Origin of the sequence: Acinetobacter sp. SK-43, from assembly GCF_015351505.1 — a bacterium.
Lineage (GTDB): Bacteria > Pseudomonadota > Gammaproteobacteria > Pseudomonadales > Moraxellaceae > Acinetobacter > Acinetobacter junii.
In genome coordinates this window covers 1-57,671 of sequence record NZ_JADKPY010000007.1, presented here as the reverse complement: position 1 = coordinate 57,671, position 57,671 = coordinate 1, and the positions used below count along the sequence as shown (strand labels likewise).

47 protein-coding genes and 3 pseudogenes (1 of these 50 running past the window's edge) are annotated in these 57,671 nt (G+C 40.1%); 40 read left to right on the top strand and 10 right to left on the bottom strand.

Annotated elements, in window-relative coordinates; genetic code table 11:
- From IRT38_RS02715 to galE, 13 genes are all read left to right on the top strand, one after another.
- Positions 1-171, top strand: partial view of an O-antigen polymerase gene (locus tag IRT38_RS02715; RefSeq protein WP_194596897.1) — the end only. It extends 1,140 nt beyond the left edge of the window; the window shows 171 of its 1,311 coding nt (coding positions 1,141-1,311); its start codon lies beyond the left edge, outside the window; it ends in the stop codon at positions 169-171.
- Entirely contained in the window at positions 172-1,140 is a 969-nt protein-coding gene (locus IRT38_RS02710; protein WP_194596896.1) for a glycosyltransferase, read from the top strand.
- Positions 1,140-3,278 carry a bi-domain-containing oxidoreductase gene (locus IRT38_RS02705; RefSeq protein WP_129261141.1) on the top strand — a complete coding sequence of 713 codons (2,139 nt, stop codon included), beginning with the start codon at positions 1,140-1,142 and terminating at the stop codon, positions 3,276-3,278. The genes IRT38_RS02710 and IRT38_RS02705 overlap by 1 nt, the downstream gene beginning before the upstream one ends.
- The gene (locus IRT38_RS02700) at positions 3,275-5,089 is read left to right on the top strand and encodes a heparinase II/III family protein (protein WP_194596895.1); all 1,815 of its coding nucleotides are present in this window, start codon (positions 3,275-3,277) and stop codon (positions 5,087-5,089) included. The genes IRT38_RS02705 and IRT38_RS02700 overlap by 4 nt, the downstream gene beginning before the upstream one ends.
- Entirely contained in the window at positions 5,086-6,297 is a 1,212-nt protein-coding gene (locus IRT38_RS02695) for a glycosyltransferase family 4 protein (protein WP_194596894.1), read from the top strand. The genes IRT38_RS02700 and IRT38_RS02695 overlap by 4 nt, the downstream gene beginning before the upstream one ends.
- 1 nt (position 6,298) lies before the next feature.
- The gene (locus IRT38_RS02690; protein ID WP_194596893.1) at positions 6,299-6,910 is read left to right on the top strand and encodes a sugar transferase; all 612 of its coding nucleotides are present in this window, start codon (positions 6,299-6,301) and stop codon (positions 6,908-6,910) included.
- Positions 6,907-7,557 (top strand): acetyltransferase, encoded by a 651-nt coding sequence (locus IRT38_RS02685; protein ID WP_194596892.1) that lies wholly within the window; start codon positions 6,907-6,909, stop codon positions 7,555-7,557. The genes IRT38_RS02690 and IRT38_RS02685 overlap by 4 nt, the downstream gene beginning before the upstream one ends.
- A 101-nt stretch (positions 7,558-7,658) precedes the next feature.
- On the top strand, positions 7,659-8,831 hold the full coding sequence (locus IRT38_RS02680; protein WP_194596891.1) for a DegT/DnrJ/EryC1/StrS family aminotransferase: 1,173 nt from the start codon (positions 7,659-7,661) through the stop codon (positions 8,829-8,831).
- A 141-nt stretch (positions 8,832-8,972) separates the two neighbouring features.
- Positions 8,973-10,847, top strand: a complete 1,875-nt coding sequence (locus tag IRT38_RS02675) for a polysaccharide biosynthesis protein (RefSeq protein WP_194596890.1) — start codon at positions 8,973-8,975, stop codon at positions 10,845-10,847.
- Between the two features lie 13 nt (positions 10,848-10,860).
- Entirely contained in the window at positions 10,861-11,736 is an 876-nt protein-coding gene (galU, locus tag IRT38_RS02670; RefSeq protein ID WP_194596889.1) for a UTP--glucose-1-phosphate uridylyltransferase GalU, read from the top strand.
- Between the two features lie 16 nt (positions 11,737-11,752).
- Entirely contained in the window at positions 11,753-13,012 is a 1,260-nt protein-coding gene (locus IRT38_RS02665; RefSeq protein ID WP_194596888.1) for a nucleotide sugar dehydrogenase, read from the top strand.
- 2 nt (positions 13,013-13,014) lie between these two features.
- On the top strand, positions 13,015-14,688 hold the full coding sequence (pgi, locus tag IRT38_RS02660) for a glucose-6-phosphate isomerase (RefSeq protein ID WP_409514085.1): 1,674 nt from the start codon (positions 13,015-13,017) through the stop codon (positions 14,686-14,688).
- Positions 14,681-15,697, top strand: a complete 1,017-nt coding sequence (gene galE / locus IRT38_RS02655; protein ID WP_194596887.1) for a UDP-glucose 4-epimerase GalE — start codon at positions 14,681-14,683, stop codon at positions 15,695-15,697. Before pgi ends, galE begins: the two co-directional genes overlap by 8 nt.
- Positions 15,698-15,750: 53 nt before the next feature.
- Here the strand turns inward: galE and IRT38_RS02650 are convergent, their stop codons facing one another.
- A complete protein-coding gene (locus IRT38_RS02650; RefSeq protein ID WP_194596918.1) occupies positions 15,751-17,121 on the bottom strand; it encodes a phosphomannomutase CpsG in 1,371 nt (456 codons plus the stop codon).
- A gap of 255 nt (positions 17,122-17,376) precedes the next feature.
- Positions 17,377-18,582, bottom strand: a complete 1,206-nt coding sequence (locus IRT38_RS02645) for an aromatic amino acid transaminase (protein ID WP_194596886.1) — start codon at positions 18,580-18,582, stop codon at positions 17,377-17,379.
- A gap of 443 nt (positions 18,583-19,025) precedes the next feature.
- On the opposite strand from IRT38_RS02645, the gene IRT38_RS02640 reads away from it, so the two are divergent.
- The 7 genes from IRT38_RS02640 (at position 19,026) to IRT38_RS02610 (ending at position 27,566) form a co-directional block, all read left to right on the top strand.
- The gene (locus tag IRT38_RS02640) at positions 19,026-19,736 is read left to right on the top strand and encodes a GntR family transcriptional regulator (protein ID WP_004956801.1); all 711 of its coding nucleotides are present in this window, start codon (positions 19,026-19,028) and stop codon (positions 19,734-19,736) included.
- Complete coding sequence (prpB, locus tag IRT38_RS02635; RefSeq protein ID WP_005163496.1) at positions 19,729-20,610, top strand: methylisocitrate lyase; 882 nt, start codon at positions 19,729-19,731, stop codon at positions 20,608-20,610. Before IRT38_RS02640 ends, prpB begins: the two co-directional genes overlap by 8 nt.
- A 136-nt stretch (positions 20,611-20,746) precedes the next feature.
- The gene (prpC, locus tag IRT38_RS02630; protein ID WP_194596885.1) at positions 20,747-21,904 is read left to right on the top strand and encodes a 2-methylcitrate synthase; all 1,158 of its coding nucleotides are present in this window, start codon (positions 20,747-20,749) and stop codon (positions 21,902-21,904) included.
- Positions 21,904-24,510: a Fe/S-dependent 2-methylisocitrate dehydratase AcnD gene (acnD, locus tag IRT38_RS02625; RefSeq protein ID WP_004956797.1), complete on the top strand. Its 2,607-nt coding sequence runs from the start codon at positions 21,904-21,906 to the stop codon at positions 24,508-24,510. The genes prpC and acnD overlap by 1 nt, the downstream gene beginning before the upstream one ends.
- A gap of 78 nt (positions 24,511-24,588) precedes the next feature.
- Positions 24,589-26,340: a hypothetical protein gene (locus tag IRT38_RS02620; RefSeq protein ID WP_194596884.1), complete on the top strand. Its 1,752-nt coding sequence runs from the start codon at positions 24,589-24,591 to the stop codon at positions 26,338-26,340.
- Between the two features lie 378 nt (positions 26,341-26,718).
- Positions 26,719-26,862, top strand: a complete 144-nt coding sequence (locus tag IRT38_RS02615) for a zinc ribbon-containing protein (RefSeq protein ID WP_004665293.1) — start codon at positions 26,719-26,721, stop codon at positions 26,860-26,862.
- Positions 26,863-26,987: 125 nt separating this feature from the next.
- Entirely contained in the window at positions 26,988-27,566 is a 579-nt protein-coding gene (locus IRT38_RS02610; RefSeq protein ID WP_004956784.1) for a DUF4126 domain-containing protein, read from the top strand.
- 65 nt (positions 27,567-27,631) lie between these two features.
- Here IRT38_RS02610 and IRT38_RS02605 read toward each other — a convergent pair whose 3' ends face one another.
- The gene (locus IRT38_RS02605) at positions 27,632-27,991 is read right to left on the bottom strand and encodes a DUF962 domain-containing protein (protein ID WP_194596917.1); all 360 of its coding nucleotides are present in this window, start codon (positions 27,989-27,991) and stop codon (positions 27,632-27,634) included.
- A gap of 68 nt (positions 27,992-28,059) precedes the next feature.
- Between IRT38_RS02605 and IRT38_RS02600 the strand changes: the two genes are divergently transcribed.
- The 8 genes and pseudogenes from IRT38_RS02600 (at position 28,060) to IRT38_RS02565 (ending at position 34,550) form a co-directional block, all read left to right on the top strand.
- Positions 28,060-28,875: a helix-turn-helix transcriptional regulator gene (locus IRT38_RS02600; protein WP_194596883.1), complete on the top strand. Its 816-nt coding sequence runs from the start codon at positions 28,060-28,062 to the stop codon at positions 28,873-28,875.
- 82 nt (positions 28,876-28,957) lie between these two features.
- Positions 28,958-29,922: pseudogene (locus IRT38_RS02595) on the top strand (carbon-nitrogen hydrolase family protein).
- A gap of 155 nt (positions 29,923-30,077) precedes the next feature.
- The gene (locus IRT38_RS02590; protein WP_194596916.1) at positions 30,078-30,965 is read left to right on the top strand and encodes a DMT family transporter; all 888 of its coding nucleotides are present in this window, start codon (positions 30,078-30,080) and stop codon (positions 30,963-30,965) included.
- A gap of 572 nt (positions 30,966-31,537) precedes the next feature.
- Positions 31,538-31,990, top strand: coding sequence for a hypothetical protein (locus IRT38_RS02585; RefSeq protein WP_039047602.1), 453 nt, complete (start codon positions 31,538-31,540; stop codon positions 31,988-31,990).
- A 182-nt stretch (positions 31,991-32,172) separates the two neighbouring features.
- Positions 32,173-32,838, top strand: a complete 666-nt coding sequence (locus IRT38_RS02580; RefSeq protein WP_004956772.1) for a pseudouridine synthase — start codon at positions 32,173-32,175, stop codon at positions 32,836-32,838.
- Between the two features lie 95 nt (positions 32,839-32,933).
- Positions 32,934-33,557, top strand: coding sequence for a class I SAM-dependent methyltransferase (locus tag IRT38_RS02575; RefSeq protein ID WP_194596882.1), 624 nt, complete (start codon positions 32,934-32,936; stop codon positions 33,555-33,557).
- Positions 33,558-33,580: 23 nt separating this feature from the next.
- Positions 33,581-34,060, top strand: a pseudogene (locus tag IRT38_RS02570) (GNAT family N-acetyltransferase).
- A 121-nt stretch (positions 34,061-34,181) separates the two neighbouring features.
- Positions 34,182-34,550, top strand: coding sequence for a ribonuclease E inhibitor RraB (locus tag IRT38_RS02565; RefSeq protein ID WP_004907196.1), 369 nt, complete (start codon positions 34,182-34,184; stop codon positions 34,548-34,550).
- A 67-nt stretch (positions 34,551-34,617) separates the two neighbouring features.
- Here the strand turns inward: IRT38_RS02565 and IRT38_RS02560 are convergent, their stop codons facing one another.
- On the bottom strand, positions 34,618-35,085 hold the full coding sequence (locus IRT38_RS02560; protein ID WP_004665270.1) for an Lrp/AsnC ligand binding domain-containing protein: 468 nt from the start codon (positions 35,083-35,085) through the stop codon (positions 34,618-34,620).
- A 136-nt stretch (positions 35,086-35,221) separates the two neighbouring features.
- Between IRT38_RS02560 and IRT38_RS02555 the strand changes: the two genes are divergently transcribed.
- The 4 genes from IRT38_RS02555 to IRT38_RS02540 all read left to right on the top strand — a co-directional run bounded on the left by IRT38_RS02555 (position 35,222) and on the right by IRT38_RS02540 (position 39,601).
- A complete protein-coding gene (locus IRT38_RS02555; protein WP_005403875.1) occupies positions 35,222-36,478 on the top strand; it encodes a D-amino acid dehydrogenase in 1,257 nt (418 codons plus the stop codon).
- A gap of 24 nt (positions 36,479-36,502) precedes the next feature.
- Positions 36,503-37,606 (top strand): alanine racemase, encoded by a 1,104-nt coding sequence (gene alr / locus IRT38_RS02550; RefSeq protein ID WP_129261101.1) that lies wholly within the window; start codon positions 36,503-36,505, stop codon positions 37,604-37,606.
- 10 nt (positions 37,607-37,616) lie between these two features.
- The gene (locus IRT38_RS02545; protein WP_004956761.1) at positions 37,617-37,976 is read left to right on the top strand and encodes a RidA family protein; all 360 of its coding nucleotides are present in this window, start codon (positions 37,617-37,619) and stop codon (positions 37,974-37,976) included.
- Positions 37,977-38,167: 191 nt separating this feature from the next.
- Complete coding sequence (locus tag IRT38_RS02540) at positions 38,168-39,601, top strand: amino acid permease (protein ID WP_194596881.1); 1,434 nt, start codon at positions 38,168-38,170, stop codon at positions 39,599-39,601.
- 75 nt (positions 39,602-39,676) lie between these two features.
- On the opposite strand, the gene IRT38_RS02535 is transcribed toward IRT38_RS02540, so the two are convergent.
- Complete coding sequence (locus tag IRT38_RS02535; protein WP_194596880.1) at positions 39,677-40,558, bottom strand: LysR family transcriptional regulator; 882 nt, start codon at positions 40,556-40,558, stop codon at positions 39,677-39,679.
- Between the two features lie 165 nt (positions 40,559-40,723).
- Here IRT38_RS02535 and IRT38_RS02530 point away from each other — a divergent pair, with 165 nt between their 5' ends.
- The 7 genes from IRT38_RS02530 (at position 40,724) to IRT38_RS02500 (ending at position 49,321) form a co-directional block, all read left to right on the top strand.
- Positions 40,724-42,241, top strand: coding sequence for a CoA-acylating methylmalonate-semialdehyde dehydrogenase (locus IRT38_RS02530; protein WP_194596879.1), 1,518 nt, complete (start codon positions 40,724-40,726; stop codon positions 42,239-42,241).
- Positions 42,242-42,254: 13 nt separating this feature from the next.
- Positions 42,255-43,139, top strand: coding sequence for a 3-hydroxyisobutyrate dehydrogenase (mmsB, locus tag IRT38_RS02525; protein ID WP_194596878.1), 885 nt, complete (start codon positions 42,255-42,257; stop codon positions 43,137-43,139).
- A gap of 88 nt (positions 43,140-43,227) precedes the next feature.
- Positions 43,228-44,877 carry an AMP-binding protein gene (locus IRT38_RS02520; protein WP_194596876.1) on the top strand — a complete coding sequence of 550 codons (1,650 nt, stop codon included), beginning with the start codon at positions 43,228-43,230 and terminating at the stop codon, positions 44,875-44,877.
- Between the two features lie 11 nt (positions 44,878-44,888).
- Positions 44,889-46,016 carry an acyl-CoA dehydrogenase family protein gene (locus tag IRT38_RS02515; protein WP_004956740.1) on the top strand — a complete coding sequence of 376 codons (1,128 nt, stop codon included), beginning with the start codon at positions 44,889-44,891 and terminating at the stop codon, positions 46,014-46,016.
- A gap of 21 nt (positions 46,017-46,037) precedes the next feature.
- A complete protein-coding gene (locus IRT38_RS02510) occupies positions 46,038-46,811 on the top strand; it encodes an enoyl-CoA hydratase (RefSeq protein ID WP_004956737.1) in 774 nt (257 codons plus the stop codon).
- A gap of 12 nt (positions 46,812-46,823) precedes the next feature.
- Complete coding sequence (locus IRT38_RS02505; protein ID WP_194596874.1) at positions 46,824-47,849, top strand: enoyl-CoA hydratase/isomerase family protein; 1,026 nt, start codon at positions 46,824-46,826, stop codon at positions 47,847-47,849.
- Positions 47,850-47,968: 119 nt separating this feature from the next.
- Positions 47,969-49,321 carry an MFS transporter gene (locus IRT38_RS02500; RefSeq protein WP_194596872.1) on the top strand — a complete coding sequence of 451 codons (1,353 nt, stop codon included), beginning with the start codon at positions 47,969-47,971 and terminating at the stop codon, positions 49,319-49,321.
- A gap of 348 nt (positions 49,322-49,669) precedes the next feature.
- On the opposite strand, the gene IRT38_RS02495 is transcribed toward IRT38_RS02500, so the two are convergent.
- Together IRT38_RS02495 and IRT38_RS02490 are read right to left on the bottom strand one after the other, a co-directional pair.
- Positions 49,670-50,929, bottom strand: a complete 1,260-nt coding sequence (locus IRT38_RS02495; protein ID WP_000914409.1) for a type II toxin-antitoxin system HipA family toxin — start codon at positions 50,927-50,929, stop codon at positions 49,670-49,672.
- Between the two features lie 4 nt (positions 50,930-50,933).
- Positions 50,934-51,236, bottom strand: coding sequence for a helix-turn-helix transcriptional regulator (locus IRT38_RS02490; protein WP_000364388.1), 303 nt, complete (start codon positions 51,234-51,236; stop codon positions 50,934-50,936).
- 196 nt (positions 51,237-51,432) lie between these two features.
- Here IRT38_RS02490 and IRT38_RS17680 point away from each other — a divergent pair.
- A pseudogene (locus tag IRT38_RS17680) lies at positions 51,433-51,537 on the top strand (hypothetical protein); the annotation flags it as partial.
- Between the two features lie 304 nt (positions 51,538-51,841).
- On the opposite strand, the gene IRT38_RS02485 reads toward IRT38_RS17680, so the two are convergent.
- The 3 genes from IRT38_RS02485 to IRT38_RS02475 are packed head-to-tail and all read right to left on the bottom strand — an operon-like array spanning position 51,842 to position 57,476.
- A complete protein-coding gene (locus IRT38_RS02485) occupies positions 51,842-54,805 on the bottom strand; it encodes a site-specific integrase (RefSeq protein ID WP_000033773.1) in 2,964 nt (987 codons plus the stop codon).
- Positions 54,802-56,982 (bottom strand): hypothetical protein, encoded by a 2,181-nt coding sequence (locus IRT38_RS02480; protein WP_194596870.1) that lies wholly within the window; start codon positions 56,980-56,982, stop codon positions 54,802-54,804. Before IRT38_RS02480 ends, IRT38_RS02485 begins: the two co-directional genes overlap by 4 nt.
- Positions 56,979-57,476 carry a hypothetical protein gene (locus tag IRT38_RS02475; RefSeq protein WP_000543471.1) on the bottom strand — a complete coding sequence of 166 codons (498 nt, stop codon included), beginning with the start codon at positions 57,474-57,476 and terminating at the stop codon, positions 56,979-56,981. Before IRT38_RS02475 ends, IRT38_RS02480 begins: the two co-directional genes overlap by 4 nt.
- Positions 57,477-57,671 lie beyond the last annotated feature (195 nt).

The window sequence follows — 57,671 nt, the reverse complement described above, 5'->3', positions numbered from 1 at the left end:
AAGTCTCATTTTGGGGTTTTGTTAGGAGCAATATACATATTCTGTTTTTCCTTTACTCTCAGAAACGATATGATTAGTAATTTTAGAACTTTTTTTATTCTTAGTGTTGTTATTTCAATGTGTATTTTAATTTTTTGTAGAGTTGGAAAGTCTAGAGCAGGTGGGAATTAAGTGGATAAAATATTTTTTATTGGTAAACTTCCATCGCCCATAGGTGGTGTTACGGTTTTTAACCAACGCAAACTAGAGCAGCTAAGTAATAATACTAAAAATGCTAAAATTGTTTTACTTGAACCATGTAAGAAAAATATTTTAAAGATAGTTACGGCTTTAAGATCTAAAGAAATTAAACATTTAAGTGCTTCTAATTTTATATTGATTTTATTGGCATGTTTTTTTGCACGATATGGAACTGTAGTATTTTATGATCATAATTCTAGTAGGCACTTTCTTTCTTTAGTAGGATGGAAAAAGAAAGTTTATTTAAAGTTTTTCCTTAAGTGTAAAAATATTATGTTAGTAAATGAACATCTTAAGGAAAATTATAAAGTATTTAATAGATTTCAAGATATTAATCATAAGTTTGAAACAGTTTCTGCATTTTTGCCTCCTGCAAAAGCCGAATTGAAAGATATTTTACATACATATGATCCAATGCTGTTGGAGTTATATAAGACAACATTAAAAAATCAGCAAAGGAAAATTATATTAACTAGTGCATTTCAGCCAAATTTAGATGCTAAGGGAGCTGATATTTATACATTAGGTTCTTTAATAGATATTTTTGCGAAACTAGCACCAAAATATAAACATGATTATTTCCTTATTGCTATTGCAAGTTATCCAGAAACTAGTTTTAGCCAAGAAATAAGAGCAAAGGTGCGTTCACTTACTGGGAAATATGACAATCTTATCTTCTTAGAGGACGATAAGAAAATCTGGCCACTTCTACAGGTGACGAAATTATTTATTCGCGCAACAACAACTGACGGTGATTCTGTTAGTTTAAGGGAAGCATTATATTTTGGTGCTCCCGTTTTAGCATCAGATGTTGTACCTAGACCAGATGGTGTTATGTTGTTTAATTTAGAAAAAGATGATCTTAGTCAAAAAGTTGATGAATATTTAGGAAGTTATTAATGAAACAAATTCTTCAAGATATGGCAAATGGTGGTACGACTGTGACCGAAGCTCCAGTACCACAATGTTCAAAAGGTCATTTACTGATTTCCACAACAACATCGCTTATTTCTGCTGGTACAGAACGTATGTTAGTTGGATTTGGTAAAGCATCTCTAATTGATAAAGCGCGTCAACAACCAGAAAAAGTAAAAATGGTACTAGAAAAGGTACAAACAGATGGCTTATTAACAACTTACGATGCTGTAAAGTCTAAGCTTGCTCAACCACTTGCATTAGGATATTGCAATGTGGGTATCGTACATGAAGTAGGTGCAAATGTAGATGATTTCCAAGTTGGAGATCGTGTTGTATCAAATGGTCCCCATGCTGATATGGTGAAAGTACCTAAAAACCTTTGTGCAAAAATTCCAGATAATGTCAGTGATGAATCTGCTTCTTTTGCTGTCGTTGCAAGTATTGGCTTGCAAGGTATCCGTCTTGCTCAACCAACTTTGGGCGAAAGCTTTGTCGTGACAGGTGCGGGCCTGATTGGTCTACTTACCATTCAGATGCTAAGAGCAAATGGCTGTCGCGTTCTCGCTATTGATTTCGACCAAAGTAAATTAGATTTGGCAAAACAATTCGGTGCAGAGATCTGTAATCCTGGCAAAGGAGAAGATCCAGTGGCTGTCGGTCTAGCATTTAGCCGTGGTGCGGGTGTAGATGGTGTCATTATTACCGCTTCAACCAAGGTAAGTGATCCTGTTATTCAAGCAGCACGAATGAGTCGAAAACGCGGTCGCATTATTTTAGTTGGTGTAACTGGCTTAGAGTTAAATCGTGCCGATTTTTATGAAAAAGAACTCAGTTTCCAAGTTTCTTGTTCATATGGTCCAGGTCGTTATGATACCGAATATGAAGACAAGGGTAATGACTATCCACTTGGTTTTGTTCGTTGGACAGAGCAACGCAACTTTGTTGCCGTTTTGGATATGATGGCTGCAGGTACTTTAAATGTAGAGCCGTTGATCACGCAACGATTTGAATTTGAAGATGCACCTAAAGCGTATGATGCATTAACGGAAGACAAATCTGGTTTGGGTTTATTGCTTAAATATAACTCTCCAGTCGAGACCCGTTTAGAAAAGCGAGTGGTATTACGTCCAATTTCTATTGAAGCCAAAAATGCTGTCGTTGGTTTTATTGGGGCAGGCAACTATGCTTCACGTGTGTTGATACCAGCTTTCAAAAAAGCATCTTCTCAATTACATACGATCGTAACTTCTGGTGGCATTAATGGGGTTATTCATGGAGAAAAAACAGGATTTGCCGAAGCTTCGACAGATCTGGATGGTTTATTAAATAATAAAGATATTAATACCGTCGCGATTGCGACCCGTCATAATAGCCATGCATACTTTGTAGAAAGAGTTTTATCGGCAGGTAAGAATGTTTTTGTTGAAAAGCCATTGGCTCTGACTGTCGAAGAAATTGAAAAAATTGAAACGATTTACAATCAAAATATCCAGAATAATCAATATGCACGAGTCATGGTGGGCTTCAACCGTCGTTTCTCACCACAAGTGCAAAAAATGAAAACTTTGCTGGATACAGTAAAAGAGCCGAAGAGTTTTATCATGACCATGAATGCAGGTGCGATACCGGCGGATCATTGGACACAAGATAATGCTGTTGGTGGTGGGCGTATCATTGGAGAAGCATGTCACTTTATCGACTTGATGCGCTTCCTAGCAGGTTCAAAAATTGTGTCTATTCAGGCTCGACGTATGGGCGAAACTGATGCAGTACAAATTTTAGAAGATAAAGCTTCAATTACGCTTGGTTTTGAAGATGGGTCATTTGGCACCATTTTCTACTTGGCAAATGGCGCTTCAAGCTTCCCTAAAGAGCGTGTAGAAGTCTTTACAGCAGGTCGAGTATTACAATTAGATAATTTCAGAAAGCTAAAAGCATTTGGCTGGCCTGGATTTAACAAGATGAATCTCTGGCGTCAAGATAAAGGTCAAGATGCTTGTGCTGCAGTCTTTGTAGATAGTATTCGAGATGGAAAAGAAGCACCAATTCCTGCCGATGAAATTTTTGAAGTTGCTAGAGTGACCATTCAGGTTGCCGAAATTTTAAGAGCACAAACATGAGTTTAGTCATGAAAGGTCAAACAGCGCTTGCATTAGGGCTGTTTAATTTGTTCAGAGTGTTTAAATATCGTGTGGGCGTAAAAACAGGTTTGAACCCTGTACAAAAGCTGTCTGCACAATTGCCAACGGGTTGCTTCTTTAATCAGAGTGCACCCACTGGCACAATGAATGTGCCCGTAAACTCAACGTTAACAGCCTTTGGATACCTCAAGTATCCAGTGGCTGGACAGTTGCCCAATTGGTTCTATAGCCCTTTAACCCAACATACCTTTCAAAATACAGAGAAGGCGTGGTATCAAATTCCAGATTTTGATGGAAATGTTGGTGATATTAAAGGCATCTGGGAGGCTTCTCGTTTTGACTGGTTAATCGACCTTGTGCTACACGAGCGTCAAATGAGAGATGGGCAAGCATTGCTTCAACTTGATTTATGGTTGAATGATTGGTGTGAGAAGAACCCTGCTTATTTTGGGCCGAATTGGAAATGTGGGCAGGAAGCATCCATCCGTGTCATGCATATCATTACTGCACTCATTGGTTTAGAGCAAGAGCAGCATCCACATGACAATGTCTGTGCACTTATCGAGGCACATTTAAAGCGTATTGAACCTACAATTGATTATGCCATTGCTCAGGATAATAATCATGGGACCTCTGAGGCAGCTGCATTGTATATTGGTGGGGCTGTTCTAAATCTTTGGAAACCTAAGCCTCAATATCAGCAATGGCAGGCATTGGGTGAGAAATGGTTGCTGAACCGTGCAAGCAAGCTCATTATGCAAGATGGTGGTTTTAGTCAATATTCGATTAATTACCATCGAGTGATGCTGGATTCTTATTGCTTAGCTGAAATCGTCCGCCAAAAATTTGAATTGAAGCCTTTTTCAGGACAACTATACCGTCAATTGCAGAAAGCGACAGACTGGTTATATGTATTAACCCAAGCTGATGGGGATGTCCCTAATTTAGGTGCCAATGATGGTGCGCGATTGACTCCTGTAAGCCAAACAGATTATCGTGATTTTAGACCAACAGTTCAGTTGGCAAGTACTTTATTCCATCAACATAGTTATTATCCAGAACCAGATTTGTATGATGAAAGTCTAACGTTCTTTCAAATACAAAAATTGAAGCAAGAAAACTTTGAACTACCTTCGCGAAATCAATTTTTTAATGAAAGTGGTTTGATTAGTTCTCAAAATAATAATTTCTTTATTGCGTTCAAATTGCCGAAATTCAAATTTCGTCCAAGTCAATGTGATGCTTTGCATCTAGATGTTTGGTTTAAAGGACAAAACCTTTTACGTGATGGCGGAACTTATAGTTATAATTCCACCGTAGAGGATTTAAATTACTTTTCTGGTGTTGCCAGTCACAATACCGTTGAGTTTGATCAACATCAACAAATGCCGCGTTTAAGTCGCTTTTTATTTGGTGCATGGCTGACACCAAAAGAATTAACGTATAGTGCTAATGAATTTGGTTGTGGTTATGAAGATCATTGGGGTTGTACACACCACCGTAAAATTTCATTAACAGATAACGCAATTAAAATAGCAGATAATATTTCTGGTTTTCAGCAACAGGCGATCTTACGTTGGCGTTTACAGCCAGATCATTGGACTCTTGAGAACAATGTTCTAAGTAATGGTCAAATAGAGATTATTTTAGAGGCTGAGCATCCGATAACTCTTCGTTGGTGCGAAGGAGAGGAGTCTAGGTACTACTATCAAAAGAGCAAAGTGCCTGTTCTAGAAGTGATCGCTACACAAGCGACTACAATTTTTACTGTAATTAAAGATTTAACATGAAAATTTTATATTTCCATCAGCATTTTTCAACACCTAAAGGGTCTGCAGGAATCCGTTCGTATGCTATGGCTCAATCGCTCATTCGTAATGGTCATCAGGTGACGATGGTTTGTGGCTCTTTTGGTGCAGGTCAAACGGGATTAACTCAGCCGTTTAATAAAGGCATGCGACGTGGTATGGTCGATGGGATCGATATTATTGAATTCGAATTGCCTTATTCAAATGCGCTCTCTTTCCTCAAGCGTATTTTAATTTTTTTTAGTTTTGCTTTTAAATCGATCAAAGTTGCTTTAACTGAACAATACGATGTTGTATTTGCGACAACAACGCCATTAACTGCTGGTATTCCAGGTATTTTTGCCAAGTGGTTTCGACGAAAACCATTTGTTTTCGAAGTTAGGGATCTTTGGCCAGAGCTGCCTAAAGCGATGGGGGTGATCAAAAACCCAATAGTTTTATGGATGATGTCTGTGCTTGAATGGACTTCTTATCATTCAGCTGATCGTTTAGTAGGATTGTCTCCAGGTATTGTGGACGGCATTATTAAACGAGGGATTGCTCCTGAAAAAGTAGCCTCTATTCCAAATGGTTGTGATTTAGATATTTTTGCATCTGAGCATCAAGCATGGAGACCTGAGGGCGTTAAACCAACAGATCTTATGGCCATTTTTACTGGGACACATGGCTTGGCAAATGGCCTAAATGCAGTGTTAGACGCAGCAGTTGAATTGAAAAAACGTCAAAGAACGGACATTAAATTGGTTCTGGTTGGTGATGGCATGCAGAAAAAAGCATTGCTTGAACGAGCGATCGAGCTTCAATTGGATAATGTGATTTTTCATGATCCTGTGAATAAAACTAAACTAGCAGGGTTAATGGCCAGTGCAGATATTGGGTTGCAAATTTTAGCCAATGTTCCAGCCTTTTATTATGGAACGTCGCCGAATAAATTTTTTGATTATATTTCAGCAGGCCTACCCGTTTTAAATAATTATCCAGGCTGGTTAGCGGAGTTAATTACTAAAGAACAATGTGGTTTTGCTGTGCCCCCAGAGAATCCTCAAGCGTTTGCTGATGCCTTGGAACAAGCAGCGAATCAGCGCGAACGACTGATTGAAATGGGCAGAAATGGTCAGCAGGTTGCCAGAGAACAGTTTAATCGTTCTATTCTTTCGCAGAAGTTTTCTGATTGGGTCACAGGAGCGTAATATGCTTAAACGTTTACTGGATATCGTTATTGCTTCAATTGCTTTGGTATTGCTTTCACCTTTATATTTTTATGTAGCATATAAGGTAAAAAAGAACTTAGGCTCGCCAGTCTTATTCCGTCAGGTTCGTCCAGGTTTGCATGGTAAACCTTTTGAGATGATTAAATTTCGTACTATGAAAGATGCACTGGATGAACAAGGCAATCCATTACCAGATAGTGAGCGTTTAACACCTTTTGGCAAAATGTTACGTTCGACCAGTCTGGATGAAATGCCTGAGCTTTGGAATGTAATTAAAGGAGATATGAGTGTTGTAGGTCCACGTCCGTTACTGATGGAATATCTACCTTTATACAATAAAGAACAAGCCAAACGTCATGATGTACGTCCAGGTATGACAGGGTATGCACAGGTCAATGGACGTAATGCAATTAGTTGGGAACAAAAGTTTAAACTTGATACTTGGTATGTAGAAAACAGATCACTTTGGTTAGATTTTAAAATTATGTTGCAAACAGTGAAGAAGGTCATTGCTAAAGATGATATCAGTGAAGCTGGCGAGGCAACAATGAGTAAATTTACAGGAACAAATATTAAGGAGTTAGATAAGTGACAGAATTTATTGGTGTATACGGTGCGAGTGGTTTTGGTAAAGAAGTCATGCCATTAGTTCGCCAAAAGTTTCCAAATTTAAAAAAAGAACAATTTGTTTTTATTGATGATGGTCAAGCAGGTGGAAGTCTGAATGGTTATTCTGTTTTAGCCTATACAGATTTTATTAATAACACTGCTAAACATAAGGCTGTAACGATTGCGATAGCAAATAGTACTGTTCGTGAAAAACTAGCTGTGCGTCTAAATGAGGATGGTGTTCAACATTTAGCGATACAAGCAGAAAATACAGTGATTTTAGACGAAGTAGAGATCGGCGAGGGAAGCCTACTTTGCCCATTCACTTGTTTGACATCAAATATTAAAATTGGCAAATTTTTCCACGCTAACATCTATAGTTACGTTGCTCATGACTGTGTAATTGGTGATTACGTCACTTTTGCTCCAGGTGTGAAATGCAATGGTAATATTCATATAGAGGACCATGCCTATATAGGGACTGGTGCGGTTATTAAACAGGGCACACCTGATAAGCCCCTAGTTATCGGAAAAGGTGCAGTTGTTGGGATGGGCGCTGTGGTAACCAAAAGTGTTCCAGCAGGTGTAACAGTAGTCGGCAATCCTGCACGTATATTGGAAAAGAAGTAATACAAACTATATGAAGAAAGTTATTTTTCTCATATAAGTAAAATGATAGCGGAAAAAAAGCATGCCATTTTTGATAATGGTCTATGAGAAGGTAAATTAAGATGTTAAACACTGCATTTGAACCATGGCCAAGTTTTACTCAACAAGAAGCAGATGCCGTATCTAAGGTATTACTTTCAAACAAGGTGAACTATTGGACGGGGCAGGAGTGTCGTGAATTTGAAAAAGAGTTTGCTACATTTGCTGGTACTCAATATGCGGTAGCTTTAGCGAATGGAACGGTTGCATTAGATGTAGCACTTAAGGCATTAGGTATCGGTGCTGGACATGATGTGATTGTGACATCTAGAACTTTTCTTGCTTCAGCTAGTTCAATTGTCACAGCTGGTGCAAATCCTATATTTGCAGATGTTGAGTTAGATTCTCAAAATATTTCGCGACGAACCATTGAAGCTGTTTTGACACCCAATACTAAAGCCATTATCTGCGTGCATTTAGCAGGCTGGATGTGTGACATGGATCCGATTATGCAACTTGCTGAGGAAAAGGGTTTGTATGTTATTGAAGATTGTGCTCAGGCTCATGGTGCTCAATACAAAGGTAAACCTGCAGGATCTATCGGGCACATTTCAGCGTGGTCTTTCTGTCAAGATAAGATTATGACCACAGGTGGTGAAGGTGGTATGGTCACCACTAATGATGAAATACTTTGGAAAAAAATGTGGTCTTATAAAGATCATGGTAAAAGCTATGACAGTGTTTATAGCAAGCAACATCCTCCTGGTTTTAGATGGTTACATGATTCGTTTGGCACAAATTGGCGTATGATGGAAATGCAGGCAGTGATAGGTCGTATTCAACTCACGCATATGGCGGAGTGGACGCGAAAAAGAACTGAAAATGCAGAGCAGATTCTGAAAGCATTTGCTAATTCTCCTTATTTTACAGTTCACTTGCCTTCGACTGACTATGTACATGCACATTATAAATGCTATGTACAAGTCAATTTAGCTGCTTTACCTGAAGGTTGGTCACGTGACCGAATTATGCAAGAGATTAATACACAAAATGTGCCTTGTTTTAGTGGTTCATGCTCAGAGGTGTATTTGGAGCATGCCTTTGACGGAACATCATGGCGTCCTGAACAGCGTTTAGAGAACGCGCAACAACTTGGTGAAACAAGTTTGATGTTCTTGGTACACCCAACACTTAGCAAAGACAGTATAGATAAAACGGTTCAAGCTATTCAAACCGTAAAGAATGCGATTCAATAAGCAAAAACACTTGCAAGAGGGTGATATTGGCTCAAACTCTTGTTTTTTATGATTATGTAATCAGTATGTAAAATTCATTTCTAGTTCATTAAGAAATGAGTATAAGCATCAAACTGTAAAATGGATGATTAGAAGATCATTGTGAAAAAGATTATTCATCAATTCGCCTCAGCACCAAGGCTGTTTAAGCAAACATTTCTTATTTTTCTGGATACTTTAGCTTTTCCAGTGATTTTATGGCTTTGTTATGTCATTCGATTATTTGATTTAGGTGCACAAGTCATACCAGGCATTGAACATGGTGTCCTGTTGGTGAGTTTGATTGCCATCGTCAGTTTAGTCATTACAGGTGTGTATCATTTTATCGTTAGATCATTTAATGAAGTTTTTATTGTTAAATTAGCTCTAGCTGTGGCGATGACGATGATTTCTTTATACGGTCTGAGCAGTTTTACTCATGCATATATTCCAATGTCTATCCCATTTATGTTTGGATTTATGATGTTTACATGGGTTTGGATTAGTCGTGCTTCGATTAGATTCTTAATAAAAGCTTCTTTTTATTCAGAGATTGGTCGTAAGAGAATCGCCATATATGGAGCAGGGGATGCGGGACAACAGATCGCAGCTGCATTAAATCGTTCGGATGATCATTTACCTGTTTTTTTTATTGATGATCATACTTCATTGCAAGGTCAAATTGTTGAAGGACTACGAGTTTACTCTGTAGAAAAAGCATTACAGAGATTTAGCAAAGAACGCGTTGATGAGATTTTATTAGCCATTCCATCTGTTGGCCGAGTTCGTAAAACTGAAATTATTCAGCAGTTTGAATCTGCTCATTTAAAAATTACTGAACTCCCTGGACTTACCCAATTAGTTGATGGTGAAATACGAGTCTCTGATATCCAAGAAGTTGATATTATTGATTTACTTGGTCGAGATCCAGTTCCACCGATTGCACACTTACTATCTAAAAATATACAGAATAAAATTGTGATGGTGACTGGCGCAGGTGGGTCGATTGGTTCAGAACTATGTCGCCAAATTATAAAGAATCAACCTAAAATGTTAGTGCTCTATGAGCTAACAGAATTTGCTCTATACGATATTGATAAAGAGTTAAGACAAGCTGCTAGTTGTCAAATCGTTCCGATATTGGGAACTGTTCAGGACCAACAAAAACTGGAACGAATTATAGAGCAATATCAAGTGCAAACAGTTTATCATGCTGCTGCCTATAAACATGTTCCTTTGGTGGAGTGTAATCCAATTGCAGGTCTAAAAAATAATGCAATTGGCACTGCAAACAGCCTTAATGCTGCTGTCAAAAAAGGCGTTGAAACCTTTGTACTTATTTCTACAGATAAAGCAGTTCGACCAACTAATGTAATGGGCGCTTCCAAGCGTATGGCTGAGCTTTATTGTCAAGCTGTTGCTGAAACTAAGCCTCATACACAAATTAGTATTGTTCGATTTGGTAATGTGCTCGGTTCATCAGGATCAGTAGTCCCTCTGTTTAAGCAACAAATTGCAAAGGGTGGGCCTATTACGGTAACTCATCCAGAAGTCACTCGTTATTTTATGACCATTCCAGAAGCTTCTCAGTTGGTTATTCAGGCTGGTGCTCTAGGATCAGGTGGTGATGTTTTTCTCTTAGATATGGGTGAACCAGTACGTATCCAAGATTTAGCACGACAAATGATTAAACTGAGTGGTTTGAGAGTTCGGGAAACTGGTGAAACTGATGGCGATATCGAAATTGCTTACAGTGGTTTAAGACCTGGTGAGAAGCTATACGAGGAGTTGTTGATTGATCAGGATAATACCGAGTACACAGAGCACACCCGTATTTTACGTTCTTTTGAAAAACATTTTCCATTACATGAAATTCAATCGGTATTCGATAAAATCAACCAGATGACTGCTGTTAAGCAAGATATAGATTGGGCATTAACCCAGTTAGAACATTATGTTGATGGCTATAAACGTAGTGGCGAAGTTCGAGTAAATTAATTAGAGAAAATCTATGATCAAAAAAGCAATTTTGCCTGTTGCAGGGTTAGGTACACGTTTCTTGCCAGCCAGTAAATCGATTCCTAAAGAAATGGTGACTGTTGTAGATCGCCCCGCGATTGAGTATGTTGTTCGAGAGGCCGTTGATGCAGGTATTGAACAGATTATCTTAGTCACGCATTCATCTAAGGCATCTATTGAAAATTATTTTGATCGAAATTTCGAGCTTGAAACGACGCTGGAACAAAAAAAGAAATTTGATTTATTGGAAGAAATTACCGATATATTACCTAAACATATCAGTGTAGTAAGTGTACGCCAACCGCAACCATTAGGTCTGGGGCATGCTGTACTTTGTGCGAAAGATATTGTTGGTGATGAAGCGTTTGCAGTTTTGTTGCCTGATGTCTTGGTTAAAGACCATGCAGTTGAAAATGATTTATCGTTGATGATTCAGCGTTTTCAACAGTCTCAAGCAGCACAAATTATGGTTGAAGCAGTGCCTGATCATTTAGTGGATCAGTATGGCATTGTAGATGTTGCACAATCACCGAATGAAGGTGAAAGCATCATCATGAAAGGTATTGTAGAAAAACCCGCAGTAGGTACAGCACCTTCAAATTTATCCGTTGTTGGGCGTTATATTTTGCCAGCTAAAATCATGCAGTTATTGCAAGATACGCCTAGGGGGGCGGGCAATGAAATACAACTCACTGATGCAATTGCAAGCTTGCAACAACTTGAAGCTGTAGAGGCTTATCGAATGAAAGGCCAAACCTTTGATTGTGGCAGTAAGATTGGTTATCTTAAAGCAGTATTGCACTATGGTATTGAGCATCCAAAGCTAGGTGCTGATTTTAAGGGCTTAATTCGTGAGTTAGCCCTGTAATTTAGGGTTAACGGTTATGAAAATTGCAATATTCGGCAATACTTTATATGCGGGAGTAATGTCCGTACTTTTATCTGAATCTGGACATCAAGTTTTTTGGTGTTCAGATACTCAAAGCAATGAAAATAATTTGCAATATTCATTTCATGATGAGAATGTTAATCAACTATTAGAAAAACAATTAAAGAGCGGCTTTTTGAACTACGCAGCTCTTTCTGAGTTGCCATTAGATATAGATGGGTATTTATTTAGTTTTAACCAAACCCAAGAAACTTTCGTTTATCAGTTGCTCAGTAGGCTAAAGCAGCGAAATATTATCCATCCAAAACTCATGATTAATGCATCTACTTTTGGTCTGCATGGTACTGAAAAGATGCAGAAAATACTTGCAGAGGATGATTGGGTATATTTACCTGACACAATCCAAGAAGGTAATGCTTTGCAGAGCTTAACCCAAGCTAAGCAATTGATCGTGGGCTGTTTGGATCATCGTGCTCAATGCAAAGTAAAAGAGTTATTAAGACCTTTTTTTCCTTTGGAACAGCAATTTTTGTTTATGCCCATCCTAGATGCTGAGTTCACTAAACTTAGCATCTCAGGCATGCTGGCGACCCGTATTAGTTACATAAATGATTTGGCTGTAGTCGCTGAAAAACTTGGAATAGATATCGCCTCTGTACGTCAAGGCATGGCTGCAGACAATCGTATAGGCTCTGCTTATTTATCACCTGGAGCGGGTTTTGGTGGTGAAAATTTTTCCCATGATGTTTTGACATTGGCCAGTACTGTAGCAAATACAGGAGTCAAAAGTCAGTTACTTGCACAAGTTTGGGATATTAATGAGCAGCAAAAAGAGATTTTGTTCCGTAAATTATGGAATTATTATCATGGTGATTTGCAAGGTAAAACAGTTGCAATATGGGGGGCTTCTTTTAAGGAAAATACCTCTAGTATCCAACAATCACCGATCCATCACATGCTAAAAGCACTTTGGGCACAAGGTGTTACAGTTCATTTGCATGATCCACAGGCTTTAGATGAAATTGAAATGATTTATGGGCAACGCTCAGATTTGATTCTCTGTCAAAATCAATATGAAGCTGTTCAGAATGCTCATGCCCTTTGCCTTTTAACGGCGTGGAAACAATATTGGAGCCCCGATTTTAAGCAATTGCAGCAGCTGATGGAGCATCCTTTGATTTTGGATGGCCGTAATATCTATGACCCTCATTATGTGAAAGCACAAGGTTTTGCTTATATAGGCGTGGGGCGTTAATGATGACTCAAGCAAACCAATCTATGTCTTTAATGCAGAAGTCTTCTGCAATCGAAAACTTATCTTCTTTAAAAAATCAATTGATTGATACTCATCTCAATACCTTATTTGCTGAAGATTCAAAGCGTTTTAATCATTTTTCAGTTGAATATGATCAAATTGTTTTAGATTTTAGTAAGCACCGTATCAATCAAAGCATAATAAATGGTTTAGTTGAATTAGCAGATGAGCGAAATTTAGGGCAATCGATTCAGAAATTATTTTCAACAGAGTTGATTAACTATACCGAGCAAAGAGCAGCAATGCATTGGGCATTGCGGCTGCCAAAGGATTCTAGTTTTCAACCCGAAATTACTGAACAAGTACATGTGCAACTTGATCGCATGTATGCCTTAGTAGAAAAGATTCATAGCGGTCAATATCGTGGTGCTACTGGTGAGGTAATTCAAGATGTCGTGAATATTGGTGTTGGCGGTTCAGATTTGGGTCCACTAATGGTGACTCACGCGCTGTCTGATTTTAAAGTGCCAACTGCAAAACCTTTAGCTGTCCACTTTGTCTCTACAATGGATGGTAGCCAGTTATCTGAGCTTTTGCATCAATTGCGACCTGAAACAACGCTATTTATTATTTCATCGAAGTCTTTTGGCACAATTGATACGCTTTCTAATGCACAAACAGTACGTCAATGGCTTGAAAAGGCGTTAGGTTACAATGACAAAATTCTCAAGAATCATTTTATTGGGGTTTCAACTAAACCTGAAAAAATGACGGAATGGGGAATAGCGGCTGATAAACAATTGTTACTTTGGGATTGGGTTGGTGGTCGTTATTCTCTATGGTCTTGTATTGGGTTACCGATCGCATTAACGATCGGAATTCAGGGTTTTAAACAGCTTCTAGCAGGAGCTCATGCGATAGATCAGCATTTCCGAAACACATCATTTGAGCTCAATATTCCTGTTCTGATGGGTTTGTTAGGCGCGTGGAATAATAATTTTCTCGATATCCAAACACATGCTGTTTTGCCATATGATGGTCGCCTTAAATATTTTGCTGCTTATTTACAACAGCTTGAAATGGAGTCTAATGGTAAATCTATTCAACGGGATGGAGAAAAGGTTAGCTTAGCTACTTGCCCAATTGTATGGGGTGAGGTTGGACCCAATGCGCAGCACGCGTTTTATCAATTACTTCACCAAGGAACGCATAAAGTCAGTTGTGATTTTATCGCGCCTGTTAAACGTTATAATTCAAATCAATTTACTTATGCTGAAAATGCGGATGCCTTGATAGAACAGCATCATTTGGCATTATCGAATTGTTTAGCCCAATCACGCCTGTTAGCTTTTGGGAACCAAGCACTTTCTCAAGATGAGTTAAATGAATTACCAAGATATAAACAATATGAAGGTAATCAACCAAGTTCAACGATTTTGTTAAAAGAGCTTAATCCATATAGTTTAGGGATGTTGATAGCAATGTATGAGCATAAGGTGTTCGTACAATCCGTCTTATGGAATATCAATCCTTTTGATCAATGGGGGGTTGAGAAGGGGAAGGAAATTGCTAATCAACTATTACCAATTTTAAATCATGAGATCGATGATATTTCAACATTTGATGCTTCAACGCAGGGTTTACTTCGAATAATACTAGGAAAGATGAATGGCTAAAATATTAGTAACAGGTGGAGCAGGCTATATTGGTTCACACACTTGTGTAGAGTTACTGAATGCGGGTCACGATGTTATTGTTTTTGATAATTTGTCGAATAGCTCCGAAGAATCTCTAAGACGTGTGCAAAAGTTGGCGAATAGATCTTTAGTTTTTGTTCAAGGTGACATTCGTGATGCAAATGCTTTAGATCAGCTTTTTAAAAGTCTTGAGATTGAGGCGGTGATTCATTTTGCAGGTTTGAAAGCCGTTGGGGAAAGTCAGGAAAAACCATTAATTTATTTTGACAATAATATTGCAGGTAGTATTCAGCTTGTAAAAGCTATGGAAAAAGCAGGTATATTTACTCTCGTATTTAGTTCATCAGCAACAGTTTATGATGAGATCAATATATCCCCTTTGAATGAGAATATGCCTACAGGTATACCTAGCAATAATTACGGCTATACGAAGCTTATCGTTGAGCAATTATTACAAAAAATATCCTTAGCTAATCCGAAGTGGTCAATCGCATTACTTCGTTATTTTAATCCCGTTGGTGCACATAAAAGTGGTCAAATTGGCGAAGACCCACAAGGTATTCCAAATAATTTAATGCCGTACGTCACTCAGGTTGCTGTAGGGCGTCGTGAAAAGTTATCAATTTATGGTAATGATTATGATACGGTAGATGGTACTGGTGTTCGAGATTATATCCATGTGGTGGACTTGGCGAATGCCCATCTATGCGCTCTAAATAATCGCCTGTCTAAACATGGCTGTCGTGTTTGGAATATTGGAACAGGAAATGGTTGTTCTGTTTTAGAAGTTAAAGATACTTTTGAGAAAGTAAATGGTGTGTCAGTTGCTTATGAGTTTGCACCACGGCGTTCGGGTGATGTTGCAATATCATTTGCTGATAATACACGGGCAATTACGGAGCTTGGCTGGCAACCGCAATATACTTTGGAAGATATGCTCGCTGATAGTTGGCACTGGCAAAAGAAAAATCCAAATGGATATCAATAATTATCGTTTTGTAGAAACAGGGAGCAATAGCTCCCTATTTCTTAACTCTTCGCTTATCCTTGGATCAAATCTGTCAATTCATCCACATAATTTTGCATAGGTTGCGGATTTTTATCAGCACGACTTTCAATATTTAAGCGTAGTAATGGTTCTGTATTCGATGCGCGGACATTCAAACGCCATGCACCAAAATCAAGGCTAACACCATCTGTACGGTCTACTAATGGATTTTGGTCTGCATAATGATCAAAAATCTTTTGAACCGTTGCTTGTGTGTCTGCTACTTTAAAATTGATTTCGCCGCTACAAGGGAATTTGGCAATCATATTTTCAACGAGTGTCGAGAGTGATTGTTCTGTTTCTGAGAGTAGAGCAATGCTGAGTAACCAAGGAATCATACCGCTATCACAATAAGCAAAGTCACGGAAATAATGATGTGCACTCATTTCTCCACCGTAAACAGCATTGTGTTCACGCATCACATCTTTAATAAAAGCATGTCCAGATTTTGATTGAACTGCGATCCCTTGGTATTGCTCTACGATATCAAAGGTATTCCAAACTAGGCGTGGATCATGCACAATTTTTTCGCCTGATTGCTTGATCAAGAATGCTTGTGCCAATAAGCCAACGATGTAATAGCCTTCTATAAATTGACCTTTTTCATCAAATAGGAAGCAGCGGTCAAAGTCACCATCCCATGCAATGCCCATATCCGCTTTGTGTTCAAGTACAGCAGTACGGGTACTGTCGCGATTCTCGATTAAAATCGGGTTAGGGATGCCATTTGGGAAAGTGCCATCTGCCTCATGGTGAATTTTGATAAATTCAACGGGAATATTGAGTTGTTGGAATTTTTGTTCAATGGCATCAATCACATGACCCGCAGCCCCATTGCCTGCATTTACCACCAGTTTGAGTGGCTTAATTTTTTGTGGGTCGATATATGTTAATAAGTGATCGACAAACTCTGGCAAAATATTATAGTTTTCAGTTGTACCTTTTTGCTCAACTTCTGTAAAAGTACCTGATTCAGCGAGTTCTTGGATGCCTTTTAAGCCTGTATCAGCACTGATTGGACGTGCATTTTCACGAACCAATTTCATGCCATTATAATCCATTGGGTTGTGGCTTGCGGTGACCTCTATCCCACCTTGAACATCAAGATGAAAAGCGCCGAAATAGACTTCTTCAGTGCCCGTCATGCCTAAATCTAGAACATTGACACCCGCATCATTGAGACCTCGAATGGTTGCTTGTTTTAAACCTTCGCTACTCAAACGGATATCACAACCAATCACCACTTTTTTAGGTTGATAGATTTGTCCGTATGCACGACCAATTTTATAGGCGATTTCCTCATTGAGTTCAGTGCCTAGTTTTCCGCGAATATCGTAGGCTTTAAAGCAGGTCAGTTGAGTCATATTTAAAGGTGCTGTTTGTTGTTTATTCATGTGTTGCAGTATACAAATACTGAGCTGAATTGAACATTGAATGATACAGATTTAATCATTTAGCACATTTATGCTTTGCTCTAGTTGTCGGATAAATTTTAGTTTTAATGACGCTGGTTTTGTAAAAATAAAAAAGGTTGTTTCACGTGAAACAACCTTTTTTGATACATAAAGTCCCCCTTTTAAAAGGGAGATGAGGAGCGATTATAGCTCCGCAAGGGGATTTTAAGCTGATTTTGCTAAAACTTCTGCCATGGCTTTTGCAACTTTATAAATATTATTCATATTTAAACCTGCAACGCAGATACGACCACTACGAACAAGGTAAATTGCATATTCTTCACGTAAGGTGTCGACTTGCTCGCCTGTCAAACCTGTGTAGCTAAACATACCTTTTTGGTTTACAAGGTAGCTAAAGTCACGGTCAGGAAGTGCTTTAGTCAACTCATCTTTTAAGATGCTACGCATTTTGATAATACGTTCGCGCATCTCTTTCACTTCATTTTGCCATTGTTGATTGAGATCAGCGTCATTTAATACTTGATCAACCAACCATGCACCAGTTGTTGGTGGGCTAGAGTAGATACGACGTACAGTTGCTTTTAACTGACCGAATGTGCATTTTGCTGCTTCAGCATCGTCACATACGAAAGTTAAACCACCAACACGCTCACCATAAAGTGAGAAGATTTTAGAGAACGAGTTGCTTACGATAAAGTTCAAACCAGCTTGGTCTAAAGCACGAATCGCATAAGCATCTTGTTCCATACTATCGCCAAAGCCTTGGTAAGCGATGTCGAGGAATGGAATCAAGTTACGCTCTTTTAATATCGCAATCACTTGATCCCACTGTGCTGGATTTAGATCCGCACCTGTCGGGTTGTGACAGCAAGGGTGTAACAACACGATGCTTTGCTCTGGCAAAGTTTTTAATGTCGATAACATGCCATCAAAATCAACGCCACGTGTTTCAGCATCGAAATATGGATAGTAGTTGCTCTTGATGCCAGCACCGTTGAAAATCGCAACATGGTTATCCCACGTTGGTTGGCTCACCCAAACTTCTGAATTTGGGAAATAAGTTTTTAAGAAATCTGCACCAACTTTTAATGCACCTGAACCACCAAGCGTTTGGATGGTAGCAACACGACCTTGTTGAATTGCAGGGCTATTTGCACCAAACAATAACGCTTGAATCGCATCACGGTAAGGTTTAAAACCTTCCATTGGAAGATAAAGTTTGGTTTGAGTGTTTTTAGGTGCAATACGTTTTTGAGCTTCGATAATAGTTTCGAGCTGTGGAACGATACTGTCTTCGTTGTAGTACAAACCAATACTTAAATTAACCTTTTCAGCGCGTGGATCAGCGTTGAACTGTTCCATTAAAGAGAGAATTGGGTCGCCTGCATAAGGTGGGATATGTTGAAACATTAACAATGTCCTTTTATTCAACAAGGTGCATGGATGTGTCTTGTGGAGCGCTGCTCCAGATGCCCAATAATGTACCAATAAAGCGATGATGAAGCACGCTGTTATTTACATTTCTAGTGCAGTATTTACTTACAAAAATTCGTATAAAATCGACCGATTATAAGGATTGTCTACAATCAAGCTGTCATACCATGGTCGTAGCATACGTAATATAAATACTGGGAAAAATGCCTTGAATCAATCGAAATAAAGTACTTAGGTTTTAGTAAGAGTATGTTTTATATATAATTATTTTATATTTTTAGTACCTTTTTTAGAACATTCTATTGTGAGGCAATTGAATAGTATTGACTGGATCATTCTATTTTATTGTCGACAATCCTATTGCATTTTTTCTTCTATCTCGTTATAAAATCATCAAAACTGTAGAGATTGTCGACAATATGCAAGATACCCTTGTTCCTCAAGCCATCAGCACAAGTCAGAGTATTACCCTGACGGAACATGTATTTAAGCAAATTCAATCGGCGATTGTATTAGGACAAATTCCTGCGGGCAGTAAAATTTCTGAGCCTGAGTTAGCGCGTATTTACGGGATTAGTCGTGGTCCATTGCGCGAGGCGATTCATCGTCTCGAAGGGCAGCGATTGGTTGAGCGTACGGCACATGTTGGTGCGCGAGTTGTTTCTCTTTCTCTACAACAATTTAAAGAACTTTACCAAATTCGTGCTTCACTTGAAGGCTTAGCTTGTAAGCTGGCTGCACAGCACATTGATAAAAAACAAATTTTGGCATTGCGTGATGTGTTGCGAATGCATGCTGAAGATGAAAATTTTAAAGCAGGTAAGGGTTATTACCTACAAGAAGGTCAAGACGATTTCCATTACTGCATTATCAAAAGCAGTGGTAATAAAACCTTAGAAAAAATGTTATGTGATGAGCTGTATCACCTCATCCGTATGTACCGAATTCAATTTTCAAACACCCCAAATCGACCGAGCAAAGCTTGGGACGAACATATCCGCATTTTAGATGCGATCGCAGAAGGTGACGGTGAACTAGCCGAAATGCTGATGCACCGTCACATCAATGCATCTTACAAAATTGTTGAGCAAACATTGCTGCAAACCCAAGGAGAACATCAACATGGCTAAATCTGCTGGTCAGCTATTCCGCGACGCTGTCGCAAATGAAAAACCATTACAAGTGGTTGGTGCGATTAACGCCAATCATGCATTGTTAGCAAAACGTGCAGGCTATAAAGCAATTTATTTGTCAGGTGGTGGTGTTGCCGCAGGTTCGTTAGGTTTACCTGATTTAGGGATTAGTAACCTTGATGATGTATTGACGGATGTACGCCGTATTACTGATGTCTGTGATCTCCCATTATTGGTTGATGTGGATACAGGTTTTGGTGCTTCAGCATTCAACATTGCACGTACCACTAAATCAATGATTAAGTTCGGCGCAGCAGCAATGCACATCGAAGACCAAGTGGGTGCAAAACGTTGTGGTCACCGTCCGAACAAAGCAATCGTGACCCAACAAGAAATGGTTGATCGTATTAAAGCTGCGGTTGATGCTCGTACCGATGAAAGTTTTGTGATTATGGCACGTACCGATGCTTTAGCGGTAGAAGGCCTACAAGCAGCGATTGATCGTGCAGGTGCTTACATTGAAGCTGGTGCGGATATGTTATTCCCTGAAGCGATCACTGAATTGGCGATGTACAAGCAATTTGCTGATCTGACTAAAGTTCCAGTATTGGCGAACATTACTGAATTTGGTTCTACACCATTGTTTACGACTGAAGAATTGGCTTCTGCGGATGTGAGCATTGCGTTGTACCCACTTTCAGCATTCCGTGCGATGAATAAAGCAGCAGAAAATGTGTATGTGACTTTGCGTCAAGAAGGCACACAGAAGAACGTTGTTGACACCATGCAAACCCGTCAAGAATTGTATGAACGCATTAACTACCATGCGTTTGAACAATATCTTGATGCGTCATTTGAAAAAGCAAAATAAGGAATCCCCCTAAATCCCCGTTTTTCAAAGGGGGACTTCCCTCCCTTTGGAAAGGGAGGTGAGGAGAGGTTGTAGCTCCGCAAGTGGGATTTTAGAACTCATAATTCACATAGAAAGAACAGAAAAGGACAATCTTATGAGCAGTAATGAAACTCCAACAGGCTTCAAGCCAAAAAAATCAGTTGCGTTAAGTGGTCAAGTTGCAGGTAACACTGCACTTTGTACCGTAGGTCGTAGTGGTAATGACTTGCACTACCGTGGTTATGACATTCTTGACCTTGCAGTGGGTAGCGAATTTGAAGAAGTTGCACATTTGCTTGTACATGGCAAACTGCCAAACAAAGCTGAGTTGAAAGCCTATAAAGCAAAACTGAAAGCACTTCGTGGCTTACCAGCCGCATTGAAAACTGCACTTGAGCAGTTACCGCCATCTGCACACCCAATGGATGTGATGCGTACAGGTGTATCAGTTTTAGGTTGTTTAACGCCTGAACATGAAGACCACAATGAAGCAGGTGCAAAAGACATCGCTGACAAATTGATGGCAAGCTTGGGTTCAATGTTGTTGTATTGGTACCACTTCAGCAACAACGGTCGTCGTATCGAAGTTGAAACGAATGATGACTCAATCGCTGCGCATTTCCTCCATTTACTTCATGGCGAAGCGCCATCTGAAGAATGGATTCAAGCCATGCATACCTCTTTGATTTTGTATGCTGAGCATGAATTCAACGCATCTACATTTACGTCACGTGTTGTTGCAGGCACAGGTTCAGACATGTATTCAGCAATCACGGGTGGTATTGGTGCGCTACGTGGTCCAAAACATGGTGGTGCGAACGAAGTTGCATTCGTGATTCAACAACGTTATGACAACGCTGAGGAAGCAGAAGCAGACATCCGTAGCCGTGTAGAGAAAAAAGAAGTGATCATTGGCTTTGGTCACCCTGTTTATACCATCTCTGATCCACGTAACGAAGTGATCAAGAAAGTGGCGCGTGATCTTGCTGATGCTCAAGAGAACACCAAAATGTACCTCATTGCCGAACGTTTAGAAGCAGTGATGAAAGAAGTGAAGAACATGTTCCCGAACCTCGATTGGTTCAGCGCGGTGAGCTATCACTTGATGGGTGTTCCAACAGCAATGTTCACTCCATTATTCGTGATTGCACGTACAGCAGGTTGGTCAGCACATGTGATTGAACAACGTCAAGACGGCAAGATCATTCGTCCAAGCGCGAACTATACTGGCCCTGAAAACTTAGAATTTAAACCATTGGCGGAGCGTGGTTAATGACAAATCAATACCGTAAACCGCTGGCAGGTACCCAGCTCGAATACTATGACGTGCGTCAAGCCGTTGAAGATATTCAGCCAGGCGCATATGAAACTTTGCCATACACATCTAAAGTGTTGGCAGAGCAGCTTGTACGTAAAGCTGATGCAGAAAACTTAACTGATTATTTAAAGCAATTGATTGAACGCCGTCAGGACATGGATTTTCCTTGGTATCCTGCACGTGTGGTATGTCATGACATCTTAGGTCAAACCGCACTCGTCGACCTTGCTGGTTTACGTGATGCGATTGCTGACAAAGGTGGTGATCCTTCTAAAGTGAACCCAGTAGTTCCAACGCAGTTGATCGTGGATCACTCTTTGGCAGTTGAATATGGCGGCTTTGATCCTGACGCGTTTGAGAAAAACCGCGCAGTAGAAGATCGTCGTAACGAAGACCGTTTCCACTTTATCGAGTGGACCAAAACTGCATTTAAAAATGTCGACGTAATCCCTGCGGGTAACGGCATCATGCACCAGATCAACTTGGAGAAAATGTCTCCAGTGATCCAAAATCGTGATGGTTTAGCGTTCCCAGACACATGCGTAGGTACAGACTCACATACACCACATACGGATGCACTTGGTGTGATCTCAGTGGGTGTAGGTGGTTTAGAAGCTGAAAACGTGATGTTGGGTCGTGCATCTTGGATGCGTCTTCCAGACATTATCGGTGTTGAGCTTGTCGGTCAGCGTCAAGCAGGCATCACGGCGACGGATATCGTATTGGCACTTACTGAATTCTTACGTAAAGAACGAGTCGTTGGTGCATATCTTGAGTTCTTCGGTGAAGGTGCAGACACCATGTCGATTGGTGATCGTGCAACCATCTCGAACATGACACCTGAATACGGTGCAACTGCTGCGATGTTCTACATCGACCAAAACACGATTGATTATTTACGCCTGACAGGTCGTGAAGATGCACAAGTGGCATTGGTTGAGCAATACGCAAAAGAAATCGGTCTTTGGGCATCGGATATGACCAAAGCACAGTACCCACGTGTACTTCGTTTTGATCTTTCAACAGTCACTCGTAACATTGCAGGTCCATCAAACCCACATGCACGTGTATCTACTGCTGACTTGAAAGAAAAAGGTATCGCAGGTGTTGTTGAAAACCGTACTGATGGTTTAATGCCTGATGGCGCGATCATCATTGCTGCGATTACCTCTTGTACCAATACCTCAAACCCACGTAACACCGTGGCAGCAGGTCTATTGGCACGTAAAGCCAATGAACTTGGTTTAGTGCGTAAACCTTGGGTGAAATCTTCATTTGCACCAGGTTCTAAAGCGGCTGCACTTTATCTTGAAGAAGCTGGCGTACTCAAAGACCTAGAGAAACTTGGTTTTGGTATCGTGGCGTATGCATGTACTACGTGTAATGGTATGTCAGGTGCGCTTGATCCAGTGATTCAACAAGAAATCATTGACCGTGATTTGTATGCGACAGCGGTACTTTCGGGTAACCGTAACTTCGATGGTCGTATCCATCCTTATGCAAAACAAGCGTTCTTGGCATCGCCTCCACTTGTTGTCGCGTATGCGATTGCAGGGACAATTCGTTTTGACATCGAAAAAGATTCATTGGGTACAGACAAAGATGGTAATCCAATTTACCTCAAAGATATCTGGCCATCTGATGCTGAAATCGATGCACTGGTAAAAGAAGCTGTGAAGCCTGAACAATTCCGCAAAGTCTACATTCCTATGTTTGACCTCGGTGAAGTTGAGCAAGCGGAAAGCCCACTTTACGACTGGCGTCCTATGAGTACTTACATCCGTCGTCCGCCGTATTGGGAAGGGGCTTTGGCTGCACCACGTACTTTGACCAACATGCGTCCGCTTGCAATTTTGGGTGATAACATCACGACTGACCATTTATCGCCTTCAAATGCGATCATGATGGATTCGGCTGCGGGTGAATACCTACACAAAATGGGCGTACCTGAAGAAGACTTCAACTCATATGCGACACACCGTGGTGACCATTTGACTGCACAACGTGCAACATTTGCCAACCCGAAATTGTTTAATGAAATGGTGGTTCGTTCTGACGGCACGATTAAACAAGGTTCAAAAGCGCGTGTAGAGCCTGAAGGCGAAGTGATGCGTATGTGGGAAGCGATTGAAACTTACATGAACCGTAAGCAACCGTTGATCATTGTTGCAGGTGCGGATTATGGTCAAGGTTCAAGCCGTGACTGGGCAGCCAAAGGTGTTCGTCTTGCAGGTGTTGAAGCGATCGTGGCTGAAGGCTTTGAGCGTATTCACCGTACTAACTTAGTGGGTATGGGCGTGTTACCGCTTGAGTTTAAACCAGGTGTGAACCGTAAAACGTTGAAGTTAGATGGTACTGAGCTTTATAGCGTGATTGGTAATATCTCACCGCGTTCGACTTTGACTTTAGTGATTGAGCGTTCAACTGCTGATGGTAAAGAAGAAATTCTTGAAGTGCCTGTAACTTGCCGTTTAGATACAGAAGAAGAAGTTTCTGTATATGAAGCGGGCGGTGTATTACAACGTTTTGCACAAGACTTTTTAGAAGGTCAAGTGGCTTAATACTTTAGCTAAAAGTAATTGATATTGTTTAAAAAAGACCCTATCTTGATGATGGGGTTTTTTTTTAGAGTCATATTTATGACGCATAGAATACAGCTAACGAGAAATTGTCACTTTTACCAGCCTAAAGTAAAATTAACAAAAAAATTTATTAATGATTTATTTGTGGAGGCTTCTAAGAATAAAAGGAGTAATTCACGATTTATAGTTAAAGAAGTAAAGAAAGTAAATAATGATGATGTAGATTTTAATTATTCTGTAATAGTATTTTGTACTGAAAAGCCAGTCTATTTTTTTAATGACTCTAGTTTAAAAGATACTATACATGCATACCTTTTGTTAATTGAGGTTGATGGATATATAGCTATTTTTAAAAAGTCATGTGCTCCAATCGAAGAACTAGTTAATGAAAAAATGTCATTAATTAGTTTTGATACTCTAGTAAATACATTTGACAATAGTACTGAGTTTCAAAAGCTAGCCACGCGCTCTATGACAGTTTCTAGTAAAGCTATTAGGTCACGTAGTTATGAAGCTGAAAATCTAAATGGAGCTATGTCAATACATACTGCGGGACGATCTATACCTTATTATGTAAAGGTACAGAGCAAAGGTGCGATACAGTCAATTAACTTATCAAGTGGAAGGATAAATGAATTTAGCCAAAGAGAAAGTATAAAGGATTTAGCTTTATGGGCCAAAGCACAAATACATAATTTTAAGACGGGAAATACAGTAAATTTCTTAAATAATTTTGCTAAAGCCGTAGGATTTGAAGATCTTAAAGATAAAAAGCCAATATCTTTTATGATTGAATTCTCTGACTTGGAAAGTATTTTTTTAGATGACTCAATAGTGATACATAAAATATTAAAAAAAGGTGGTAAACAACCATTAAATAGTAAAGCTAAAAATTATATTGCAGAAAAAATTTCGGAAGTATATGAGATTGATAAAAATTTAAATCTTAATGCTAAAAAAGGAGAATTGTTAAAAATTAATAATAAGTCTATAACTCTAGACTCTGATTTTTTAAAAAAACTTATTGTTGTAGATTCAAATAATGTTGAACAAACATTTCAGCAAATAATAATGAAGAAAAAAGCATTTAGTATTTGCTTTGATGATTACTCATATATGTATTCTAGAGGTAGGGGTTATAAAGATACATCTGGAATTAATCAAATTGATAGCTTACTGGAAATATTCAAGGTAAAAACTGAGTTGAGTAATGCTAACTCAGAAAAAGGTAATTTGATTAGTTCATCAACAGATTTCGAAGATACGTCAGTGTTCAAGATAGTAGAGAATATACATTCTACAGCTGATTTTATTCTATGTGATGACCTAGGAGGAGAATGGGCAGATCACATAATCTTTGATGAACAAGATAAATCGGTAATTTTTATACATTCTAAATATAAACAAGTGGCAAATTCTGCTAGTGATTTACATGAGGTGGTTGGACAAGCCATTAAGAATCTAGGTTATATGTGGTTTACTAATACTCTACTTGAGACTAAACAAGATAAATTTTCTAGGACTTACAATGGTCCAAATGTAAGAAGTTCAGTACCTCGTTGCCGAAAAGGTAATATCAATGAGTTAATGCAGTTTATTATTCAATTGCAGAAAGATCCTCATTTAATTAGAAAATGTGTGATTTGCTGTACTTTTTTATCAAAAAGTCAACTTGAGGTTGAGTTTGAAAAGATAAAAAACGGAAATAAAGTAGGGGCGCAAATTCCTCAAATTTTTTGGATAATCTCTTCTTTTGTTCACGCTGCTAAAGAAATAAATATTATTCCTGAAATTTATTGTGTTGCTTGATTTTTTAAGCTCCATTCTAAAATGGAGCTTTTATTATTTTTCAATAATTCTAATAATGTCTTTTTGCTGTTTTTTTTAATATGGAAATTGATGGATATGAATGTCTAGAGCGACTAGCAAGTGAATCTATATGCAGTCAGATACCATGGTATCCAATCTAAATTTAAGTCACTAATTATATTTGAGCTTCTTTATATCTTAGACTACTTATGTATGGATATGTTCTGTTCTCAAACAGCTTTCAAGATTTCTAGAGAGAAACATCCAAATTTCATCTTTAACCTTTCCGCCACCACCATTCGTCAGGAAGGTCAATAAATAATCAAAACTATCACGCTATAGTATATGAACCATTTCTAAAATCTATGGAGAACAAAGATGGTTACTGCTGGCGAAAGACCTGGAACTGGCTTCTATTTTTGTGTCCAATGCGGACATCGCACCTATTTAGAAATTGGTACTGATCGTTTACCTCCGTGTACCAAATGCCTTGGCAATCAATTCAACAGTAAGAATGCCTAAGCCGCAAACACCAAACAGTTACCCACTGTTTTGATGAAAGCCCTGTCACTCGATAGGGCTTTTTTGTTACTGTAAAATATGAAATAACAAGATAGCGATATCTGACAAAAATAAGGAAAACCCAGATGGAAACAATTTTAGGACTTTGTATCGGCGTAGGATTAAGCGCAGCCTGTGGTTTTCGTGTCTTTGTTCCTTTATTGGTGATGAGCATTGCAACCCTGATGGGCTGGTATGAACCTGCAAAAGGTTTTGAATGGTTAGCGATCCCTGCTGTATGCGCTGCACTTGGATTTGCAACCATCTGTGAAATCGCAGCTTACTATGTGCCATGGGTCGATAATCTCTTGGATACCATTGCCACACCTGCTGCTGTAGTGGCAGGCACACTCAGTACGATGGCAGTCAGTAGTGGAGAAATGTCACAGTTTGCGACGTGGGCAGCCGCGCTGATCGTGGGTGGCGGAACAGCAGGTGTGGTGCAAATGAGCACGGTAGCTGCACGTGGCGTTTCAACTGCAACCACTGGTGGACTGGGGAATTTTGTAGTGGCAACGGGTGAGTTGATTGGCTCAATTGTCTTGTCGATCTTGGCATTTGTGATGCCTGTCGTGATTACGGTATTTGTGATTATTCTCGTGATTGTGGTCGCACGTTGGGTGAGCCAAAAAAAGCAAGAAAAGATCAGTCATTCAACATCGTGAGTTTTTAAATTCAGTACAATCAGGAAACTTAGACCTAATTTTATAATCTAAGTTTCCTATGTGTATTACCATTTCACACGTTTTAATAAGATATCTTTATACATAATAAAATCGCAGGCGAGACTAAAGAAAGGCTGCTTAAAGGTTGCAGGTTTATTATGCTCATAAAAGAAATGACCCACCCACGCAAAGCCATATCCCACTACAGGCAAAGCCCAAAGTAATTTGGCATTTCCAGTTGCAACAGATGCAGCAGCAATACCAATCACACAGCTTGTCCCCACGAAATGCAGGCGACGACAAGTCGCATTTTCATGTTGCGAAAGATAAAAAGGATAAAATTCAGCAAGGGTTTTATAACGAAATTCACTGGCTTCCATCTGCACAGTATTGTTTTTCATCAGTTCTTGAGTATTGTGAGACATACGACTATTCCTTTCGTTTAAAGTCGTCTTCATTTTGAACACTCCACCCGAAATGGTCTTGAACGAATATGCTATCTCAACACATGGAATTAGACTCGATCACACCACATAAAAGCTTGGTCTATGCGTGGGATGGCGTGATTGTGTATGTGACTCAAGATCATTTGAATAAAGCACACGCGCATTTTCCAGCACTATTACAAATCGGTTTGGGCACTGCTTTCACATTGGTCGTTGAAGATCAGCCTGCGAACTATCATGAAGTTGTAGTGATGGCACCCAATATTAGTCACAGTACCGATTCACAGAATCAACCTTATATTGCAATTCTGATCGATCCTGATCATGTGCTTTATGCTTATCTGCATCCTTTATTGAATGGACAGACATTTAATTCATTATCTGCTGATCGACTTCAATCTTTTCAAAAACAGTTTCAGCAATTGATGACTGCTCAACTCTGCTTAGAACAAGTAAAGAAATTGCTGATGGATGTGTTATTGGTACTCAATCCTCAGCCATTATTGGCTTTACCATGGGATCAACGGATTCAACTCGCATGTGAATACATCAAACGCTGTGTACCCCATCAAATTCCAACCATCGCAGATGTTGCGTTACAGGTTGGACTATCAGAGTCACGCTTGATGCATCTGTTTAGTCAGCAACTTGGACTATCTATGCGGCAATATATCTTGTGGTTGCGTATCCGCTATGCCATCAAGCTGTGGATGCAGGGCAAAACTTTGATTGAGATAGCAGTTGAATCAGGCTTTGCAGATCAAGCTCATTTCACTCGAACATTACGCCGTATGGTGGATTTTGCGCCGTCGATGTTGAAAGCCAATACGATTTTTATCAGTGATGACGTTACCGAAAAATAAACTAAGCATTGAAGAAGTAAGGTCAAAGTATTTCTAAGATTCGATGCTAAGATTTTCATGAACACTCAGAAGAATGATAGATATGAAAATCGTCGCCATTCAGTCTGCATTGCAGTTAGGGCAGGTTGAAGCAAATTTAAAAAACTCGAAAAATTGATTTTAGCGGCATATAAAGAGCATTCGCCTGATGTGATCGTACTTCCTGAGTCGATGACTTCTCCAAATGTCTATTCACCACAAGCTTTGCTGACGCCACAACCATTACAGGGTGAGCCCTTACAGCTTCTAATTCGCTTAGCCAAGCAATTGAATGTGGTGATCACAGGGGGCTTCGTGGCAATTCGTGACGGGCATACCTATGGTACTTATGTCATGGTGGAGCGGAATGGCGATTATCATCTGCATGACAAAGATATTCCAACTGCATGGGAGCAAAATTTTTATCGCGGTGGTTCGGATAATGGAGTTGTGGATTCAAGTAGCTTGAACTGTAAGGTTGCATTGCTCTCAGGTTGGGAGTGGGCAAGGTTCCGTACCGCCAAGCGTGTTCGAGAACAACATGCACAGTTGATTTTAGGTGGAATGTGTTGGTATTCGATGCCGATCAATTGGTATGGATTGTTGGGTACTTGGATGCGTCGTGAACATGAAATTTATAAACAACAAAGTGAAGCACTACCTGCGCAAATGGCACGCTTAACAGGTATTCCCGTAGTGCATGCCGCTCATGTCGGCGAAATCCTGAGTGATATGCCGTTGTTACCTTATGTCAAATGGTTAACTGAAATGGTGGGCGAAACGCAAATTTGTGATGCGGCAGGAAATGTATTGGCACGTATGAGTTTAGCCGATGGTGAGGGCTATATCGCCGCAGAAATTGAATTGGCTGAACCTAAACCTGTCGAACCTTTAGCATCTGGTTATTGGATTCCTGACATGACGCTGACTTCAAAATTAGCATGGCATGTCGGCAATCTTCATGGCGGACTGATGTATCGTGTGAGACATCGCCTGAAAAAGTTTCCTTGGCAAAAACAGTTGAAGTAAACCAAAGCTAGCTTCTCATTCAACAAACAACGATGGCATGGTGATCTTAACCATCGCTTCTGAGTTGCAATGACAGTATTTTTCTCAATCAAAGCTCGAAAAATCATCTTCAAGCGAGTAAATTACACCCACATTTTGAGTGTGCATGGTTGATGATGGCGTTTACTTGGATTTTATTTACCTTGATGGCTGCTTTTATGCAGGCGTGGCGCAATGCATTTCAAAAACAACTCAGCACCACAGTCGATGTTTATGGCACGACATTGGCACGCTTTCTATTTGCACCGATCTTTGCTTTTAGTTATATCGTCATTCTTTATGCTCAGCAGCCTGTCAGTGTTGAAGTCAGTTTTTCTAATAAATTTTGGTACTATGTGGTGATCGCAGGGATTAGCCAAATCTATGCAACGGCTTTAATGGTCAAATTATTTCAACAAAAGAATTATGCCATCGGGGTCGGACTCGCCAAAAGTGAAGCTATTTTAGCGGCATTGGTCGGTGTGCTGTTTTTACAAGAGCATTTAACAGCATGGGGCTGGGTGGGTGTTTCGATTGGTGCAGTCGCGGTATTTTTACTAAGTAAAGGCAGACAACATACTGAACTGTCAATGAAAACATTGATGATCGGTTTAGGTAGTGGTTTGTGTTTTGCCATCACCTCATTGTTGGTGCGTGAAGCAAGTTTAGAGTTGAGCATGTTGCCATTTCTACATCGTGCCGCATGGGTGCTGTGTAACTTGATTAGCTTCCAGTGCATTATATTGTTGCTATATCTTGGTATTTTCAGTCGTCAGACTTTATACAAAATGTGGCAACGTCTTGGACTGACTTTCAAAGTGAGTGTCTGTAGTTTTCTTGCTTCATTGGGGTGGTTTAGTGCGATGAGTATGCAAACCGTGGCAATCGTAAAAACACTGGGTCAGGTCGAGATTTTATTTAGTTTATTAATCTCTGCATTTTTCTTTAAGGAAAAATTGGCGAGAACCGATCATTTGGGTTTGTGGTTGGTGATCGTGGCTGCGATTATGGTGATTTGGGCTTAAATTTTATAGGCTCATGAAAAAATACACATGTAAATTTGAATATATCGGAATTTAAATCAGTTATTTTTTGTTGAAATGGGAAATAATTCTGATTTTAGAATCTGGTATGCAAAACTATTTCATTTGTGGCGAAAAATACCATTTTTTAGGAAAACAATCCCATCCCGATCTGCCTAAAATATGTCTCAAGGGTGTGAAAGGGATCGAAAAGAGTAGCATGCACCGAGGCTTATAAAGCAAGTGTGTACGAACCCAAAAGGTCTCGATTCGGCTTAGGACGCTATAGATCAAAAGTTTATAGGCAAAGGTTATGGCTTACAAAGTCATAGGTGTTGAAGTAAACAACATGTTTTCCCTTGATACCCTAAAAAATTAATCTAAACAGAATATGACGAAAACATTAAAAATAATAAATACTAGATCAATAAAAGCAAATTCGAATGTGAAACACATCTTTAAATTCAAAAAATATGAATAGAAGTCGAGATTTTTATGTTAAAAAACAAAGTGATATAATGCCATCAAAAGCGAAAAATCAAAATATGATCATACTGGAATAGGTCAGAAAAATAATGAACGAGTTCGATCTGAAAATACGTTATCCCCATCAAACCAACAGAAATGATGCTGCTCATTTGGGTATATTTGACGCAGAGACGATCATTCGTAAGTTTGATGAAATGGGATGGCGACAACAAATGGTCCGTCAGTTACAACTGGATGGTACAAGCACCAGTTTTATCGTAACGAATGAATATACAGGACAAAGTGTCCGTATCATTTTGGATGCCTATGCTCAATCCCAGCAACTTGAATTTAAATTGGATAGTGATATTCCTGTTCTGATTTCGAGAAAGGATGTATTTGGATTGGTCACCCGCAAAGCCAAAGATACGATTTCCTTTAATCACCTGACACTGAACCGTGCCAAAGAATATCTCATCGCGTTTATGAATGGTGAGGTTGAGGAGTTAGAAGCACTTTATCGTGACAGCTTAAATAAACCGATGAAGACAGCGTCTTAACTTTTAATCTTCCTGAACTCAATCAAATAAACCCTGAATAAAGACATTTTATTCAGGGTTTTTATTTTAGATAAACCAAGGATAAAAAATAGCGATCCGCTGGCTGTGATTTTTTTGAATGGGTCGATTTTCTATCCGTTGTCGTTATAATCTGCTCGCTTGATTCAATCTGTTTGCTTCCTATGCCTTTAAACGATCATTTTATTTACCAACCTCCCCAAGAACCTCTTGAGATCATGTACGAAGATGAGGATTTGGTCGTGGTCAATAAACCTGCGGGCTTGTTGTCCGTGATGGGACGATTACCAGAACATCATGACAGCGCGTATTTACGTGTATTGGATCTCCATCCAACAGCTAAAGTAACGCACCGTTTAGATATGGCCACTTCAGGTTTACTGATGTTTGCTAAGCATCGTGATGCAGAGGTCGCCGTGAGTAAAATGTTTCAAGCGCGTACCGTCAAAAAATATTATGAGGCCTTGGTACAAGGTGCAATTCAGGCTGAAGGCAGTGTCGATGTCCCATTGATTACAGATTGGGAAAATCGTCCACGTCAAATCGTGCATTTCGAGTTGGGTAAGCAAGCCAAGACACTGTTTCAATTGATGGATTACGATGTTGAAACTGATCAAAGTCGTGTGCGACTAGAACCCGTTACAGGTCGCTCACACCAACTTCGTGTGCACATGATGCATATTGGACATCCAATCATGGGCGATAAACTTTATCATCCTGAACCTGCCAAATTTCATTTAAAACGTATGGCATTACATGCTGCATTCTTGTCTTTTCAGCATCCTTTACAACAACATCTCGTTGAAATTAAATCGGTGATTCCATTTTAAAATGTAAGCTAAGTTGAAATAAGTGTAGCTAAGCTAGGCATGTGGATGGATTTACAATAGATTATAAAAACATATAATGTTTTGTGAGATGCCCGATGAGTCAACCATTAACCCAGCATTGGCAAACCATCTATTCCACCAAAGATCCTAAAGAAGTCAGTTGGTTCCAAGCTCAGGCTTCGACCTCCTTGCGATTGATCCAAAAAGCGCAACTCCACCCTGAGGCAGAAATCATAGACGTTGGGGGTGGCGCCTCAGTTTTAGTTGATCAGCTTTTAGAACAAGGCTTTAAACACATCACAGTTTTAGATTTGGCAGAGGCTGCGTTACAAAAAAGTCAGGTATGCTTGGGAGAACTTGCCAACAAAGTGACATGGCTTATTGCGAATATAGTCGAGGTTGAGTTTGCAGATCATCAATTTGATCTTTGGCATGATCGGGCGGTTTTTCATTTTTTGACAGAGCACAACGATCAGCAGCGTTATTTGCAAAAAGTAACTGCTGCGCTGAAATCAGGTGGTTATCTAGTGATCTCAACCTTTGCAGAAGATGGAGCATTGAAGTGTAGTGGTTTGCCTGTGCAACGCTACAGCACACAAGAGCTGATACATTTCTTTGGACAATCTGCATTTGATGTGGTGGAAGAGGGGAAAGAAGTTCATATCACCCCAGCGGGAAATGAACAGAAGTTTAGTTATCTACTCTTGCGAAAAAAATAAAACAAGGAATAATGTTCTTAACTATGTATTCGTGTATCAACGAGTTAAAGTGGGCTGGTTTGCCAACTTTGACTCAAGCGCAATTAAAAAAATTACTACTTGAAGCCGATCCAGATTGGCAGCATGTTTTAACTTATCTATCAGAAGTAAAAATCTTTGTGATTTCCAATGATCGTCGGGATGTAATTGCAGAATTATGTTTATTACAACGCGGGGATGAAGCGGAGATTATCAATTTAGCCGTCACCAAAGAGCATCGAGGTTTTGGTCTAGCCAAATCATTGATTAAACATGCGATAGAAAATGCATAGCAATCTTCGGTCAGCACTGTTTTGATTAAAACAGGCAACTCAAGTTTTGATCAGTTGGCTCTGTATCAGAAGTGTGGTTTTCGTATGTCATACATTGAGCGAGATGTATTTAAACACTATCCTGAGCCGATTTATGAAAATGGAATCCGTTGTATCGATCAAGTTGTGCTATCCATTGAGTTGACCGTATAGCTATCGAAGATCATTTATGCTTTCACTACAATAATGATCTTCATGCGTCTAAAAACTGACATAAAAATAGGTTAATCTATAGCCAAATAATTAAACTGAAACGACAACAAAGGATATTCAAATGACACGTGATTACGAGCAATTTCCTGATAATGACAATGGTAATGTGCTTTGGCAAATGGTTGAAGATGGCAATGACCTAAGTGAACCGCATGAAGTCGAATTTTCAATTGTGTTTGAAAAGCAAGAACAAGCAGAAAAATGTGCATTGCATCTGTTACATCAAGAGCAAAAAATTTCACTGTATCAAGAAGAATTGCATTCAGATGGATCGGATTTGTGGGTATTAAATATTCACGTCAATATGATGTTGGAATATGAAGATATTGCAGATTTAGAAGAGTGGATGACGCGAATTGCACAAGAGTTTGATGGTGAATACGACGGATGGGGTTGTATGAGCTATATCTATGATGATGAAGACGAATAACGATACATATTCAGCCTGCGTTTGCAGGCTGAAATATTTTTAATGGTGCATCCTACGACATCTAATTTTATTTACTCACGTCTAAGTAAAGACTTTCTTTGACTTCTTCCATCACCACATAACTATGGGATGATGCCGAAGCAGGCAGTTTTTTCAGTAAATCACCCAATAAACGTCGATAAGCACTCATTTCTTTGAGTCGAGCTTTGACTAAATAATCAAACTCACCTGAGATCAGATGACATTCCAAGACCTCAGGAATATCGACTAAATCTCGAGCTACTTGATCAAAGACATCACCTGATTTTGCTGACAGTTTGATTTCCAAAAACACCAACAGGCTACGATCAACATGCGCAGGATTAAGCCGCGCGTAGTAGCCCATAATAATACCTTCACGTTCCAAACGTTTGACGCGTTCTGAGCAAGGTGTGGTAGATAAGTTCACACGTGAAGCTAACTCACTAATTGCGATGCGCCCTTCACGTTGCAGAATGTCTAAAATCAGGCGATCAATACGGTCTAATTTACGCATAGATTATTCCCTTTTATTTTAATTTTTCCGCGATAAAAATATTAAATTACCTAGATTATAGCCATAAAACAGTCAAAAAAACTATTGAAGCAAAAATATACTAGTTAAATAAACTAGTGAGCGAGAGGGACCTATTATGCGCGTCATCGTTTTAGGAAGTGGTGTTATTGGTGTAGCAAGTGCTTACTATCTTGCGCAACAAGGTGCCCAAGTGACTGTACTTGATCGTCAGTCTGGTCCAGCAAAAGAAACCAGTTTTGGTAATGCTGGGCAAATCTCGCCAGGATATTCAACACCTTGGGCTGCACCAGGGATTCCATTCAAAGCAGTAAAATGGATGTTCCAACATCATGCACCACTTGCCATTAATATAGATGGCAGCATGTGGCAGCTTCAGTGGATGGCACAGATGCTGAAAAACTGTAATCCTCAAAGTTATGCGGTCAACAAAGAACGCATGATGCGTGTGGCGGAATACAGTCGTGATTGTTTGCGTCAACTCAGAAGTGAAACAGGTATTCATTACGAAAATCGTTCCAAAGGTACCTTACAGGTATTTCGTAATGAAGCGCAGCTTGAAGCAGTGCAACGTGACATTCAAGTACTGAAAGAATGTGGTGTTGATTTTAATTTACTCAATGCTCAAGAACTGGGCAGTGTAGAACCAGCATTGGCACACACCGATAAATTAGTCGGTGGTTTACATTTGCCGAATGATGAAACGGGTGATTGTTATTTATTCACCAATGCCTTGGCGAAAGTAGCGCAGGACTTAGGTGTCGAATTTAAATTCGATCAAAATGTTGAGCAACTGATCGTAGAAGGTGATGAAATCAAAGGTGTGATGGTCAATGGTGCGATTTTAACGGCTGATCGTTTCGTACTTGCCTTTGGTAGTTATTCACGCGATTTCTTAAAACCATTGCAATTGAATCTGCCAGTTTATCCAGTGAAAGGCTATTCATTGACGATTCCAATTGTGGAACCAAAATTTGCTCCGCAATCAACGGTTTTAGATGAGACGTATAAAGTCGCGATTACACGTTTCGACCAACGTATCCGTGTGGGTGGTATGGCGGAATTAAGTGGCTTTAACTTGGGCTTAAATGATGATCGTCGTGCAACTTTGGAAATGGTCACCCAAGACTTATTCCCAGGTGGTGACTTACAACAAGCATCATTCTGGACAGGTCTACGTCCAATGACACCAGACAGCACACCGATTATTGGTGCAACCAAATATAAGAACCTATTCTTAAATACTGGTCATGGTACTTTAGGTTGGACCATGGCATGTGGTTCAGGCAAATTGATTAGTGATTTGGTGATGAATCATCGTACTGAGATTAGTACGGATGGCTTATCGATCCAGCGTTATTCACACGCGGCATAATTTGATTATACAAGGAAGTTCATTATGCCTCGCCCAATTACTGCGGTCATCCATACTCAGGCTTTGCGCCAAAATCTTGAGGTCGTGAGAACTTCTGTTCCAGACAGCAAGGTGTTTGCAGTGGTCAAAGCCAATGCCTATGGACATGGAATCGAACGAGTTTACGATGCTTTAAAAACTGCAGACGGCTTCGCATTGCTTGATATAGATGAAGCGAAACGTTTGCGTGCATTAGGTTGGACTGGTCCAATTCTATTGCTGGAAGGAATTTTTTCGCCACAGGATTTATTTGACTGCGCTGAATATCAGTTGAGTTTCACGGTACATAGCGAGCATCAAGTCGAATGGATACAGCAGCATATCTATCCAGCCCAGTTTAATATTTTCTTAAAAATGAACAGTGGCATGAACCGTCTAGGTTTCAAGCCTCAACAATACCGAAAAATCTGGCAACATCTGCAACGCCTCAATAATGTTTCCAACATCACCCATATGACGCATTTCTCTGATGCTGATGGCGAACGTTTTGGTCAAGCTGGGGTTGAATATCAACTCGCAGAATTTGAAAGCACCATTCAGGACTTACCTGGCGAAAGATCGGTGAGTAATAGTGCTGCCATTCTCAGATATCCCTCGCAAGTACACTCCGATTATGTCCGTGGCGGCATCATGCTCTATGGCAGCTCTCCCGATTATCCGAAGCATAGTATCCAAGATTGGGGACTTGTACCGACCATGAGTTTGCGCAGTGAATTGATCGCGATCCAGCAGTTAAATGCCAATGAAAGTGTGGGTTATGGTTCAAGTTTCGTAGCTGCACATGCAATGACGATTGGTATTGTCGCGTGTGGTTATGCAGATGGTTATCAGCGTACCTCTCCTACAGGCACACCCGTGTTAGTCAATGGAATCCGTACTCGAACCATTGGGCGAGTCAGTATGGATATGTTGGCAGTCTATTTAACGCCAGTTCCGAATGCTGAAATTGGCAGTGAAGTTGTGCTTTGGGGAACATCAAAAACAGGACAAATTCTCTCTATTGATGATGTTGCAGCAGCCTCAGGCACAGTTGGCTATGAACTTATGTGTGGCGTAACTGCACGAGTTCCATTTATCACTCAAGACTAAGGAAGTCATCATGTCACATTCAGATATCCAGAAAATCAATAGCACCGAAGTGATGAGTGCAGTCACGGTTTTTAATCAGGTGGTGTATCTATCAGGACAAGTGCCTAAAAATCCTGATTTAGATATCGAAGGACAAACGCGTGATGTATTGGCAACGATCGAGCAATTGTTAGCCTCCGCAAATAGCGATAAATCACGTTTACTTTCGGTACAGCTTTTTCTGAAAGACCTAGCTGATTTTCCTAAGGTCAATGCGATCTATGTTGATTGGTTAAAAGACTGTGTGGCGCCATCACGCGCTACGATTCAAGCTGATTTGGTCAATCCAAATTGGTTAATTGAAATTGCAGTGATTGCAGCACAAAAATAAAGCGAATCGCTTTATTTTTGTTTAAATGAGATTAAAAAAGAAGAAAAGTAACGTATTTGTCATAGATAAAAGTAAGGCAAATACGTATTTTCTTGCAGTCAAAATGAATGGGTCATTTATAAAGGACAGCTGGTTAAGCTCATAAATTAGCGACCGATTCATTTTAGGAAGTAGTAAAAAGGAACTTTTTTATGACGGTGATACATAATCAGTCTTCAGGTGATGATGCACCTCAAGACTTACAACGAAAACTTTCCAATCGCCATTTGCAATTGATTGCCATTGGTGGCGCGATTGGGACTGGACTGTTCATGGGTTCAGGAAAAACCATCTCCCTTGCTGGTCCATCAATCTTGTTTATTTACATGATTATTGGTGGCATGTTCTTCTTTTTGATGCGAGCACTCGGTGAATTGTTGCTTGCCAATTTACAGTACAAATCTTTCGTCGATATGGCACACGATCTGATTGGACCGTGGGCTGGATATTATTTGGGTTGGACCTATTGGTTAGGTTGGGTCTTGGTCGGTATTGCGGACTTAGCTGCTGTGATTAATTATCTTGGTTTTTGGCTGCCTGATGGAACGACCTTTACTCCAATAGGACAGGCGCTGATTAGTGCGGGCTGCGTATTATTCGTTTTGGCCTTGAATTTACTTACGGTCAAATTGTTTGGTGAAGTCGAGTTCTGGTTTGCACTGATTAAAATCTTGGCGATTATTGGTTTGATTGGGGTTGGGGGCTATATGATTTTTAGTCACTTTACCGCACCTCATGGCACAGTGGCTTCACTCAATAATATTTGGTCGCATGGTGGTATGTTCCCGAAAGGTGTTGATGGCTTCTTGGCTGGTTTCCAAATTGCCGTTTTTGCCTTTGTCGGAGTGGAGCTGATTGGAACCACGGCGGCAGAAACCAAAGACCCACATAAGAATCTTCCCAAAGCGATTAATGCGATTCCGATTCGTATTATTTTGTTCTATGTCTTAGCTTTATTGGTGGTGATGGCTGTGATACCGTGGGATCAAATTCGCGCAGATAAAAGCCCATTCGTTGAGTTATTCCTGAATGCGGGGATTGTGACCTCAGCGATCATCATGAATTTAGTGGTGTTATCTTCGGTGATGTCGTCGATGAACAGTGGTGTTTTCTCTACCAGTCGTATGTTGTTTGGTCTGTCTAAAGATGGTCAGGCGCCAAATTCATTTAGTCGCTTATCCAAAAGTGCAGTGCCAGCAAATGGTCTGATCTTCTCATGTGTATTTATCATGGGTGGAGCTGTGCTTCAGTATTTTGTCCCGAACACCATGGAAGCCTTTACTTTGGCAAGTTCGCTCTGTGTGATCCTGTTCATTAGCGTATGGAGCCTGATCATGGTTTGCTATATCCGCTATCGCAAATTACGTCCAGAGTTACATGAACAGTCTAAATTTAAAATGCCAGGCGGCGTGTTCATGTCTTATGTGGTGATCGCATTCTTGTTGTTCACTTTGGTGATTTTGGCACTCGAACCTGACACGCTGAAAGCGCTGTATGTGAGTCCGTTGTGGGTGGTGATTTTAGCGGTGACCTATCAAGTATTATACAAACCACGTATGCGTAAACTTGGACGTGAATTGGCTTAATCGATTCATTTGCATCTCCCATAAAAAGAGCTGATCTAACCAGATCGGCTCTTTTTATATCTACGCTGAGAAGTATTAATCAACCAATAAATGCTGATATTTATCTGCCTGTTTACGTAAATAATCCCAGACCAGTTTAATCCGTGGCTCATGCTGTAAATCTACAAAGGTAAGCATCCAGAATGTATGATTAAAACGTACTTGTTCAGCTAAAACATCCTGAAGTTCAGGTTTATCATGGGCTAAAAATTTCGGCAAAATTGCTAATCCAGCACCTGCACTTACTGCGATTTGCTGTGCCAAAATACTGCTACTGCGAAAATTTGCAGTGAGTTTTAAGGGTAAGCGTTCTAGACAATATAGCTCAGGGCTATAGACCAAATCATCAATATAATTAACAAAACGGTGTTGGGTTAAATCCTCTAATCCACGAATTGGTGGATGTTGTGACAGATAGTTTTGACTGCCATAAATCTTTAATGAGTAATCTGACAGTCGCGTGATGATATAAGGTCCAGACGTTGGTCGATCAATAGACACCACAATGTCCGCTTCACGATGCGAGAGCTTAATCATCTTTGGCACAGGAATCAGGTCAATCGTGAGCTGAGGATAGTGAATCGAAAACTCTGCTAATAGTCGTGCAAGAAATGCGGTACCAAATCCTTCAGGTGTGCCAATTCGCACACGACCTTGCAAAGGTTGATGCGGTTTCTCAATCTGAAGGAATGCCTGTTCCATTTGTTCAACCTGCGGAACAAGAGCTAATCCTTCCATCGTTAGTTCATAACCTGATGCTTCACGCTTGAACAGAGTCATGCCTAAAGCCTGCTCTAATGCTTGAATCCGTCGAGCTACGGTACTGTGTTCCACGCCAATAATGCGTGCTGCATTGGTCAGAGTTTTGGTTCTCGCTAAAACCAGAAAAAACTGTAGATGATCCCAATCCACTTTCATTGTTATTGTCATCCCTGTGCATATTTGCACATCAATCGTGCATGAATTTGCGTTGGTGGTCAAAGCATTCTTTGCTAGTCTCAAACAAATGTTAAAAAAAGAAAATACGACGAATCGCTATTTTCGAACATCTGAACACAATAAAAATAGGCCTATGGAGAGGTTATGAATACAATCCAGAAAATCGAGCTGGACACAGCTAAGCTACTCATTAATGGACAGTTGATCGAGTCTGAAACCCAACACTGGCAAGATATCGTCAATCCTGCGACACAGGAAGTCATCGGTCGTGTGCCTTTTGCAACAGTGCAGGAAGTGGATGCAGCGATTCAAGCTGCACAAGATGCTTTTGCCACTTGGCGTCAAACACCGATTCAAGCACGTATGCGCATTATGCTGAAGCTACAAGACTTGATTCGTGCCAATATGAAAGAGATCGCGAAAGTACTGACCGCTGAGCAAGGCAAAACCTTAGCCGATGCAGAAGGTGATATCCAGCGTGGCTTAGAAGTGGTTGAGCACGCTTGTTCTGTCGGTACCTTGCAAATGGGCGAGTACATCGAAGGTGTAGCACGTGGTGTAGATACCTATACTTTGCAACAGCCTTTGGGTGTTTGTGCGGGCATCACTCCATTTAATTTCCCAGCCATGATTCCATTGTGGATGTTCCCGATGGCGATTGTTTGTGGCAATACCTTCGTACTCAAACCCTCTGAACAAGACCCATTAACCACGATGATGTTGGTCGAACTTGCGATTCAAGCAGGTGTACCTGCTGGTGTGTTGAATGTGGTTCATGGTGGCAAAGAAGTAGTCGATCGTCTCTGTACACATCCACACATTAAAGCGATTTCCTTTGTCGGTTCAACTGCGGTGGGTACGCATGTGTATAACCTCGCAGGGCAACATGGCAAACGTGTGCAATCGATGATGGGTGCAAAAAACCATGTGGTAGTGATGCCTGATGCTAATAAAGAACAAACCCTCAATGCTTTAGTCGGTGCGGCTTTTGGTGCTGCAGGACAGCGTTGCATGGCACTTTCAGTTGCTGTGATGGTGGGTGAAAGTAAGCAATGGGTTCAAGAGTTGGTTGAAAAAGCCAAAACCTTGAAAGTTAATGCAGGACATGAGCCGAATACAGATATCGGACCTGTCATTTCTCAACGTGCCAAAGCGCGTGTGATTGATTTGATCAATAGTGGTGTCGAGCAAGGCGCAGAGCTGTTACTCGATGGTCGTGATGTGCAAGTTCAAGGTTATGAGTCAGGTAACTTTGTCGGAGCGACCATTTTTAATGGCGTGACCACAGACATGCGCATCTATAAAGAAGAAATCTTTGGCCCTGTATTGGCAATTATTTCTGTTGATACTTTGGAAGAAGCGATTGAGCTGATCAATGCCAATCCATTTGGTAATGGTGTTGGACTCTTTACTCAAAGTGGTGCGACAGCACGTAACTTCCAAAACTTAATTGATATTGGTCAAGTGGGGATCAATATTCCAATTCCTGTGCCAGTGCCATTCTTTAGCTTTACAGGTTCGCGTGGTTCAAAGCTAGGTGATTTAGGCCCTTATGGTAAGCAAGCGGTACAGTTCTATACGCAGACCAAAACCATTACCAGTCGTTGGTTTGAAGATAGCCATGAAGTTGGCGGTGTAAATACCACCATTAGTTTACGTTAAGGGGGAATCAGGGATGAATATCGCCTTTATCGGTCTTGGAAATATGGGTGGCAGAATGGCCCATAACCTGCTCAAAGCAGGACTTACAGTCTATGGTTATGATCTCAGTGAAGTGGCGAATCAGCACTTTGCTGAAGCGGGTGGTGTGGTCTGCGACAGTCCACAAGCAGCAGCCCAACAAGCAGATGTGGTGATCACCATGTTACCAGCAGCTAAGCATGTCAAAGAGGTTTACCTCGGTGAGGAGGGCGTGTTGGAAGTCTTGAAGGCAGGGGCATTGTGTATTGATAGCAGTACCATTGACCCGCAGACCATCAAAGATATCGCTGCGCTTGCGCAAACTAAAAATATTCACATCTGTGATGCGCCTGTGTCGGGTGGCACCATTGGCGCGCAAGCAGGTACTCTCACTTTTATGGTGGGTGCCAATGATCAGACCTTTGAGGAAGTCAAACCTGTGCTCAGCCACATGGGCAAGAATGTTATACATTGTGGTGATGTTGGCGCAGGACAAATTGCCAAGATTTGCAATAACTTGATTCTTGGAATCTCGATGGCTGCTGTGGCAGAGGGCATGGCATTGGGTGCCAAATTGGGGATTGATCCGCAAGCATTGGCGGGTGTGGTGAACACCTCAAGTGGTCGTTGCTGGAGTTCAGAGATTTGTAATCCATGGCCACATATCAATGAAAATGCACCTGCTTCACGTGGCTATCAAGATGGTTTTGCGACACAACTGATGCTGAAAGATTTAGGTCTCGCGGTCGAGGCAGCAGGTCAGGTCAAACAACCTATTTTGTTAGGTGGCATGGTACAGCAGATGTATCAGCAGATGTGTATGCGTGGAAATGCGCATTTGGATTTCTCCAGCATTATCCAGCAATACCTACCAGACTAAGTTTAAACATCAAGCCATTGGATGGCTTGTAAACCAATAAATGCAACTCTGTCGTAAATAACTACAAATCCAGACTGAGGGAATAGAGATGTTGAATTATAAAGATGTGGCAAACGCATTTGATTTTGAAAATACGGCTCAACACATGTTGTCAGGTTCGTTGGATGCACTCAATGCATGCTTTGAGTGTTGTGACCGACATGTAGACGGTGAAAAAGTTGCTTTGTACTGGCAAGGCAAAGATGGGCGTAAGGAACAATATACCTTTGCGCAATTCAAACAGTGGTCCAGTCAATTTGCTAATTTTCTAAAATCACAAGGTGTACAGGCAGGTGATCGTATTTCGGGTTTATTACCACGAACGCCTGAACTGATCGTGACGATTTTAGCCGCATGGCGAATTGGAGCCGTATATCAACCGCTGTTTACTGCTTTTGGGCCGAAAGCGATTGAGCATCGTATTCAACTTGCACAAAGCAAGTTAGTCGTCACGGATGTGGGCAATCGCAGCAAGCTCGATGAAGTTGAACAATGTCCAGCTATCGTGACCGTTGCTGATACAGAAGGTGCAGTGCTCAAAGCCAGCGATTTTAATTTTTGGCAGGAGTTGAATCAGCAGTCTGATCAATGTGAATTAGTCATGCGTAATTTGCATGATCCATTCTTATTAATGTTTACCTCAGGTACCACTGGACCTGCAAAACCGCTCGAAGTTCCACTAAAAGCCTTGATTGCATTTGGTCGCTACATGCAAGATGCAATTGGCTTAACTGAAGATGATGCTTTTTGGAATATTGCTGATCCGGGTTGGGCCTATGGTTTGTACTATGCGATTACGGGGCCATTATTCTTGGGACATGCGACGTTGTTTTACGAGGGTGGATTCAGTACGGATAGTTTGTGTCAAATCGTCAAGGATTATCAAATCACCAATTTGGCAGGTGCACCAACGGCCTATCGTATGATGATGGCTGCTGATCCAGCACAAATGGCGCCGTTAAAAGGTCAGTTCCGTGTGGTCAGTAGTGCAGGTGAGCCACTGAATCCAGAAGTGATTCGCTGGTTCAAACAAGTTTTAGATGCGCCGATTTACGATCATTACGGACAAACTGAAGTGGGTATTGTGGTCTGTAACCATCACGGTTTAAGCCATGAAATACGTGCGGGTGCGGCAGGTTTTCCAAGTCCGGGTTATCGGGTTGCCGTGGTCAATGAACAAGGTGAAGAGCTTCCGCCAGACACCGCCGGAATTTTAGCGGTGGATATCAGCCAGTCGCCAATGATGTGGTTTGGTGGTTATAAAGAAAGCCGTAAATCACCTTTTGTTGGCAATTATTACTTAACAGGCGATACCGCTGAGTTACATAGTGATGGCAGTATGAGTTTTGTGGGACGTAGCGATGATGTGATCACCACATCTGGTTATCGCATCGGTCCATTTGATGTTGAAAGTGCTTTGCTTGAACATGATGCGGTGATTGAAGCTGCGGTGATTGGTGTGCCTGATCCAGATCGTACCGAACTGGTTAAAGCCTTTGTGATTTTAGCGGCAGGCGTACAGTCTACGATTGCTTTGGCAGAAGAATTAAGCCAATTTGTGAAAAAACGTCTTTCTGCGCATGCATATCCACGTCTAGTGGAGTTTGTCACCGAGTTGCCGAAGACGCCGAGTGGTAAAATCCAACGTTTTTTATTGCGTAATCAGGAAATTGCTAAGCAACAAGCAAAAGCAGGGTAAGGGAAATAACAATGCAATTTACCGAAGAACAATTGTTAATTCGTGATATGGCGAAAAGTTTCGCCCAAGAACAAATCAAACCGAATGCCAGTGATTGGGATCGAGATGGCACCTTTCCCAAAGCTGCGTTAGCACAGATGGGGCAGCTTGGTTTTATGGGGATGCTCGTCCCAGAGCAATGGGGTGGGTCAGATACTGGAAATTTGGCATATGTATTGGCACTCGAAGAAGTTGCAGCTGCAGATGGTGCGACCTCGACCATTATGAGCGTGCATAATTCGGTGGGCTGTGTACCTATTTTAAAGTTTGGTAATGACGAGCAAAAAGAACGCTTTTTAAAGCCCTTAGCCCAAGGCGAAATGATCGGAGCCTTTGCTTTAACCGAACCACATACCGGTTCGGATGCTGCAGCCATCAAAACCCGCGCAGTTAAAGATGGTGATGATTATATTCTGAATGGTGCAAAGCAGTTTATTACTTCTGGTCATAATGCAGGGGTGATTATCGTCTTTGCCGTGACTGATCCAAGCGCAGGTAAAAAGGGTATTAGTGCCTTTCTCGTGCCACGTGATACACCCGGGTATGAGGTCATTCGTGTCGAAGAGAAATTAGGTTTACATGCTTCGGATACCTGTCAGATTGCTTTGACCGATGTACGTGTGCATAAAAGTTTGATGCTGGGTAAAGAAGGTGAGGGTCTGAAAATTGCACTCGCCAATTTGGAAGGTGGTCGTATCGGGATTGCAGCACAAGCAGTGGGTTTGGCGCGTGCAGCTTTAGAAGAAGCCACGCACTATGCCAAAGAACGTCTGACATTTGGTAAACCAATTTTCGAGCATCAAGCGATTGCCTTCCGCCTTGCCAGTATGGCAACAGAGATCGAAGCTGCACGACAACTGGTTCATTATGCTGCACGTCTCAAAGAAGCGGGTCAGCCTTGTTTGAATGAAGCATCGATGGCCAAATTATTTGCTTCTGAAATGTCAGAGCGTGTTTGTTCAAGTGCCTTACAGGTCTTTGGTGGTTATGGCTATCTGAAAGATTTTCCAATCGAGCGAATTTATCGTGATGCACGAATTTGTCAGATTTATGAAGGTACTAGCGATATTCAACGTTTAGTGATCGCACGTAGTCTATAAAACTCAAACAAGGATTGAATGATGCAGTGGCAAACTATTTTATTGGAAAAGCGTAATGGTGTAGGGTTAATTACCCTCAATCGTCCTAAAGCTTTAAATGCGCTAAACAGTGAATTGATCAGTGAAGTGAATCAAGCCCTCGACCAACTGGAAAAGGATCGTGAGATTGGTTGTATCGTATTGGCAGGTTCAGAAAAAGCTTTTGCAGCCGGCGCGGATATTAAGGAAATGGCACAGCTAAATTTTCCTGATATTTATTTTGATGATTTTTTCCATCTTGCTGATCGTATTGCCCAACGCCGTAAACCTTTGATTGCTGCGGTGAGTGGCTATGCTTTGGGTGGTGGTTGTGAATTAGCACTGATGTGTGACTTTATCTACTGCGCTGAGAATGCCAAGTTCGGCTTACCTGAAGTGACTTTGGGCGTAATTCCAGGAATTGGTGGAACACAACGTTTAACTCATGCCATTGGTAAAGCCAAAGCCATGGAAATGTGCCTCACCGCACGACAAATGGGTGCAGTAGAAGCTGAGTTAAGTGGTTTGGTTGCACGTGTATTCAACAAAGAAGACCTACTCGAACAAACCCTACAAGCCGCTGAACAAATTGCGACACGTTCTCTGACCGCAAACATGATGCTGAAAGAAACCATTAATCGAGCTTTCGAAGTCAATTTGACCGAAGGATTACGATTTGAACGACGCATGTTCCATTCTATTTTTGCCACTGCAGACCAAAAAGAAGGCATGCAGGCGTTTGTTGAAAAGCGGCAGGCAAATTTTAAAAATCAATAAGAGATCAATAAAATGAACAAAGAAAATCACTTAATGATTGAGCAACAAGGTGGTCTAGGCATGATCACTTTAGATCGAGTGACACATCTGAACGCACTATCGCTTGAGATGATTGAGGGGATTCGAGCCCAACTTGAGCTTTGGCGAGATGATGCTGCTATCCAAGCGATTTTAATCAAATCGAACAGCCCGAAAGCCTTTTGTGCAGGAGGCGATATTCGCTATCTGTATGACAGTTATAAACTGGGCACGACAGATCATCAGGGGTATTTTAGTGCCGAATATAAGATGCTCACCACCCTACGTGAGTACCAAAAACCTGTCATCGTTCTGCTCGATGGTTATGTGCTTGGTGGTGGTTTTGGCTTAGCGCAAGCCTGCCACATCATTGTGAGTAGTGAAAAATCACGCTTTGCCATGCCTGAAACAGCGATTGGTTTTTTCCCAGATGTCGGCGCTACTCATTTCCTATCGCGCTTGGATGACATAGGCGTGTATATGGCGATTACAGGTGAGCAAATCAGTAGCAGTGATGCCCTTTATTTGGATTTGATTGACTACCATGTACCGAGCGAAAGACTGCAAGCCTTGCAAGATGCCTTGGTTGCAGAAAACGATTTAAGCCAACAAAACATTGAACATATTGTGAGTTGCTTTATCACCCGCCCAGCAGAAAGTGAATTGAAACAGTATGCTGAAGCGATTCGTAAACATTTCGGTTTTCAACATTTGGATGAGATTGAGCAAAGTCTTGAAAATGAACAAGATGAGCAGTTAAAAGCATGGGCAAGCAAATTACTGCATCTACTGCAACAACGCTCATTCGTAGCAAAACAAACTAGTTTGAAACTACAACATCTTGGACGTGGGCTTTCCTTACAGCAATGTATGCAACTAGAGCGTGATTTGCAGGATATTTGGTTTGAGCATGGAGACTTTATTGAAGGCGTGCGTGCACTGATTGTCGATAAAGACAAACAACCGCAATGGCAACAAGCCAATCCTGAACTAGAGCAAATATTAGAAAAGCTGAGCTAAGTACGGCTCATCCGATTGTTATCACAAAGGAGAAATACAAACAGGACGTAGACTTTTGATCAAGCATGATCATCAGCATAAAAATTCAGAATAAAAATTTCCAAGAAAGGAAAATGAAAATGCAAACATTACATGGAAACGGTTCAAATCCTAAAAAGTCATCACATCGTTTGGCGGGTATCTCCAGTATGGTGGGTACCACCATCGAGTGGTATGACTTTTTTATTTATGGTGCAGCGGCGGCACTGATTTTCAATAAATTATTTTTCCCTAATCTTGATCCGCTTACAGGCGTACTCGCAGCATTTGGGACCTATGCAGTAGGCTTTATCGGACGACCTTTAGGTGGTTTAGTGTTTGGGCACTTTGGTGACAAGATTGGTCGTAAGTCCATGTTGTTACTGACTTTGATGCTGATGGGCATTCCAACGGTATTGATTGGATTGTTGCCTACCTATGAATCAATCGGCTATTGGGCTGCGATTTGCTTGGTCATCTTGCGTTTTATCCAAGGTATGGCAATGGGTGGAGAGTGGGGCGGGGCTGTGCTCATGGCTGTTGAACATGCACCTGAAGGTAAAAAAGGATTTTGGGGTAGTTTGCCTCAAGCCAGTACAGGTGGCGGTTTAATGCTGGCCTCAATTGCTCTAGGATTGGTGTCCTTACTGCCTGAACAAGCATTGTTTAGTTGGGGTTGGCGTATTCCATTTCTCGCAAGTATCGTATTACTGGCTGTAGGTTGGTATATCCGTGTCAAAGTACCTGAGTCACCTGACTTTGAGAAAGTCAAAGAGCAAGCTGAGAATATTAAAGTTCCTGCGTTACAGGTCTTCAAACAACATCCAAAACAGTTGATTACGATTATTGTGGCACGTGCTGCTGAAAACGCATGGTTTTACATTGCATCAACATTCACCTTGGCTTATACCACGACTCAACTTGGAATCCCTCGACAAGAGATTTTGTTCGCTACCATTTGTGGTGCAGCAGTCATTCTATTTATGACCCCATTGTGTGGACATCTGTCAGATCGGGTTGGTCAACGCAATATGTTTATGTTTGGCTTATGCGTGTTGGCAGTATTTAGCTATCCATTCTTTAGTATGCTCAATACCAAAGACCCTGTACTGGTGTGGACTGCGATTGTATTGGCAATTGGTGTGGTGTTCCCGATTATGTATGCGCCGCAAGCACAATTATTCGCGCGTCAGTTCCCTGCTGAAATTCGCTATAGTGGTATCTCGATTTCAGTGCAGTTGGCAGGTGTATTGGGTGGTGGTATTGCACCGTTGATTGCAACCAAGTTGTTGAGTGTCGGTGGTGGCAATCCATATTTGATTATGATTTATATTGGTTCGATGGCGATGATAGCAATTATTGCGACAACTTTTATGCCGCGTGACCGAATTGCTCAAACTTATCAGCAATCAAATGAGCTAGATTTAAAAACGAAGATTACTGAACAATCCTAGTTTGCAAAATCCATAGATAAGAAAAAAGCCCTAATCTTTCGACTAGGGCCTTTTAAATTTGGAGCGGGAAACGAGACTCGAACTCGCGACCCCAACCTTGGCAAGGTCACCGAGATTTATTCCATTAAATGACGCTAATTATAAGTATATGATTTAATTGATAGTATGTGTTTTTTGGTGGAGTAAAATTTTTAGTAATTTAGATCATTTAAGGGTATTTTGGTCACTTTATTTTAGACATTTTAGTTTGTAAAAGTCACCTATTTTTTGATACTGATTTTCATGAGAAATAACAATATTATATGATTTAATATAATGATTCTTAATCCTCATGAAAATGTTTTATATTCAATTCAATAAATGAATATTATGCTCAATCCTATTTTGGATCATTTGGATAGTTTCTGCTTGAATTTGTCCAGGTAATAGATCATGAGCGATATTGCTGAATCGGATTGCAACCTTACAAATCGAACTAATAATTTCATCGACTTCTTGGGCAGAAAGTTCCGCTTCCTGAGTACCAAGTTTTACAAGAGCTTGTCGAGGAATATCCAGTGCCTCACCCATGATATCCATTTGATGATATCCACCTGGCCCTTCACAGAAAGTAACATCATAGGCAGGGGAGAGTTTCCATTGCCCATTTTGGGACATCAGAAATGAAAAGTTTTTGCAATGATCATCTCGATTATTGAAGACTACATTGAAAACAGCTCGCTTGAATGCAATTGCTTTTTCGCGAACATCATTGGTGCAAAAGTGTGCAGCGCGAAGAAAGTTACTGTAGTCTAAACTCCCTGGTGATTTAAAATCAGCTCCGGTGAAGGCAGCTAAACTTTGCATAGGGATACGCATACCTTCATGGCGGTCAAATCTTTTTGATGCAAATGCGGTTAATCCATTCGGAAGAGTAAAATATTGAGTATCAGGGGTGTCAATATGACAATGACGCAAACATTCTGCATAGACAGCTTCAATTGCACAAACTTCAGGATGCTCTTGCTGAGCGGGAAATTTGATCAGCCATGCTTCATGTTGATGTGAGCTAACTGTTGAGAATTCGTTGGTGACAGGATCACGGTAGACGAGCGCTTTTGGCCTTGCACCTTGTGGAGATCCACCCATAATTAATAAATGCTGTAAAAATTCTGCACCTTCTCCTTTGAGAACTTCCTGAACTTCTTGAGCGAGTTTAATCAGTGGAATATTTTCAGTTAATGCTAACTCAGGTGCTGAAGGTTCAAAGGATAATGCCCCCATTGCATGTGTATTAATATACGTGAGTCGTTCTAATGGCCCAATCCGTGCTGGATTGAGTCCATTTTTTTTAAATAAGCGATCCATAAGAAGCATGCCCCAACCATCGGGTAGGGCATCATATATAGGACCTGGCAATCCCATTTGATGTGTAGGAAAGTTCGTTCTTAATGAGTCACCTTTTAATGGAAGTAGGTAAGAGGAAAGTTCTAAACCTTTACTGATCGCTTCTGCACTGTATTCAAAGGCGATTAATGGCCGACCTGTGATTGCGGTTGAGGAGACCAGTGTACCCCAAAGCCAATATTCACCCCATCCATTGTAGTAAACATTAAGTTTTTTGAGCATGCACTTATTTCCTTTTGATACGTTGGCGAGCCGTATTGCTCTCATAGCGGAGAATGTCATTTACACTGTTTAAATGAGGTTTGAAGAGTTCCTCTAATTCTTTTAATCGGCCCAATACCATGGCAACGCGTACTAAATTTTCAAATGAAACATTTCGACCAGCTTCCAGATTAGATACTGTATTCACACTAATACCAGCACGTGTAGCGACGTCTGCCTGAGTCATTTCTAGATAAAGTCGTTCTTTGCGAAGCCTTTCACATAATAAAGTAACAACCTCTTCAGGTTTTTTGAATTTTAAATCCATAATATTGGGTCTTATATCTATATATATCTATTAAAACACAAAATAATGGATTTATAAAATAAGCCATTTGATCGGTAAGGAGGGTGCTTAATTGGCCTGATTAGATCTTATTAGATTAAAGAAGTCTAATTAGACATTTACAATCTAATAGAGCCTAACAACCTGCTTTAAGCTCAATCAGTTTCGCCTGTTGTCGCGAGGAACCGGTATTTGCTATCAGGTTAATCTGGAATATCTGGTACAAGTGGTTTGGAGCAATGAGGTCGATGGGCAGCGCTTTGCCTTGCCTGATACCTTAATTTAGTACCGATTCACAATTTATTCATCATATTCTGAAAATATTGCTTCAATTTCATCCCACTGCGGCAATTTATACTTTTTTTATTCACTTCAAATTGTAAATCAATACTGCAAATTCTTGTTTAAATGATCATTAAATTTTGTGCTAACTTGGACAGACATTTTTGGCTAGTGGGACAAACAGTTATTGCTCTTTAAAATGATTAATTTAATCACTCACGCTTGGAAGTCTATATTAAATCATTACAGGAATGACTGGTAAACCACGAATAAGAATGCGTGGCAAACTTATCCAATAATTTGCATTAAAGATGAGAAACTATCATGAGATACATCAGTAGTTTGAATACCCCAAGTGCTTTTGCATCTTTATACTTGAAAGAGAACTTGATTCGCTCTTCCTCCTCATTCAGGCTAAAATTTTCTGTCCGTAATGCTAAATCCTGTAATGTGCTTTTGAGCTCTGTCTTGCTCTGCTGAGAGAGTTCTAAATGAAGATATTTTTTGGGAAATAGGCTATGAATAAAAGAAAGAAGTTTCTTCAGTTGCCGTTTTTCATTGAGTTCAAAAATTAACTGGGCTGAATTGGGCTGAACTTTTTCAAGATAAATTGAGTAGATCGTATGAAGCTGTTTTTTGTATTTACTTTGTACATTTGCATAACGCTCCTGAACATGTTGAATGACCTTTTTTTCCTCCTGATTGGTTGGCAACATGGTGACCAATGCATTCGGAGTTTTCCTTAAAAAATCTGTGGTAAATAACCTCGATGATTTTTTTTGGTTTACACAGGAGGTTTTCAAATGCTGGGCTCTAGCACGTAATTTTTGCGCGATTTGCAAAGGAATGGCTTCAGGTAACATAAGGTCTTGTTCTTTTTCTACTGCAAGAATGTGATGCAATAATTCAAAAGTCATCTCTGAGTCATGAGCTCCTAGCATCAGTGAATCAGGCGATTTCTGTTGACCTAGTTGAAATTGATGATCATGTTGCCTGTAACGGTCTTTAGTGAGTTGCTCAAATAAAAACTGTTTGATCGCCCGCTGCTGAACAGGATATTTAATAGAATCATCATGTTTCAGAATATTAAAATAGGCTTCTTTAGGAAGCGGGCTGTGCATTTGATTCAGCTGGTAGCTAATTGCTAGATGCATTAAATGCAGATAGCTTGAACAAGTGGTTTCAGGCGTTAGGTGCCCGGCAAAATGAGAAAGCGCATACCAGGTTTGCTGAGTATTTTTGTTTCGCAGCAATGCATAACGGATGCGTAGTTGATCATTTGGCGTATAGTCTGTAAATGCATCAGCAAGCGGTGAGTGTTTTAAAACCAGATAGAGATGATTAAATGCTGAATGACGCAGAGTATGGTAAGTAAAACTGTGTTCTCCAGAAGCAGACTGGATCAATTGTTTCAAGAGAGCATTGACTTCATTTTCGTGAGTTTCTTCTAGGGACTGTTTTAAAAATAGCGGTTGAGTAACTGATTTTCTTTGTTCTTTTAGCAGGCGTTTTCTATTCTGACTATATGTTTTAAATGCATGTAATTCATCGGCTTTAAGTAGATGATGTAAAGGAATCTTGCGGTAAGCTGAGTAGCTTTTTTGATTTTTATTGCGATTGTTGCGAATGGTGAGTATCACAGCATCTGCACCAATAAATAGATCACGTACGAAGATATTCAATGTTTCATTGATCCGTAGTCCGACTCTGAACCCCAGAATAAAAATCAGTTTAAATATATTTTTATCCTGAATTGAAATATCTTGAGTATTTTCGAGCTGCTCTAGCATGCGGTAAAAAATATGGGGCGAGATCAATGCGGTTCTGCAGATTTTTACTTGGATTAAACTATCCAGATCCACAGTGGGCGCGTTAAAAAATAATGTCTGTTTGTGATGAAACTCCTGTAGACGTTTTTGTAAAGTCTCTCTAGTTGTTTCCTTCCTTAATAAAAGCATTTCTCCATACAGATCTTCAAAATCAGCATTTGAAAATGATGAAATATCTTTGTCTTGCGTTGCCTGCAGCCAATGGACTGCAAACTGTGAAAACATGGTCTTCAGAGAACTTTGCTTGAGCGGCTGAAAATCTGCACGTATAAGCTTGCGCTTAAATCGTTGCTGCTGCTGAATAATATGATTGAGAAGGTCCAGTTGAGGTTCCGTTAATTTTGAACGTAGAATGCTCCACAGCAACAAACGCTCTAAGGCAGGAGACAGTTCTCTGGAATATAACCCTATGAGTTGATCTTTATAGTTTTTTGCACGAATGGCTTGACGTATTTCTACAAGAGTTTCTGCTATATCTGATGCGATATTGACTCTAGAGTGGGCCTGATGGTTTTCACAAGTATTCTCAACTTTAATGTTATTGGTGTGCTTTTGTTCAAACTGAACAAAATAAGCTTCTAATTGTTTTTCGAGAGGACTGGAACTGTAAATTTCATTTTTTAAGATACAAATGGACATTTGATCCAGTCCGCTGTTTTTCAGGAACTGTGTATAGTAAAAACCGTATTTTAACAGGTCTTTACAACGTAGCTTTTCCTCGGGGAAGCATTCAATAATACAAGCGTTAATCAGATGTTCTGCATCTTCAATATCCGAAAATAAATCAAACTTTTGATGTTTTAGTCTGTAGATCCAGCATTTCACAATGTCGTGTAGCACAAACGTTTTTGTATAGCTGACTGAAAAATCAGGGTCATTTATACGCTGATTACCGAAATTCCGGTTCGGGATTTCGAGTGTTACCATATGATTTAGGTTTAAAAAACTTTGAAATTTCTTTGTTTTTAAAATAATTTTTAAAAAAAATTGCAATTCGGCATGGTTATAAATGCCATTAAATAATATTGAACTGATCAAACAAAAAGCGAGGGATTGAGTTGGACTGAAGTCATTATGTTCTGTCCAGTGAGCAATCAAATTTTTGGCAAATTGAGTCACCTTTTTGCCATGTTTTAAGGTTTCAATATTTTGTAGTGGCAGAGACCTTTCGTACCTCACGGGGGCGGCAGGCACCGGATAGTGGTGATTCGATGAAAGATTAAAGCGCTTGATATATTTAGCAAATTCTATACGTGCGATTTGGTAGCTTCGGATATTTGACTTACAGTGCTCTAAAAGTCGATCGTCAACTTGTCGAAAAATTTCTGGATAATTTTCGGGTGTGAGTTCTGTGAATTTTTCGCTAAATAATTGCAAAAAAAACTTTTTTTTCTCTCTTTGCTTTTTTAATCGTTTTAGCGAGTGCGGATGTTTGCTCATGCAATAGTCATTCCTGTAAACGTAGACATGCTTTTAAGCGCTAAGATTTCGACCAGCTTGTCTTGTGCTGCTCTAATCTGATCGTAATCTATTGTCTTAAAACCTGAATAGCGGTCAAACAGTTCCTGCATAGCTTCATCATGACCAAAGATGCCATTTATTAGATCTTCATTGCAGTATTGGGCAAAAAAATAGCGAGCGAAATGGCGGGTCCAATTGCGCTGTAATGCTATTTCGGTACAGTATTTTTGAATATCAGAAAGTTCCAGATTTCGGACATATCCTTTCGAATCGTAAAATAAGAGCAAGAGACGTTCACCATCGAAGACCTCTTGGATTGCTTGTACTTGTTCTTGCGTCAAATAGGCTTTTGCGAGCTGCAGAAAATATTTCAAATACTTTAGGTAATGCTGTATTTCATCACGAAGAAAATTATTAAAAGGTAAATAGCGTCCAATGGTGCCTGAATAACGCTGCTCTTTATCTGCAACAGCCATCAATTTGTTGTTAAGGTCAATATAATCTAGACTGGGCGGGAAGGACTCACTCGGCCGTGCTGAAGTTGTCAACATGCAAATATGCCAAAGCCACATCGAATAATGATTTAAAGTCTGAAAGGGATTGAGATTATTCCTAACTTTGTGGTCAAGCTGGTAAAAAAAAGACTGGACGAATGGGAGATTCGGTACTTGCTGACTGCCAAACGTAATAGGGGATTTAAATTCCTCAATATATCCAGTGTCAAGCTGAGGGCAAACCAGATCAAGTGTTTGAATATAAATATCTAAGATATCAATAATTTTCGTTGAGAAATAATGGCATGGAGTGTAGTTATTAACATTTTCTCCAGCGAATAATTTACTTTCTAATTCATATCCTAGTTCATTCAATGTAATGTCACTGATTAAACGAGGAAGATTTTGAGTTGTTAAAGGGAAAGTAAGATCATCACTGATTCTACGTAGATAATCTTGTACATCAGAAGCAATATCAGCTTTATCCCAATTTTTTAACTGAAAGATTCGATCTAAATAAACTTTGGGTAAGGGGATGGTAAAAGAATTACCAATGTTGAGCATATATTCTTTTAATAATGCATCTTTAAATTTCGAATTATCAATACCTTGCTTGAAAAAACAGTTTTCATGACTAAAACGGATTTCTTTACTTCTTGAGCTTAGAAAGAAACGAGTTCTGAATACCAGTAGCTCTTCATAATGCGTGAAACTAAGTACTGAGAATAAAAGCAATGCATGAATTGGAGAGTTTTCTGCCCGTTCTAATAAAATTTGCATAATGTACTGTGCGGTAGGTAAATCGAAGACATGAGGATTTGACTTGCTCATTAATTCATTCTTGTTTTGATGCAGAATTCTGTTTTTGAGATTATTGATCTGAGCTGTAATAGAAGATTGCTCTAGTGGGTTGAATTCAAAATTATGGTCTTCAACTTTTTCTATAGTTTTATCCTCACGTGGTTGTTTTGCTATACCGCGTTCAAAATAAGTCTGATGTGTTTGCTCATCATCGATAGTTATTTTTGATGTTTTCCTAACATCGATTTGAGGAGGCTCCTGGGCGCTTGGATTATTTTGCCTGTGTCTTTTTTGCCGATCTGATTGCGTATGCGCATACGTATAAATAACGCGGATATTTGCCAATTGTCCAATTTGTTTTGCTGTTAATTTTGGAGTAGAACGTTCAAGTAAATTTTTATTCTCTGTTTCAGCTTTATTTAAAAACTCAAGTAGATCCTCCAACTCCATCGGGAGAGCTGGTAAGAAGTTATAAAGCCAATGGTATTCCCTTTTTCTGCAGGCTAAACGAAAACGCATACAAAGATTTGCTACGGTGGCTGCATGTTCTTTGCTATCAAGCAATTCAATACATCTAGTATTGAAAATGGCCCATTTCAGGGCATTAGCTTGATATGCTGAAGGGGTATTAATGACTGCAATAAGATAATGAACCAGAGGATATTCACTGATTGATTTTTCTATAAGTTTTTGATTTATAATATTGTTAAGTTCAATAATTTCAGTAGGTTTAATGAAGTCATTGAGTTTGATTGAATTTTGAAAACTTTCTAGCTTTGCTTCTGCCAGTGCTTGATAGAAGTCTCGAAATGGCTCAAGCTTTAATTCTTGAGTATCTTCTAAGTAACTATATCCGTTCATGATGATATTCCAGCCAGAATTTTTTCTAATGAAAGTGGACCAGCATAATTTGAAATAGAACTTACTGGACTTTGGGATTTAGATAGCCCTGATAATTCTCTTAGATGATTGATAGTTAAAACTTCCTGTCCGAAAACTTCCTGAAGATGTGCGGCTAAGTATTGTTCATTTAGCCAATGCGCGATGATATCTAAGCCATGAATTGAGTGATGTAATCCGGAACACAGTAAGGCCATTACTTCGCTTAAAGCCTGGATTGTGAATTCGTAGGAATTATTTTTCTCATAAGCTCTAAACGTAAATTCATTTTTATTCTTGTTGTAAAAATAGGCATAGATCCAGCTGAAATGACTACTAAAAAAATAGTGACCCAGTGTGTTAGTGGTAATGAGTGGAATGTCGATATTCTGTTTAAAAGCTAAATCAAGATGGTAGTTCTGTTGTTTATCACTCAATTGGAGGAATAAAGCTATCCATATTTGATATGCATGCATACATTTTGGATAACACTTTAAGTGCAGATTTTTTACAGCTACACGGTAATTTTGAATCCCCTTTTTTGATTTTGACATATTTTATTGTCTCGCAGAAAGTTTAGATCAGATCTAAATACTGATAAGTTTTTTTTAAAATTATTCTGTTAAATCAAAGGTTTTTTATTTTCCTTAAAATCTCTAAAATTAAAGTAT

Bases quoted from the DNA above. Each gene is read 5' to 3' on its own strand.
- IRT38_RS02705 (WP_129261141.1), top strand. From the start codon at position 1,140: ATGAAACAAATTCTTCAAGATATGGCAAATGGTGGTACGACTGTGACC.
- IRT38_RS02700 (WP_194596895.1), top strand. From the start codon at position 3,275: ATGAGTTTAGTCATGAAAGGTCAAACAGCGCTTGCATTAGGGCTGTTT.
- IRT38_RS02695 (WP_194596894.1), top strand. From the start codon at position 5,086: ATGAAAATTTTATATTTCCATCAGCATTTTTCAACACCTAAAGGGTCT.
- IRT38_RS02690 (WP_194596893.1), top strand. From the start codon at position 6,299: ATGCTTAAACGTTTACTGGATATCGTTATTGCTTCAATTGCTTTGGTA.
- IRT38_RS02680 (WP_194596891.1), top strand. From the start codon at position 7,659: ATGTTAAACACTGCATTTGAACCATGGCCAAGTTTTACTCAACAAGAA.
- galU (WP_194596889.1), top strand. From the start codon at position 10,861: ATGATCAAAAAAGCAATTTTGCCTGTTGCAGGGTTAGGTACACGTTTC.
- IRT38_RS02665 (WP_194596888.1), top strand. From the start codon at position 11,753: ATGAAAATTGCAATATTCGGCAATACTTTATATGCGGGAGTAATGTCC.
- pgi (WP_409514085.1), top strand. From the start codon at position 13,015: ATGACTCAAGCAAACCAATCTATGTCTTTAATGCAGAAGTCTTCTGCA.
- galE (WP_194596887.1), top strand. From the start codon at position 14,681: ATGGCTAAAATATTAGTAACAGGTGGAGCAGGCTATATTGGTTCACAC.
- IRT38_RS02650 (WP_194596918.1), bottom strand. From the start codon at position 17,121: ATGACTCAACTGACCTGCTTTAAAGCCTACGATATTCGCGGAAAACTA.
- IRT38_RS02645 (WP_194596886.1), bottom strand. From the start codon at position 18,582: ATGTTTCAACATATCCCACCTTATGCAGGCGACCCAATTCTCTCTTTA.
- IRT38_RS02640 (WP_004956801.1), top strand. From the start codon at position 19,026: ATGCAAGATACCCTTGTTCCTCAAGCCATCAGCACAAGTCAGAGTATT.
- prpB (WP_005163496.1), top strand. From the start codon at position 19,729: ATGGCTAAATCTGCTGGTCAGCTATTCCGCGACGCTGTCGCAAATGAA.
- prpC (WP_194596885.1), top strand. From the start codon at position 20,747: ATGAGCAGTAATGAAACTCCAACAGGCTTCAAGCCAAAAAAATCAGTT.
- acnD (WP_004956797.1), top strand. From the start codon at position 21,904: ATGACAAATCAATACCGTAAACCGCTGGCAGGTACCCAGCTCGAATAC.
- IRT38_RS02620 (WP_194596884.1), top strand. From the start codon at position 24,589: ATGACGCATAGAATACAGCTAACGAGAAATTGTCACTTTTACCAGCCT.
- IRT38_RS02615 (WP_004665293.1), top strand. From the start codon at position 26,719: ATGGTTACTGCTGGCGAAAGACCTGGAACTGGCTTCTATTTTTGTGTC.
- IRT38_RS02610 (WP_004956784.1), top strand. From the start codon at position 26,988: ATGGAAACAATTTTAGGACTTTGTATCGGCGTAGGATTAAGCGCAGCC.
- IRT38_RS02605 (WP_194596917.1), bottom strand. From the start codon at position 27,991: ATGTCTCACAATACTCAAGAACTGATGAAAAACAATACTGTGCAGATG.
- IRT38_RS02600 (WP_194596883.1), top strand. From the start codon at position 28,060: ATGCTATCTCAACACATGGAATTAGACTCGATCACACCACATAAAAGC.
- IRT38_RS02590 (WP_194596916.1), top strand. From the start codon at position 30,078: ATGGCGTTTACTTGGATTTTATTTACCTTGATGGCTGCTTTTATGCAG.
- IRT38_RS02585 (WP_039047602.1), top strand. From the start codon at position 31,538: ATGAACGAGTTCGATCTGAAAATACGTTATCCCCATCAAACCAACAGA.
- IRT38_RS02580 (WP_004956772.1), top strand. From the start codon at position 32,173: ATGCCTTTAAACGATCATTTTATTTACCAACCTCCCCAAGAACCTCTT.
- IRT38_RS02575 (WP_194596882.1), top strand. From the start codon at position 32,934: ATGAGTCAACCATTAACCCAGCATTGGCAAACCATCTATTCCACCAAA.
- IRT38_RS02565 (WP_004907196.1), top strand. From the start codon at position 34,182: ATGACACGTGATTACGAGCAATTTCCTGATAATGACAATGGTAATGTG.
- IRT38_RS02560 (WP_004665270.1), bottom strand. From the start codon at position 35,085: ATGCGTAAATTAGACCGTATTGATCGCCTGATTTTAGACATTCTGCAA.
- IRT38_RS02555 (WP_005403875.1), top strand. From the start codon at position 35,222: ATGCGCGTCATCGTTTTAGGAAGTGGTGTTATTGGTGTAGCAAGTGCT.
- alr (WP_129261101.1), top strand. From the start codon at position 36,503: ATGCCTCGCCCAATTACTGCGGTCATCCATACTCAGGCTTTGCGCCAA.
- IRT38_RS02545 (WP_004956761.1), top strand. From the start codon at position 37,617: ATGTCACATTCAGATATCCAGAAAATCAATAGCACCGAAGTGATGAGT.
- IRT38_RS02540 (WP_194596881.1), top strand. From the start codon at position 38,168: ATGACGGTGATACATAATCAGTCTTCAGGTGATGATGCACCTCAAGAC.
- IRT38_RS02535 (WP_194596880.1), bottom strand. From the start codon at position 40,558: ATGAAAGTGGATTGGGATCATCTACAGTTTTTTCTGGTTTTAGCGAGA.
- IRT38_RS02530 (WP_194596879.1), top strand. From the start codon at position 40,724: ATGAATACAATCCAGAAAATCGAGCTGGACACAGCTAAGCTACTCATT.
- mmsB (WP_194596878.1), top strand. From the start codon at position 42,255: ATGAATATCGCCTTTATCGGTCTTGGAAATATGGGTGGCAGAATGGCC.
- IRT38_RS02520 (WP_194596876.1), top strand. From the start codon at position 43,228: ATGTTGAATTATAAAGATGTGGCAAACGCATTTGATTTTGAAAATACG.
- IRT38_RS02515 (WP_004956740.1), top strand. From the start codon at position 44,889: ATGCAATTTACCGAAGAACAATTGTTAATTCGTGATATGGCGAAAAGT.
- IRT38_RS02510 (WP_004956737.1), top strand. From the start codon at position 46,038: ATGCAGTGGCAAACTATTTTATTGGAAAAGCGTAATGGTGTAGGGTTA.
- IRT38_RS02505 (WP_194596874.1), top strand. From the start codon at position 46,824: ATGAACAAAGAAAATCACTTAATGATTGAGCAACAAGGTGGTCTAGGC.
- IRT38_RS02500 (WP_194596872.1), top strand. From the start codon at position 47,969: ATGCAAACATTACATGGAAACGGTTCAAATCCTAAAAAGTCATCACAT.
- IRT38_RS02495 (WP_000914409.1), bottom strand. From the start codon at position 50,929: ATGCTCAAAAAACTTAATGTTTACTACAATGGATGGGGTGAATATTGG.
- IRT38_RS02490 (WP_000364388.1), bottom strand. From the start codon at position 51,236: ATGGATTTAAAATTCAAAAAACCTGAAGAGGTTGTTACTTTATTATGT.
- IRT38_RS02485 (WP_000033773.1), bottom strand. From the start codon at position 54,805: ATGAGCAAACATCCGCACTCGCTAAAACGATTAAAAAAGCAAAGAGAG.
- IRT38_RS02480 (WP_194596870.1), bottom strand. From the start codon at position 56,982: ATGAACGGATATAGTTACTTAGAAGATACTCAAGAATTAAAGCTTGAG.
- IRT38_RS02475 (WP_000543471.1), bottom strand. From the start codon at position 57,476: ATGCATGCATATCAAATATGGATAGCTTTATTCCTCCAATTGAGTGAT.